The 56,522-nt window shown below is 72.7% G+C and carries 54 protein-coding genes and 1 tRNA gene (2 of these 55 only partly in view); 19 read left to right on the top strand and 36 right to left on the bottom strand.

Annotation, left to right across the window (positions count from 1 at the left end; translation table 11 throughout):
- The 4 genes from ACQPZO_RS27350 to ACQPZO_RS27365 all read right to left on the bottom strand — a co-directional run.
- A protein-coding gene (locus tag ACQPZO_RS27350) for a glycosyltransferase family 2 protein (RefSeq protein ID WP_433344759.1) crosses the window boundary here: on the bottom strand, nt 1-615 show its 5' portion. It extends 162 nt beyond the left edge of the window; the window shows 615 of its 777 coding nt (coding positions 1-615); the start codon lies at nt 613-615; its stop codon lies beyond the left edge, outside the window.
- Nucleotides 603-1,424: a GntR family transcriptional regulator gene (locus ACQPZO_RS27355; RefSeq protein WP_433344760.1), complete on the bottom strand. Its 822-nt coding sequence runs from the start codon at nt 1,422-1,424 to the stop codon at nt 603-605. The genes ACQPZO_RS27350 and ACQPZO_RS27355 overlap by 13 nt, the downstream gene beginning before the upstream one ends.
- Before the next feature lie 149 nt (nt 1,425-1,573).
- Nucleotides 1,574-1,900, bottom strand: coding sequence for a precorrin-4 C11-methyltransferase (locus tag ACQPZO_RS27360; protein ID WP_433344761.1), 327 nt, complete (start codon nt 1,898-1,900; stop codon nt 1,574-1,576).
- A 10-nt stretch (nt 1,901-1,910) separates the two neighbouring features.
- The gene (locus tag ACQPZO_RS27365; RefSeq protein ID WP_433344762.1) at nt 1,911-2,243 is read right to left on the bottom strand and encodes a hypothetical protein; all 333 of its coding nucleotides are present in this window, start codon (nt 2,241-2,243) and stop codon (nt 1,911-1,913) included.
- 18 nt (nt 2,244-2,261) lie between these two features.
- Between ACQPZO_RS27365 and ACQPZO_RS27370 the strand changes: the two genes are divergently transcribed.
- Nucleotides 2,262-2,405 (top strand): hypothetical protein, encoded by a 144-nt coding sequence (locus ACQPZO_RS27370; RefSeq protein ID WP_433344763.1) that lies wholly within the window; start codon nt 2,262-2,264, stop codon nt 2,403-2,405.
- A 385-nt stretch (nt 2,406-2,790) separates the two neighbouring features.
- A complete protein-coding gene (locus ACQPZO_RS27375) occupies nt 2,791-3,222 on the top strand; it encodes a GntR family transcriptional regulator (protein ID WP_433344764.1) in 432 nt (143 codons plus the stop codon).
- Between the two features lie 94 nt (nt 3,223-3,316).
- Here the strand turns inward: ACQPZO_RS27375 and ACQPZO_RS27380 are convergent, their stop codons facing one another.
- The 3 genes from ACQPZO_RS27380 to ACQPZO_RS27390 form a co-directional block, all read right to left on the bottom strand.
- Entirely contained in the window at nt 3,317-4,189 is an 873-nt protein-coding gene (locus tag ACQPZO_RS27380) for a DNA adenine methylase (protein WP_433344765.1), read from the bottom strand.
- Entirely contained in the window at nt 4,186-5,718 is a 1,533-nt protein-coding gene (locus tag ACQPZO_RS27385; protein WP_433344766.1) for a hypothetical protein, read from the bottom strand. The genes ACQPZO_RS27380 and ACQPZO_RS27385 overlap by 4 nt, the downstream gene beginning before the upstream one ends.
- Nucleotides 5,719-6,538: 820 nt before the next feature.
- Nucleotides 6,539-6,622 (bottom strand) — tRNA-Tyr (locus ACQPZO_RS27390).
- A gap of 151 nt (nt 6,623-6,773) precedes the next feature.
- Here ACQPZO_RS27390 and ACQPZO_RS27395 point away from each other — a divergent pair.
- Together ACQPZO_RS27395 and ACQPZO_RS27400 are read left to right on the top strand one after the other, a co-directional pair.
- The gene (locus ACQPZO_RS27395; RefSeq protein WP_433344767.1) at nt 6,774-7,268 is read left to right on the top strand and encodes a YajQ family cyclic di-GMP-binding protein; all 495 of its coding nucleotides are present in this window, start codon (nt 6,774-6,776) and stop codon (nt 7,266-7,268) included.
- Between the two features lie 398 nt (nt 7,269-7,666).
- The gene (locus ACQPZO_RS27400; protein ID WP_433344768.1) at nt 7,667-9,106 is read left to right on the top strand and encodes a DUF7507 domain-containing protein; all 1,440 of its coding nucleotides are present in this window, start codon (nt 7,667-7,669) and stop codon (nt 9,104-9,106) included.
- Nucleotides 9,107-9,181: 75 nt separating this feature from the next.
- Here ACQPZO_RS27400 and ACQPZO_RS27405 read toward each other — a convergent pair whose 3' ends face one another.
- From ACQPZO_RS27405 to ACQPZO_RS27440, 8 genes are all read right to left on the bottom strand, one after another.
- A complete protein-coding gene (locus tag ACQPZO_RS27405) occupies nt 9,182-10,441 on the bottom strand; it encodes an MFS transporter (protein WP_433344769.1) in 1,260 nt (419 codons plus the stop codon).
- Nucleotides 10,442-10,596: 155 nt separating this feature from the next.
- On the bottom strand, nt 10,597-11,475 hold the full coding sequence (gene htpX, locus ACQPZO_RS27410; RefSeq protein WP_387014911.1) for a zinc metalloprotease HtpX: 879 nt from the start codon (nt 11,473-11,475) through the stop codon (nt 10,597-10,599).
- A 175-nt stretch (nt 11,476-11,650) separates the two neighbouring features.
- A complete protein-coding gene (locus ACQPZO_RS27415; protein WP_433344770.1) occupies nt 11,651-13,123 on the bottom strand; it encodes an NADH-quinone oxidoreductase subunit N in 1,473 nt (490 codons plus the stop codon).
- Nucleotides 13,124-13,202: 79 nt separating this feature from the next.
- Nucleotides 13,203-14,708 (bottom strand): complex I subunit 4 family protein, encoded by a 1,506-nt coding sequence (locus tag ACQPZO_RS27420; RefSeq protein WP_433344771.1) that lies wholly within the window; start codon nt 14,706-14,708, stop codon nt 13,203-13,205.
- Entirely contained in the window at nt 14,705-16,612 is a 1,908-nt protein-coding gene (locus ACQPZO_RS27425) for an NADH-quinone oxidoreductase subunit 5 family protein (protein WP_433344772.1), read from the bottom strand. The genes ACQPZO_RS27420 and ACQPZO_RS27425 overlap by 4 nt, the downstream gene beginning before the upstream one ends.
- A complete protein-coding gene (nuoK, locus tag ACQPZO_RS27430; protein ID WP_433344773.1) occupies nt 16,609-16,989 on the bottom strand; it encodes an NADH-quinone oxidoreductase subunit NuoK in 381 nt (126 codons plus the stop codon). Before nuoK ends, ACQPZO_RS27425 begins: the two co-directional genes overlap by 4 nt.
- Entirely contained in the window at nt 16,986-17,525 is a 540-nt protein-coding gene (locus tag ACQPZO_RS27435; protein ID WP_433344774.1) for an NADH-quinone oxidoreductase subunit J family protein, read from the bottom strand. Before ACQPZO_RS27435 ends, nuoK begins: the two co-directional genes overlap by 4 nt.
- Nucleotides 17,522-18,148, bottom strand: a complete 627-nt coding sequence (locus ACQPZO_RS27440; RefSeq protein ID WP_433344775.1) for a NuoI/complex I 23 kDa subunit family protein — start codon at nt 18,146-18,148, stop codon at nt 17,522-17,524. The genes ACQPZO_RS27435 and ACQPZO_RS27440 overlap by 4 nt, the downstream gene beginning before the upstream one ends.
- Before the next feature lie 105 nt (nt 18,149-18,253).
- Here ACQPZO_RS27440 and ACQPZO_RS27445 point away from each other — a divergent pair, with 105 nt between their 5' ends.
- Entirely contained in the window at nt 18,254-18,829 is a 576-nt protein-coding gene (locus ACQPZO_RS27445) for a Uma2 family endonuclease (protein ID WP_433344776.1), read from the top strand.
- On the opposite strand, the gene ACQPZO_RS27450 is transcribed toward ACQPZO_RS27445, so the two are convergent.
- Nucleotides 18,810-19,232: an ester cyclase gene (locus ACQPZO_RS27450; protein ID WP_433344777.1), complete on the bottom strand. Its 423-nt coding sequence runs from the start codon at nt 19,230-19,232 to the stop codon at nt 18,810-18,812. The genes ACQPZO_RS27445 and ACQPZO_RS27450 overlap by 20 nt on opposite strands.
- A gap of 146 nt (nt 19,233-19,378) precedes the next feature.
- Between ACQPZO_RS27450 and ACQPZO_RS27455 the strand changes: the two genes are divergently transcribed.
- Nucleotides 19,379-20,416 (top strand): glutathione S-transferase family protein, encoded by a 1,038-nt coding sequence (locus tag ACQPZO_RS27455; protein ID WP_433344778.1) that lies wholly within the window; start codon nt 19,379-19,381, stop codon nt 20,414-20,416.
- A gap of 174 nt (nt 20,417-20,590) precedes the next feature.
- Here ACQPZO_RS27455 and ACQPZO_RS27460 read toward each other — a convergent pair whose 3' ends face one another.
- Nucleotides 20,591-21,553, bottom strand: a complete 963-nt coding sequence (locus tag ACQPZO_RS27460; protein ID WP_350882085.1) for a complex I subunit 1/NuoH family protein — start codon at nt 21,551-21,553, stop codon at nt 20,591-20,593.
- On the bottom strand, nt 21,553-22,314 hold the full coding sequence (locus ACQPZO_RS27465; RefSeq protein ID WP_433344779.1) for an NADH-quinone oxidoreductase subunit C: 762 nt from the start codon (nt 22,312-22,314) through the stop codon (nt 21,553-21,555). Before ACQPZO_RS27465 ends, ACQPZO_RS27460 begins: the two co-directional genes overlap by 1 nt.
- 54 nt (nt 22,315-22,368) lie before the next feature.
- On the opposite strand from ACQPZO_RS27465, the gene ACQPZO_RS27470 reads away from it, so the two are divergent.
- Entirely contained in the window at nt 22,369-23,415 is a 1,047-nt protein-coding gene (locus ACQPZO_RS27470) for a glucose 1-dehydrogenase (protein WP_433344780.1), read from the top strand.
- An 18-nt stretch (nt 23,416-23,433) separates the two neighbouring features.
- On the opposite strand, the gene ACQPZO_RS27475 is transcribed toward ACQPZO_RS27470, so the two are convergent.
- On the bottom strand, nt 23,434-24,750 hold the full coding sequence (locus ACQPZO_RS27475; protein ID WP_433344781.1) for a DUF2252 domain-containing protein: 1,317 nt from the start codon (nt 24,748-24,750) through the stop codon (nt 23,434-23,436).
- Nucleotides 24,751-24,785: 35 nt separating this feature from the next.
- Nucleotides 24,786-25,022: a flavin reductase gene (locus ACQPZO_RS27480; RefSeq protein WP_433344782.1), complete on the bottom strand. Its 237-nt coding sequence runs from the start codon at nt 25,020-25,022 to the stop codon at nt 24,786-24,788.
- A gap of 643 nt (nt 25,023-25,665) precedes the next feature.
- Between ACQPZO_RS27480 and ACQPZO_RS27485 the strand changes: the two genes are divergently transcribed.
- Together ACQPZO_RS27485 and ACQPZO_RS27490 are read left to right on the top strand one after the other, a co-directional pair.
- Nucleotides 25,666-25,851, top strand: a complete 186-nt coding sequence (locus ACQPZO_RS27485; RefSeq protein ID WP_433344783.1) for a hypothetical protein — start codon at nt 25,666-25,668, stop codon at nt 25,849-25,851.
- A 724-nt stretch (nt 25,852-26,575) separates the two neighbouring features.
- A complete protein-coding gene (locus ACQPZO_RS27490) occupies nt 26,576-27,547 on the top strand; it encodes an IS481 family transposase (RefSeq protein ID WP_433344784.1) in 972 nt (323 codons plus the stop codon).
- On the opposite strand, the gene ACQPZO_RS27495 is transcribed toward ACQPZO_RS27490, so the two are convergent.
- From ACQPZO_RS27495 to ACQPZO_RS27510, 4 genes are read right to left on the bottom strand one after another with little or no spacing between them, the layout of a single operon-like run.
- The gene (locus tag ACQPZO_RS27495; RefSeq protein ID WP_433344785.1) at nt 27,544-28,128 is read right to left on the bottom strand and encodes an NADH-quinone oxidoreductase subunit B; all 585 of its coding nucleotides are present in this window, start codon (nt 28,126-28,128) and stop codon (nt 27,544-27,546) included. The genes ACQPZO_RS27490 and ACQPZO_RS27495 overlap by 4 nt on opposite strands.
- 55 nt (nt 28,129-28,183) lie before the next feature.
- Entirely contained in the window at nt 28,184-29,674 is a 1,491-nt protein-coding gene (locus tag ACQPZO_RS27500) for a pyridoxal phosphate-dependent decarboxylase family protein (protein ID WP_433344786.1), read from the bottom strand.
- Complete coding sequence (locus tag ACQPZO_RS27505; RefSeq protein WP_433344787.1) at nt 29,671-31,083, bottom strand: MFS transporter; 1,413 nt, start codon at nt 31,081-31,083, stop codon at nt 29,671-29,673. Before ACQPZO_RS27505 ends, ACQPZO_RS27500 begins: the two co-directional genes overlap by 4 nt.
- 32 nt (nt 31,084-31,115) lie before the next feature.
- Entirely contained in the window at nt 31,116-31,427 is a 312-nt protein-coding gene (locus tag ACQPZO_RS27510; RefSeq protein WP_396670373.1) for an MGMT family protein, read from the bottom strand.
- A 36-nt stretch (nt 31,428-31,463) separates the two neighbouring features.
- On the opposite strand from ACQPZO_RS27510, the gene proB reads away from it, so the two are divergent.
- Together proB and ACQPZO_RS27520 are read left to right on the top strand one after the other, a co-directional pair.
- Entirely contained in the window at nt 31,464-32,621 is a 1,158-nt protein-coding gene (gene proB, locus ACQPZO_RS27515) for a glutamate 5-kinase (protein ID WP_433344788.1), read from the top strand.
- Between the two features lie 34 nt (nt 32,622-32,655).
- Nucleotides 32,656-33,900 carry a glutamate-5-semialdehyde dehydrogenase gene (locus ACQPZO_RS27520; protein WP_433344789.1) on the top strand — a complete coding sequence of 415 codons (1,245 nt, stop codon included), beginning with the start codon at nt 32,656-32,658 and terminating at the stop codon, nt 33,898-33,900.
- Nucleotides 33,901-33,947: 47 nt separating this feature from the next.
- On the opposite strand, the gene ACQPZO_RS27525 is transcribed toward ACQPZO_RS27520, so the two are convergent.
- The 6 genes from ACQPZO_RS27525 to ACQPZO_RS27550 all read right to left on the bottom strand — a co-directional run bounded on the left by ACQPZO_RS27525 (nt 33,948) and on the right by ACQPZO_RS27550 (nt 40,700).
- A complete protein-coding gene (locus tag ACQPZO_RS27525; protein WP_433344790.1) occupies nt 33,948-34,262 on the bottom strand; it encodes a hypothetical protein in 315 nt (104 codons plus the stop codon).
- A gap of 128 nt (nt 34,263-34,390) precedes the next feature.
- A complete protein-coding gene (gene moeZ / locus ACQPZO_RS27530; RefSeq protein WP_433344791.1) occupies nt 34,391-35,572 on the bottom strand; it encodes an adenylyltransferase/sulfurtransferase MoeZ in 1,182 nt (393 codons plus the stop codon).
- A gap of 109 nt (nt 35,573-35,681) precedes the next feature.
- Nucleotides 35,682-36,509, bottom strand: a complete 828-nt coding sequence (locus ACQPZO_RS27535) for a DUF3152 domain-containing protein (protein WP_433344792.1) — start codon at nt 36,507-36,509, stop codon at nt 35,682-35,684.
- 363 nt (nt 36,510-36,872) lie between these two features.
- Nucleotides 36,873-37,742 (bottom strand): DUF3152 domain-containing protein, encoded by an 870-nt coding sequence (locus ACQPZO_RS27540; RefSeq protein WP_433344793.1) that lies wholly within the window; start codon nt 37,740-37,742, stop codon nt 36,873-36,875.
- 122 nt (nt 37,743-37,864) lie between these two features.
- Nucleotides 37,865-38,839 carry an alpha/beta fold hydrolase gene (locus ACQPZO_RS27545; protein ID WP_433344794.1) on the bottom strand — a complete coding sequence of 325 codons (975 nt, stop codon included), beginning with the start codon at nt 38,837-38,839 and terminating at the stop codon, nt 37,865-37,867.
- A gap of 139 nt (nt 38,840-38,978) precedes the next feature.
- Complete coding sequence (locus ACQPZO_RS27550; RefSeq protein WP_433351291.1) at nt 38,979-40,700, bottom strand: hypothetical protein; 1,722 nt, start codon at nt 40,698-40,700, stop codon at nt 38,979-38,981.
- Nucleotides 40,701-42,286: 1,586 nt separating this feature from the next.
- On the opposite strand from ACQPZO_RS27550, the gene ACQPZO_RS27555 reads away from it, so the two are divergent.
- From ACQPZO_RS27555 to ACQPZO_RS27570, 4 genes are all read left to right on the top strand, one after another.
- A complete protein-coding gene (locus tag ACQPZO_RS27555; RefSeq protein ID WP_396670382.1) occupies nt 42,287-42,925 on the top strand; it encodes a TetR/AcrR family transcriptional regulator in 639 nt (212 codons plus the stop codon).
- A gap of 65 nt (nt 42,926-42,990) precedes the next feature.
- Nucleotides 42,991-43,218, top strand: coding sequence for a DUF3107 domain-containing protein (locus ACQPZO_RS27560; protein WP_387014848.1), 228 nt, complete (start codon nt 42,991-42,993; stop codon nt 43,216-43,218).
- Between the two features lie 604 nt (nt 43,219-43,822).
- A complete protein-coding gene (locus ACQPZO_RS27565) occupies nt 43,823-45,529 on the top strand; it encodes a DEAD/DEAH box helicase (protein ID WP_433344795.1) in 1,707 nt (568 codons plus the stop codon).
- 131 nt (nt 45,530-45,660) lie between these two features.
- Nucleotides 45,661-46,812, top strand: a complete 1,152-nt coding sequence (locus ACQPZO_RS27570; protein WP_433344796.1) for a class I SAM-dependent methyltransferase — start codon at nt 45,661-45,663, stop codon at nt 46,810-46,812.
- A 29-nt stretch (nt 46,813-46,841) separates the two neighbouring features.
- Here the strand turns inward: ACQPZO_RS27570 and ACQPZO_RS27575 are convergent, their stop codons facing one another.
- Entirely contained in the window at nt 46,842-47,294 is a 453-nt protein-coding gene (locus tag ACQPZO_RS27575) for a hypothetical protein (protein ID WP_433344797.1), read from the bottom strand.
- Between the two features lie 288 nt (nt 47,295-47,582).
- On the opposite strand from ACQPZO_RS27575, the gene ACQPZO_RS27580 reads away from it, so the two are divergent.
- The gene (locus ACQPZO_RS27580) at nt 47,583-47,999 is read left to right on the top strand and encodes a helix-turn-helix domain-containing protein (RefSeq protein WP_433344798.1); all 417 of its coding nucleotides are present in this window, start codon (nt 47,583-47,585) and stop codon (nt 47,997-47,999) included.
- A 163-nt stretch (nt 48,000-48,162) separates the two neighbouring features.
- On the opposite strand, the gene ACQPZO_RS27585 is transcribed toward ACQPZO_RS27580, so the two are convergent.
- The 4 genes from ACQPZO_RS27585 to ACQPZO_RS27600 all read right to left on the bottom strand — a co-directional run bounded on the left by ACQPZO_RS27585 (nt 48,163) and on the right by ACQPZO_RS27600 (nt 52,311).
- A complete protein-coding gene (locus ACQPZO_RS27585) occupies nt 48,163-49,155 on the bottom strand; it encodes a hypothetical protein (protein ID WP_433344799.1) in 993 nt (330 codons plus the stop codon).
- A 181-nt stretch (nt 49,156-49,336) separates the two neighbouring features.
- Nucleotides 49,337-51,529, bottom strand: a complete 2,193-nt coding sequence (locus ACQPZO_RS27590) for a DEAD/DEAH box helicase (RefSeq protein WP_433344800.1) — start codon at nt 51,527-51,529, stop codon at nt 49,337-49,339.
- A gap of 177 nt (nt 51,530-51,706) precedes the next feature.
- The gene (locus ACQPZO_RS27595; protein ID WP_433344801.1) at nt 51,707-51,964 is read right to left on the bottom strand and encodes a hypothetical protein; all 258 of its coding nucleotides are present in this window, start codon (nt 51,962-51,964) and stop codon (nt 51,707-51,709) included.
- Entirely contained in the window at nt 51,961-52,311 is a 351-nt protein-coding gene (locus ACQPZO_RS27600; RefSeq protein WP_433344802.1) for a DivIVA domain-containing protein, read from the bottom strand. The genes ACQPZO_RS27595 and ACQPZO_RS27600 overlap by 4 nt, the downstream gene beginning before the upstream one ends.
- Before the next feature lie 289 nt (nt 52,312-52,600).
- Here ACQPZO_RS27600 and ACQPZO_RS27605 point away from each other — a divergent pair, with 289 nt between their 5' ends.
- The 3 genes from ACQPZO_RS27605 (at nt 52,601) to ACQPZO_RS27615 (ending at nt 55,116) form a co-directional block, all read left to right on the top strand.
- Nucleotides 52,601-52,837, top strand: coding sequence for a winged helix-turn-helix domain-containing protein (locus tag ACQPZO_RS27605; protein WP_161686061.1), 237 nt, complete (start codon nt 52,601-52,603; stop codon nt 52,835-52,837).
- A gap of 250 nt (nt 52,838-53,087) precedes the next feature.
- Entirely contained in the window at nt 53,088-54,458 is a 1,371-nt protein-coding gene (locus tag ACQPZO_RS27610; protein ID WP_433344803.1) for a TrkH family potassium uptake protein, read from the top strand.
- Nucleotides 54,459-54,486: 28 nt separating this feature from the next.
- Entirely contained in the window at nt 54,487-55,116 is a 630-nt protein-coding gene (locus ACQPZO_RS27615) for a potassium channel family protein (protein ID WP_433351293.1), read from the top strand.
- A gap of 82 nt (nt 55,117-55,198) precedes the next feature.
- Here ACQPZO_RS27615 and ACQPZO_RS27620 read toward each other — a convergent pair whose 3' ends face one another.
- Nucleotides 55,199-56,522 carry the 3' portion of a protein kinase domain-containing protein gene (locus tag ACQPZO_RS27620; protein ID WP_433344804.1) on the bottom strand. Its footprint extends 368 nt past the window's final position, so the window shows 1,324 of its 1,692 coding nt (coding positions 369-1,692); its start codon lies off the right edge, out of view — the gene reads right to left on this strand; it ends in the stop codon at nt 55,199-55,201.

Below are 56,522 nucleotides of genomic sequence, written 5' to 3' on the forward strand. Positions count from 1 at the left end.
TCGGGTGAAGTAGCCCTCGTTGACCGCGTTCGCGGCGAGCAGAAGGCCGGTGTCCTCGGAGGCCGGCAGCGCCATCCAGCCGCCCAGCGCGAAGACGAGATCCCGGCGCAGGCACAGAGTCGCCGGATGTACCGACGCCCGGTAGCCGTTGGCCTGCCAGAAGGACAGGACGGCACCGCGGTCGATGAGCCCGCCAGCGGGGTCCTTGTCCCAGCCGGAGGTGGACCCGTCAGGCAGTAGGTCGAGTACCCGCGAGGTGGCCCAGCCTATCTGCGGGTGCGCGTCGAACGCGGTGATGTCCCGGGCGAGCGCGCCGGGGGTCAACTGGTCGTCGGCGTCCAGGACCTTGATGAGTTCCCCGGACACCCGGGAAAGGGCGAGGGTGCGGGCGACACCAGGCCCACCGGCGCGGCCGGTGCCGAGACTGATCCGGGGATCGTGGGGCAGCGCGTCGGCCAGGGCGCCGGTCTGCCCGTCCTCCTGGACGAGCCATTGCCAGTCCCACCCGGCGGGCATTTCCTGCTTGACCAGGGACGCGTACGCGCCAGCGAGGTACTCGATGCTGGGCGCGTGGACCGGGGTGATGACCGAGACGAGCTGCGTCAAGTTTTCCACCGCTGGAGTTTGTGGGAGTAGACAAGCTCGGTGCGGTCACCCGGCATCACCACGTCGGCGACCTCGACGACCCGGCCAGTGGTGTCGACCGAGGTCTTCCGCACGGTGAGCACGGAGACGCCTGGGTCGATGTCCAGCAACTCGGCCTCATCGGGCGATGGCGGACGCGCGCGGATCTCGTCGTCGATCCGGTCCAGCTCGATGCCGAGCGTGTAGAGCTGGTGTTGCGTCCCGCCCGGCCACGGTTCCTTCGCCTCGTCGAGCAGGTCCGGGTTCGCGGCGACCAGGTCGTACGGCAGGTACGAGTACGACACGGTCAGCGGCGCGTTCTCGTGCCGGGAGGACGTCCAGTAGACCCGGCGCAGCAGCTGCGTGCCCGGCTCGACCTGTAGGGCCGCCGACATCTCCGCGTCCGCCTCCACGCGGGTGTACTCGGCGTGGAACTTGAGGTCGTCGACGGTCAGGCCGGTGTCGTGTTCGGTGGCGCCGGTCTTCAACCGCTCGCCCTCGTCGAGCAGGACCCGATCCTTCTCCCACTGGTACCGCTCGGTGTTGCGGCGGCGTACCCGTTGGCGGGGTGCGCGCACGTAGGTGCCGCGCCCCTGCTCGGCCCGGACCAGGCCCCATTCCCGCAGCTGCCGGATGGCGTTACGCACGCTCGTGCGGGACAGGCCGGACGACTCGGCCAACTCGGTCTCGCTCGGCATCAGGGTGCCGGGCGCCATCTCCCCGCCCATGATCTTCACCCGCAACTCTTCGGCGAGTTGCAGGTAGCGAGGGCGCCAGTCCCGGCCATGCACACCGGCCACCGTACCGCCTAGACGTTCCAACGTCTGCCAGGCGGTCCCCCCGGCCGGCCGCTCAGGAACCGGAGGAACCGTCACGGCCGCTCGCGGTGACTGCGCACGGCGCGGGCCAGGAGTACGAGGGGCCGCTACGCCCCGACGGCTGCTCGCGTTCACCGCGTCTCCCCCGCCTGTCCGCGCCGACTGGCCGGCGCCCGCATCACCTGCCGCGCGTGCGTCAACTCCTCGATGAGCCGATCGACCTGCGCCGCCGACAGGAGCACGGCTTGGCTTGCGCCGTAGCGGGTCGCATCGAGCTTGACGGCCAGGTCCCGGCGCGCGAACCGGTCGACGAGCAGTTGCACGCTGATCCACCCGGTCCGCTCCCGCCCGATGGTGGCGAGGAGCCCTCGGTGCATCGGGTCGTTCGGCCCGCAGCCCCGGCACCATACGGGGCACATGGCCGACGCGATCGACGACAGCGGCCGACCCTCCGTCATGGGTTCACTCTCACTCATCGTCGGCCCCCTGGTCCCCGGCGACTTGCGCCAACAACCCGCCAAGCTGCTCGACCAGTTCGGTCGCCTGCGGCAAGGACAGCTCCGCCCACGCGTTCCCGCCCCGGCACGCCGCGTGAACCCCAACCATCGGACCCAGAGCATCAGCACCGATCAGGTAGGTGACGACGAGTCCGCCTGCCCGTTTGTCGCCGACCCGGTGCATCGGGCCGCGATGACGGCGGGCCATGTGCGCCATCACTGGCGGCACCAGGTAGCCGCAGCGATCCGGGGTGCACCAGTCAGGGTGGCTCGTGACTTCGGCCGGCTTGCTCGTGCGCCTCATTGCGGCCACCGTCCACCGTTGCCCCGTTCAGCCTGCGCCAACGTCATCAGCGGCGCGTACCGCAGCACGGGCAGCTCCCTCGTCGGACCCACGGACCACCACGGCGAGGGCAGGACAGAAGCACTGCGCGGACTCGGCGGAGCGTTGCTGCTGACGACGTGAGTCGACGGGCGTCTCCGAGGCCACCAGGACAAGAACCAGCCGCGCCGACGATGAGAGCCGGACATCGCACCTCCACAGGTAGGGGGGCCGGTGGCCAGTCACGGGGGAGGCGGCCGGCCACCGGCCCAGATGAAGGCGCGGCGCACCGTCCGACGCAGACGCGTCGGGTATCGCCGAGCCAACTTGTACGCGCGGCTACCGCAACCGGTCCGACAGGACGCCGCGCATCAGGTGCGACCAGGGCCAGCCCGAGACCACCCCTGACACGAGCCGTCACCCTGGCCGCACACAAGGAAACGTACCTACAACCAGATGAGTTGTCCATACGTCGAAACGGGCCGCTTGGTTGGCACTTGGTAAGACAAGTGCCAGGTACGGTGAGCGGGTGCCCACCCCGCACTACGGACAGCCCCGCTACCGCACGATTGCTGGCGAGTTGAGAAGCCGGATCGAAGAAGGCGCGATTTCCATCGGAGCGCTCCTGCCGACCGAGGGCGCCCTTATGGCCGAGTTCAAGGCAAGTCGAGGCACGGTCCGTCAAGCGCTCGCAGCGCTGAGAGAGGACGGACTAGTAGCCACAGCGCCCGGAAGGGGAACATTCGTCAGAACGGCGGCAAGCGAACGGGACGAACTTAACGAGAAGCACCGACGAATTCGCGCCGATGCTTCGTTAGCGGCTGCCTTCTCCATAGAGATCGGCACCCTACTGGTTGAACGTGAGCGCATCAAACGGAAAGGCGGCCAGACAGAGGAAGTCATCCGATCATATCGGCTCGTCGAGCCTGACCTACCACCGAAACGTGAAACGCATCTATAGCTGCTAGGCGAAAGCGCAGAGGCCGCCGAGCACTTATCAGCGAAAGCAAAGAAGCCCAGGCAGCGCCCCTAATGATCTTGTCAGAACAAGCCCCTCACGAGACCCATGCCCCTTCGCGATTCGATGACACCGCCAGGTCCTCCACTTTAAGGTTTTCGCTAAACAGCATAAACTCGCGGCCAACCTTCTGGGTCTGAGCGGTGTGCGAGATGCTATACCTGAGGCACCTATGCGACGGGTAAAGATTTCGTACACGCTCGTCAACATCGTAGGTCAAAATCCAGGGATGCCGAATCCGCGCAAGCGCTACCGCCAGCTTCTTGTGATCCTCCCACGAGTGAGCGCTCATGTAGAGCTCCTCGCCTTTCACAAGATATGGCGGATCGACGTACAGGAGCGTCGACTTAGAGCGACGCGAGACGGCCGAAATAAATTCGAGGGCGGGCTTCTGCGTGACAGCTATTCGTTTTGCCAACTTCTGAATGTGGCGAATCCGTGATGCCAGCCCCTCCCGGTTGAACCGCGCATCTATCTTCCAATTTCCGGCCTGAGAAAGGCCGCCAATAGGTCGAGCCGTAAGAATTCCCGACCTATTGCAGCGATTTAGGAAGAACGTAGAGAAACCGAGATCGAAATCTTCCTTTCCCGTTGGGTCAAGGTAGGTAGCCCGGTGCAAATGCCAAGATTCGAGGCTAACTTCTTCCATCATGATCCGGTCGACGAACTCGTCTGCTTGACCGAGGACTGCGCGCCAGAACGCCGCTATCCCCGGGTTTAAGTCGTTGATGAGAAGCCGATCGATGTAGCCTTCAGAAAGAAGAAAGAGGCCAGCACCAGCACCGCCAGCATATGGCTCAGCGTAAGTAGTTGTCGAGCCCTGCTGGCTCGCAAGGACTCTCGCGAAGAAGGGACCTAACTTGGCCTTCCCACCCGGGTACCTAAGCGGAGAGATGAAAGCGGTTTTCACAAAGCACCGTCCACGCGTTCGAGGAACGGACGGAAAGTCGCGCTATATCGGCGAGCCAAGTGAGGATCCGGATTTACATCCGGGTTATGCACGAATCCATTCAGATACTCCATCCCAAGGCCAGACGCATCTAGGTAAGCCTGCTCTAGCGACTTGTCCCTCTTAAAGTGATCCTCAATCTTGGGATCCAAGAAACGAAGCATCGCCATAATCTTCTTTTTGAGACTCTCGCGCTCTTGTGCTCCTGATAACGCAAGGGCCTCAGAGTTGGAAACTGAAAGCTCAACAAGTATTCGCATCATAATGCAGGCAACGCCCGGAACTTCCTCGACTTCAAGCGTCCGGCATTCCTTTAGGAGCTTCTGCACCCGGTAGGGATGATTGGGAAGTTTTAATCCCTGAAGTAAGTACTTTTCAGGCTTGGCCTCAGCCTTCCCTCTCGGCTGCGCACTGGACGGGCTGGCGTCAGTGCTAGAGGACTTGGCGCTTTGAGGCGGGTTGCCCTCGTCTCCCCTGCCGCTTGCTGCATCGCCGCTGGCCCAGCCCCCGCCTGGGCCACTATGGCTGGCGTTGCCGCCACCCGCGCCGCTGTTGCCGCTCTCAGCCTCTTGTGGAGGAGATTGATGCGTTGAACCTCGGTCCCCGTCTCCCGATGGCGGATCAGCGAGTCTGAAAGGATGAGGGGCTGCGTCAGAATCGCGCGGCAAAAGGTCACCGACAGACCTAAGAGCAGCTGCTCGTATTTCCTTGTTCTTATAGGCATCGACTGATTTATCGAGTATGAAGGAGAACGCCCACCAAAGAAAGGGGCGCAGCGCTTCACGACTGTGATGCACGAGGAGCCTCCGCCCGCGTGGATCGTCGCCGCCATCCGCCTGTATCGCAAAATGTAGTCTATCTAGCACATCGGGCGAGAAGAAACGCCCAATGTTGGTCAGCTTATCGCGGCTAGCTTGGCCGATGATTTCGATCATATCCGTGTCTGCCGCGTACGCCTCTCGAAGCTCGTCCGCAATAGTCATCGCCCGAGTAGTCCCGGAGTCGACTGACTTGTTGTTACGTCTGCGATGGTTCGCAGACTGGCCTGCGCTCCAACGCTTTACGCCTCGACCGTTATTCTCGCCCGTATGCCGTAGCACAATCCAGTAATCTGCTTCCTCTCGACTAGAAGCAACGAGGGTGAAGACGGTTTTTGGAGGGATGCCCAAGGCTGCGGCTCGCCGAAACGATTTCTGATGGGCTTCATCATCAGCTAAAACCGGGTCAGACATTAGTTTAAGCGCAGCGAAACGCCGGTTACCCTCCAGGACCAAGTACTTCGGGCCGATCTTGATGGCGATTGGCAGTTCAGCCGGATTCGTCTGACCGGACCGGGCCATGTCGCGCGCCAGAGCAACCAGATCTTCTGCGTCGTCGTCGAGGAGAAGGTTGATCGCCTCCCGATCGCTGGTCGTGCCGTCTGGGAGCCGGGGGTTCTCCCGGTCAAGAATGACCTGCGATGGACGCAAATACAGATACTTGTGGGCCACCGGTTGCTCCTCGTCAGCGTTTCGCCGATAGTATCGGCAAACATCGACTTTTGCACAGTGGACAGACGGCGGCTGCTCGACTAGGACTGACCGATGGCCGAGCGGTGACGATACCAATCAGGAGTACGGTTGACCAAGGCCCTAAGCGGTAGAACTCGACAACCAGGCGACGAAGCTGGACTAGCGTCAACTGAGCTTGACCAGCAGCCCCGCACAAGTGGTGAACCCGTCCGCCAGTAAGAGCACCGGATCCGCAGCAATAGGTACGTCTTACAGGCTATATGCGAGATCCCCGATGCCGCAGAGCCACATTCGACGACGACGACTGCCGACTTACTCTGTTCTGGATCAAGGCGCCGCGCTCCGCGCGGCGCGGGCGGGAAGCCGGCCGGCGGCAATCCGCCCCGGCCGCCTCCGGCGCCGGGGCGGTGAGCCACCGACACCCGCCGGCCGCCGCCCCTACGGCAACTCAGACGCCTCGACGACCACCAGGCGGTACGGAAGCCGAACAAGTCGACCAGATCGCGCCTCAGGGCTTCCGACTGCCGCGCCAGTCCAACCCCGGGACTGACTTGCCACCGGCCCGCCCATCGCAGCCAAGTCACACCCGACGCGTCCCCTCAGCCGCCCACAGCCCGCCCGGCTGAGTCGACCCCGCCGCTCCCACCAGTCCCAGCCCAAGAAGGCTCAGCGACAAGATCGACCTGCCCACCATCTGCCCACAACCAGTCGTGATCGGCTGGACCGAGCCGGACTCGGCCGGACAAACGAAAACAACCCCCGATCAGCATCTCTGCTGGTCAGGGGCTGTAACCGCACCTGGTGGCGGGTGAAGGATTCGAACCTTCGAAGCTTTCGCGACGGATTTACAGTCCGCTCCCATTGGCCGCTCGGGCAACCCGCCAGGGCGTCGCCACCGCGCCGTGCGCGGCAGCGGAGCCAAGGATAGCGGTTACTCCCGGGTCCGGCGCAACCGGGTACCGTCAGGGGGTCGTGCCGCTGGTCGGCGGGCGACGCGTACGAGCACTGACCGCCCGGACAGCAGGAGCATGAGCATGGCAGCGAATCCGTCGTTCGACATCGTGAGCAAGGTCGACCGGCAGGAGGTCGACAACGCGCTCCGCCAGACGGAGAAGGAGCTCGCGACGCGGTTTGACTTCCGGGGCACCGGCGCGGAGATCTCCTGGTCGGGCGAGGAGGCGATCAGCCTCCAGGCGGAGACCGAGGAGCGGGTCCGGGCGGCCCTGGACGTCTTCAAGGAGAAGCTGGTCAAGCGGAACATCTCGCTGAAGTCCCTCGACGCCGGCGATCCGCGTCCCTCCGGCAAGATCTTCAAGATCGACGCCAAGGTGATCCAGGGCATCGACTCGGACAAGGCCAAGGTGATCAGCAAGAAGATCCGGGACGAGGGCCCCAAGGGCATCCAGGCGCAGATCCAGGGCGACCAGCTCCGGGTCACCGGCAAGAAGAAGGACGACCTCCAGGCCATCATCGCCCTGCTCAAGGGTGATGAATTCGGCGTCGCCCTTCAGTTCACCAACTACCGCTGACGCGGTGGCGACCGGCCGCCGTCCTGGGGGGCCGGCCGCCGCCCTCGGTACGCGGCGGCAACTGCGCGCCCGGCACTCACCGAAGGCTCTGCTAGCGAGTACCGCATTCCCGCCGATCCAGCTTCTGAGCCAAATCGACACGGGTCGGGACGGAGGCTGTAGCCCGTGTCGCCGGTCGGGGCCTCGGGGGCCTTTGGTCCGGTGCCGACAGGCTCGCCGCGCACGAAACTCACGCCGTGGACAGCCGTCCTTGACACCTGGATGGGGCAGCCGAGGCGATTTGGTGGCAGAAGGTCACCTTTTTCCATCTAGCGGGGGATTTCACCTTCCCCTGCGTGACGCGCATCTTTTACTACTCGTTGCCCCCCTTGTCAACAGTCCACGACACGGGGGAACACATGAGCAAGACCTCTTCGCCGCGCATACGGGCCGGCATCCGCGTACGACTGGCCGCCTTCACGATGCTGGCCGGCGGCCTGATGCTCGCGGCGGGTTCGCCGGCCGTTGCGGCACCGCCGATCAGCATCGACCCGGGCAACGTGCCGACTACGGCAGCCCAGTTCGCCCAGAACTGCGACCCCAAGCTCGGCGGTGGGCCCTTCCCGAACGAGGACGCGTGGGTTTTCAACCTGCCGGGCAACCCGCACACCAGCGGCGCATTCCAGTCGGTCACGGCGACGTTCAGCACGCCGAGCGGCACCGTCACGAGGACGATCCCCACCGCTCCCAACAGCGCCATCGTCAATGACATGGGCACCAGCAAGGCGTGGATCCGGCTCCCGGCCGGCGGGACGCTCACCGGCGCCAGCGCGGTGCTGGGCTCCGGAAGCGCACGCTCCTTCGAGCTCGCCAACACCTGTGGGGCGAGGCGACCGGCGGAACTGAAGCTGGGGCTGACCAAGACCGGCACCCCGGCCACCGGCGTACAGGCCGGTGACGAGGTCACCTACACCTACACGGTGACGAACCAGAACACGCACACGACCTACCCGATCACCGTCACCGACATCACCGTCACCGACGATACGGTCACCGGCATCACCTGCCAGGCCACGTCGCTCCCGCCGGGGGCGAGCACCACCTGCACCGGCACGTACACCGTCACGAAGACTGACGTGACCAAGGGCAAGATCGTCAACACCGCCCAGGCTGCCGGGTTGTTCCACAGGCAGAAGGTGCTGTCCGACTACGCGACGTTCACCGTTACCACCGAGCCGGTCCCGCCGAAGCAGGTCAGCCTGTCGATCGACAAGAAGGCCCGGGTCGAGTCGGACTGCCGCAAGAAGTGTGAGAACGACGGTTTCGCGGCCAAGGGCGACAAGATCTTCTACACCTACCGGGTGACCAACACCGGCACGGTCGCCATCACCGACGTATCCGTCCGCGACCGGATCGCCGGTCGGGTGGTCTGCAACAGCGCCACGCTGGCACCGGGCACGAGCACCGACTGCCACGCCGTCAAGCCGCATGTGGTGACGTCGGCCGACGTCAAGGCCGGAAAGGTGGTCAACACGGCCCGCGCCACCGGCAAGTTCTACCGCAGGACCGTGGTCTCCGATCCCGCGACCGTCACCGTCTGCATCCGGGACGGCAAGTACGACCACCGGCACGACGGCAAGGACGACGAGCACGGCAAGGACCACGAGCACGGCAAGGACGGCAAGGACGACGAGCACGGCAAGGGCGACAAGGGCGACAAGGGCAAGGACGAGCAGGAGCTGCCGGTCACCGGCGACAGCTCCGCCGGTGTCCTCTCCCTGGGTGGCGGCCTGCTGGCCGCCGGTGCGCTCCTGCTCGGGGCCAGCCGGATCCGCCGCAAGGTGGGCATCCAGGCCTGATCGGCACGACAGGCGCTCCGGGCACCGCATGCGGTGCCCGGAGCGCCTGCTGGGGAACGAGCCGCCCGGCGGGGCTCAGGCGGCGAGGGTCTGCTCGGCGCGTACCGCCGTGGCCTCGGCCCGGGCGATCGGGCCGGCGGGGAGCGCGGCGACCGTGGCCCCGACGGCGACCGCGGCCCCGGCGAAGAGGAACGCCCAGGACACGCCGCCGCTGTGGTCGACGATCAGCCCGGCCACCGCGCCGCCGGCGGCGCTGGCCGCCACCGACATGGTGACCACCCAGGTGTACGCCTCGTTCAGCATGCCGACGGGGGCGATCCGCCCGACCAGGGTGTTCTCCAGGGTCAACGCGGGTGCGATGGTGGCCCCGCCGACGATCAGGGCGACGCCCAGCGGCAGCGGTCCGGGCATCACCGCGAACACGGCGAAACTGCCGGCGACGGCGGCGAGCAGCCAGGCGAACTGGCGGGTCATGTTCGCCGCCGGCTTGCGGACGCCGAACCAGAACCCGCCGGCTGCGCTGCCGATCCCCCAGACCGCGAGCAACAGCCCGGCCAGGCTCTCCGGGTCGCCGGTCGGCTGGCTCCCGGCGAAGGCCGGCACGATCACCCCGGCGGCGCCGAACGCGATGCCGAGGCTGGCGACGCAGAGCAGCAGTGCGGGGAAGCCGCCGACCCGCAGCGGGCCGAGCCCCTTGGCCTGGTGCTCGTGCGCGTGCGGACGCCAGCCGCGCATCACCCGGCCGAACGCCACGGCGGTGGTACCGACCAGGGTGACCACCGCCGAGCCGATCAGGGCGGCCGTCGCGTCGGCGAACAGGACGAACGCGGCCACCAGCAGCGGACCGAGCACGAAGACCACCTCGAAGAGCGTGGTCTCCGCGGCCAGGGCGGTGTTGCGTAGGTGGTACCGGCCGGAGGCGGGGCCGGTCAGGTCGTTCCAGGCCCCCCGGAGCGCGGCGGTCAGCGGCGGGTACGTGGCGCCGGCAACCCCGGAGGCCACGTAGATCAGGGCCAGGTTGCCGGCGTCGGAGCGGCTCGCCATGAGCAGGCCGGACAGCGCGAGGGGGTGGGCGACGGCGGTGGCCAGCAGCACCGGCGTCGGGCCGACCCGGTCGGCTACCCGGCCGGCGATCGGGCTCAGCGCGGCGCTGGAGAGGGCGTAGATGCCGCCGGCGACCGCGGCGAGGGAGTACCGCCCGGTCACCTGTTCCACGACGAGCAGCAGCGCCAGCGGCGTCATGCCGATCCCGAGCCGGCCGATGACGCCGAGGACGAGCAGCATCGGCGCGCCCGGGATCCGCCAGACGCCCAGGTACTGGCGCAGTCCGGCCACGGGGAACCTCCAAAGGTGTAATGAGCGGAAGACGTTGCGACCCTAACGCCGCGACTGCCGGGAGTGCACCGGGTATGGCCGGCGTCTCTTCGCGTACACGACGATCCGCCCGGGCCCGGTGGGACCGGGCGCGGGCGGATCGGGTGGTACGGGCGTCAGCGCTGGAACTGCACCGGGCCGGCGCTGGCGGCCATCTGCTCCAGCCGGGCGACCCGCTCCTCCATCCGGGGGTGGGTGGAGAAGAGCGCGGCGATACCGCCGCCCCGCTTGAACGGATTGTCGATCATCAGGTGGGCGGTGCTGGTGAGCTGTCCCTGGGCCGGCAGCGGCCGGGCCTGGGTGCCCATGTGGATCTTCTTCAGGGCGCTGGCCAGGGCCAGTGGGTCCCCGGTGAGGCGGGCACCGGACGCGTCGGCCTGGAACTCCCGGCTGCGGCTGATCGCCAACTGGATCACGGTGGCCGCGATCGGGCCGAGGATCAGGGTGAGCAGCAGCACGGCCGGGTTGGGGCGGTCCTCGTCGTCGGAGGAGCCGAGCGGGATGAACCACGCCAGGTTGGCCAGCATGGTGATGATGCCGGCGAGACCGGCCGCCACGCTGGAGATGAGAATGTCCCGGTTGTAGACGTGTGACAGCTCGTGCCCGATCACCCCACGCAGCTCGCGGTAGTCGAGGACCTCGGTGATGCCCTGGGTGACGCAGACCGCCGCGTTGGCCGGGTTGCGGCCCGTGGCGAACGCGTTGGGCTGTGAGGTGGGGCTGACGTACAGGCGGGGCATCGGCTGCCGGGCCTCGGTGGCCAGCTCGCGGACCATCCGGTACAGCTCGGGGAACTGTGCCTCGGTGACCGGTTGCGCCTTCATCGAGCGCAGCGCGAGCTTGTCGGAGTAGAAGTAGGTCACGCCGTTCATCACCAACGAGATGACGACGGCGATGACGAGCCCGCCGCTCCCGCCGAACCAGTAGCCGACCGCGAGGATCAGCGAGGTCAACAGGCCGAGCAGCGCTGCGGTCTTCAGACGGTTGTGATGCACGATCGCTCCTTCGGTGCGCGGATCACGCGGGACCCGCTGACCGGTCCAACAAAACCGGTACCCACCAACCATCCGCCTAATGACTGTGAGTTACCTGTAAAGACTGAGCGACTACTGAGCCCCAGGTCAGGAGCGAACCGCCCAGGCCGCGCCCGGGGGCGTGATCTACGCAGGGTCAGCGGGCCGCGAGGTCCAGCACGAGCTGCGGGGCGAAGCCGACGACCAGCGCGACGCCGGTGGCGGCGGCGAGCGCGACGGCGACCGCTCCGGCCGGGCGGGCGGGGACGGGCGTGACGTCGGCCGACGGGGCGTACAGCAGGGCGGCGACGCGGAGGTAGTACGCGAGGCCGATCACCGCGTTCACCGCCACGACCAACGCCAGCCAGGCCGCGCCCCCGTCCAGCAGGGCCCGGACCACCGTCACCTTCGCGAAGAGGCCGGCCAGCCCCGGCGGGAGACCGGCCAGCCCGACCAGGGCCAACGCGAACGCGGCCCCCACCCAGGGCCGCCGCCGGGCCGCGCCGCGCAGCTCGACGAGGGTGCCGCCGTCGGCGTCGGCCGGCCGCAGCGCCACCAGCGCCGCGAACGCGGCCAGCTCCAGCACCACGAAGAAGACCGCGTACGCGACGGCGGCGGCGTACGCGGCGGCACGCACGTCGGCGGTGCGGCCGGCGGCCAGCGCGAGCGCGCCGAGCGGGGCGAGAATGTAGCCGGCCTGGGCCACCGACGACCAGGCGAGCAGCCGGACCGCCCGGCGCTGGCGCAGCGCCACCAGGTTACCCACGGTCATGGTGAGCACGGCGAGCCCGGCGAGCACCGGGCCGGTCACCTCCGCCGGCAGGGCCCGCTGGACCACCGCGAGCAGGGCCACCACCCCGCCGAGCTTCGAGGCGGTCGACAGGTACGCCGCCACCGGCAGCGGCGCGCCGTCGTAGGTGGCCGGGGCCCAGGCGTGGAACGGCACGGCGGCCACCTTGAACGCCAGCCCGAGCAGGACCAGCGCCACGGCCGCCGTGGTCAGCGGCACGTCCAGCAGGTCGGGGCGCTCGGCGAACAGCGTGCCGACCCGGCCCAGGTGCAGTCCGCCGGTGACCGCGTAGAGCAGGGCCGCGCCAAGCAGGGTGAGGGTGGTGGCGACCACGCTCACCACGAAGAACGTCACCGCCGCCTCGGCGCTGGCGAGGCTCCCCCGGCGCAGGCCGACGAGCACGTACAGCGGCAGGGTCAGCGTCTCCAGCGCGACGATCAGGGTGATCAGGTCGCCGGCCGCGCCGAGCACCACGCCGCCGGTCATCGAGCAGGCGAGGAGGAAGCAGTACTCGCCCACCGGCGACCGGCCGGCGCGCAGCAGCGGCCCGGACAGCGCCAACACCCCGAGGGTGAGCAGGGCGAACAGTGCCCCGACCAGGGCGGCCCGGCCACCGAAGACGTACGAACAGTCGGTGCCGACGCAGAACGTCGAACGCTCGCCGCCCGCCCCGACGACGGCGCAGCCGACCACGGTGGCGACCGACCCGGTGGCGGCCACCGCCACCGTCGCGGCGGCCCGCGCCACCAGCAGATCGATCAGCAGCACCAGGACGGCCGTGCCGGCCGCGAGGTACGCCGGGAGCAGCGCCACGCTGTCGACGCTCTGCACCACACTCATCTGAGCCCGCTCTCGTTCACGACTGCGAGGCTCCGCTCCGCCGCACTCCTCGCGCTCACGCGCACCTCCGCCACGGGGCTCATGGCAGGACCGCCACCAGGGCGGCCACCGGGTCGGCGGCGACGCCGAGGACCAGTGCGGGGGCCAGGCCGACGGCGAGGGCGAGCAGCACCAGCGGGGCCCACGCGGTCAGTTCGGCGGCGGCGAGGCCGGGGGCGACCCGGCCGACCGCGGGGCTGGGCCGGCCGTGGGTGACCCGGCGCAGCAGCCGCAGCAGGTACGCGGCGGTCAGCGCGCCGCCGACCGCCGCCAGCACGCCCAGGACGGTCCAGAACACCCCGCCCCGCCCAATCGCGGCGACCACGGCGAACGCCTCGCCCCAGAACCCGGCCAGGCCGGGCAGGCCCAGCGAGGCGACGGCGGCGAAGCCAAGCAGCCCGGCTAGCCGGGGCGCGGTCTCCCGCAACCCGGACAGCTCTGCGAGCTCCCCGGTGCCCGACCGGTCCTTGACCGCCCCGGCCAGGAAGAAGAGCAGTCCGGTGATCACCCCGTGCGCGATGTTGCCGATCAGCGCGGCCTGAATGCCGGTGGCGGTCAGGGTGGCCACCCCGAGCAGCACGAACCCCATGTGCCCGACGCTGGAGTACGCGATCAGCCGCTTCAGCTCGCTCTGCGCGAGGCAGACCAGGGAGCCGATCAGGATCGCCGCGACGGCGAGCACCCCGAGCACCGGGGCGGCCCAGCGGGCCCCCTCCGGCGCCACCCCGACGGCGACCCGGACCAGCCCGTACGTGCCCATCTTGAGCAGCACCCCGGCGAGCACGACGCTGCCGACGGTGGGCGCCTGGGTGTGCGCGTCGGGCAGCCAGGAGTGCAGCGGCCAGAGCGGGCTCTTCACCGCAAACGCCAGCCCGAACAGGGTGAACGCGGCGAGCTGGGTGCCCCGGGGAAGCCCGGCCCCGCCGGTCAGCGCGACGAGGTCGGCGGTGCCGGCGGCGGCCACCACGACGTACACGCCGACCAGCAGCAGCACCGAGCCGAGCAGGGTGTAGAGGGCGAACTTGCGCGCCGCCCGCCGCCGGTCCGGGCCGCCCCAGCCGGCGATGATCGCGTACATGGGGAGCAGGACGACCTCGAAGAAGCAGAAGAACAGCACCAGGTCGAAGGCGAGGAAGGTGCCGAGGATGCCGACCTCGACCACCAGCAGCAGCGCCACGAGGGCCCGGCCGCTGCCGCCGCCGGCGGGCACCTTCCACACCGTGTACGAGCAGCAGAGCAGGGTGAGCAGCGCGGTCAGCACCACCAGGGGGTACGAGATGCCGTCCACGCCCAGGTGGAAGCGCAGGTCGAGGCCGGGCACCCAGGGCAGGTCGAGCTGGTGCCAGGGCCGCACGGCCGGCGCCGGCCCGTAGCCGGTCCACAGGTGATCGCCGGCCACCAGCCACACCGTGGCGAGCAGGGTCAGCCCGGCCGCCGCCGTGCCGACCAGGCGGGCCGCCCGGTCCCCGGGGACGACGGCGACCACGGCCGCGCCGACCGCCGGCACGGCCAGCGCCGCGACGAGCAGGACCTGTCCGAGCGTCATGCGGCCCCTCCGATCAGCACGGCGGCCAGCCCGATCAGCAGCGCGCCGGCCAGCACCCCCGCCACCGCCCGGGGCAGCGCGGCGCGGTGCAGCCCGGCCAGTGCCCCGCCGAGGCCGCGCGCGCCTCGGGCGGTGCCCTCCACCGCGCCGTCGACCACCGACTCGTCGACCGCGCGGGCGGCCCGGGCCAGGGCGACCACCGGGCGTACGACGAGGGCACGCTGGACGTCGTCGAGCCGGAAGCCGGCGGCGAACAGCGGCCCCAGCGGGCCCAGCGCGCGGGCCGGGTCGGCGGCCCGGTCCCGCCGCCAGCCGGCCCAGGCCAGCCCCGCGCCGAGGGCCAGCAGGGCCAGTGGCAGCAGCAGCGCCGGGCCGAGGTGCACCAGCTCCCCCTCGTCGACGGCGAGCCGGTCGGTGAACGGGGGCAGGAACGCGGCCAGCCCGAGCAGGGCGGCCGGGACGGCGAGCAGCAGCACCGGCCAGCGCATCAGCGCGGGCGGGTCGTGCGGATGGACCAGCGGCATCCGGGTCTCGCCGAGGAACGCGCGCAGCAGCAGCCGGGTGGCGTACCAGGCGGTGACCGCGACGCCGGCCAACCCGGCCAGCCAGACCAGCCAGCCCACCCAGGCGGGGGCCGGGCCGGCCCCGTCCAGCGCGGCGGCCTCGGCGGCGGCGAGCACGCCGTCCTTGCTCCAGAAGCCGGACAGCGGGGGGACGCCGGCCAGCGCGCCGAGGCCGACCGCCGTGCACCAGAAGGTCACCGGCATGGTGGCGCGCAGGCCGCCCATCCGGGACATCAGGGTGGTGCCGACGGCGTGGATCACCGCCCCGGCGGCGAGGAACAGCAGCGCCTTGAACGCGGCGTGGCTGAGCAGGTGGAACAGCGCGGCGGTGGGTGAGCCGACGGCGAGCGCACCGGTCATGTAGCCGATCTGGGAGACCGTGGACCAGGCCAGCACCCGCTTGAGATCGTCCTGGGCGGTGGCGGCGAGCGCGCCGAGCAGCAGGGTGACCGCGGCCATCACCCCGAGCACGGCGAGCGCGGTCGGGGCCCGCTCGAACAGCGGATAGAGCCGGGTGACCGCGTACACGCCGGCCGCGACCATGGTGGCTGCGTGGATCAGCGCGGAGACCGGGGTCGGGCCGGCCATCGCGTCGGGCAGCCAGGTGTGCAGCGGGAACTGGGCGCTCTTGCCGGCCACCCCGGCGAGCAGCAGCAGGCAGGCGGTGGTCAGCAGGCCGGCGGAGTGATCGTGGGCGAGCACGTCGGCGATCCGGAAGCTGCCCGCCGAGACGCCGAGCACCGCGATGCCGAGCAGGAAACCGACGTCGCCCACCCGGGTGACCAGGAACGCCTTCATCGCGGCGGCCGGCGCCTCGGGCAACCGGCGGTCGTGGGCGATGAGCAGGTAGGAACAGAGGCCCATCACCTCCCAGCCGACCAGCAGCATGATCAGGTCGCCGGCGACCACCACCAGCAGCATCGCGGCGGTGAAGAGGCTGATCTGCGCCGCGTACGGCGGGTAGCGGTGGTCGACCTCGACGTCGTCGTGCGGGCCCCGTTTCAGGTAGCCGACGGAGTAGACCTGCACCGCGAGGGCCACCGCCGCGACGGCGACCGCGACCAGGGCGGCGGCCCCGTCGAGCCGGACCCCGAGGGTGACCCGCAGCCCGCCCAGGTCGACCCAGGTGGTCGAGGTCTCCACCGGCTGTCCGACGCGGACCAGCAGGACGACCGCGATCAGCAGCGCCCCGGCCGCCCCGGCCACGCCCAGCCCGATCGCGGCCCGCCGGGCCGAATCCTGCCCGGTGGTCGCGCCGCGCGGCGAGGGCGGCAGCAGCAGCCCCACCAGGCCCGCCACCAGGGGTACGGCCGGCAGCAGCGCGCCGAGCAGGCCGGTCACCGGATCACCCCGCCGGCCGACGCGCCCGGGGTCGCCGCCGCACCCGCCCCGGGAGTCGGCTCGACCAGCGGCGGCTCGGTCAGCGGCACCTCGTCGACGGCTACGCTGGCCCGCATGCGGTAGAGCTGGAGCACGATCGCCAGGCCCACGCCGATCTCGGCGGCGGCCAGGACGATCACGAAGAGGGCGAAGACCTGGCCGGCGTGCGGGAGCTGCGCCCGGACCGTGGTGTCGGCGGTGACCAGGACCAGGTTGACCGCGTTGAGCATCAACTCCACCGCCATCAGCACCAGCACCGCGTTGCGACGGCGCAGCACGCCGTACACGCCCAGGCCGAACAGCAGGGCGGCGGTGACGTACGGGATGACGGGCCTCACCGGCGGCCCCCCGCCGTCGGCGCCGGCCGGTCGGCCGCTGGGCGGCCGATGTCGGGGCGGGAGAGCACGATCGCGCCGACCAGGGCGGCCAGCAGCAGCACGGAGAGCACCTCGAACGGCAGCACCCAGGAGCCGAACACCTGCTCGCCGAGGCGCTCGGCAGTGCCCGGCTCGGGCAGGTCGACCTGCGTCCAGCGGAACGCGTCGACCAGCAGGGCGGCCAGCCCGAGGCCGGCACCGCCGCCGATCAGGGCGGCCGGCCAGCCGGGCCGGTCCAGGTCGTCGGAGGCGCCGATCGGGGCGCGGGTCAGCATCACCGCGAACAGCAGCAGCACCACCACGGCACCCACGTAGATCAGCACCTGCACCCAGGCCACCAGCTCGGCGGTGAGCACCAGGAAGAGGCCGGCCACGGCGCCCAGGCAGACCACCAGGTAGAGCCCGGCCCGGACCAGGTGCCGGGTGGTCACCACCAGCGCCCCCGCGCCGACCGCCACCGCGCCGAGGGCGAGCAGCAGCGCGTCCACACCGGTCACGAGGCTGCCCCCGGCTCGGCGGCACCCGGCTCGGCGGCACCCGGGCCGGGGGCGGTGCCGGGCTCGGGGCGTACCCGCGTGGGGGCCGGACGGGCAGCGGGGGCGGCCGGGGCGGCGGCCTTGCGCGCGGCGGTGGTCTCCTCCTTCGCCGGCTCGCCGTTGCGGTCGTGCGCGGGCGGCGGCGGGACGGTGCCCATCCACTCGCCGAGGTGGTCCTTGTCGTGCAGCAGGGTCTTGATGTCGTACTCGGCGTACTCGAACTCCGGCGACCAGTAGAGCGCGTCGAACGGGCAGACCTCGACGCAGATGCCGCAGTACATGCAGAGCGAGAAGTCGATGTCGAACTTGTCGAGCACGTTGCGCTGGCGGGGACGGGCGGCGCCGGGCACCGCCACCTCCTCCTTGTGCGAGTCGATGTAGATGCACCAGTCCGGGCACTCGCGGGCGCAGAGCATGCAGACGGTGCAGTTCTCCGCCAGCAGGGCGATCACGCCCCGGGACCGGGGCGGCAGCTCGGGGGCCACGTCCGGGTACTGCTGGGTGGTCGAGCGGCGGGTCATCGTCTTCAGCGTGACGGCCAGCCCCTTCGCCAGTCCCTCGCCGGGCACGCTCCGCTCGCTCATGCCGTCCATCCTGCCCTGTGCCCCCGGCGCGCGCGACCACCACCCGGCGCGTTGCGGCGGTACGGTGAAGGCGGGGAGAACGACACACCGGGAAGGACCTTTCCGTTGACCGCCGCGCTGCGGGCCGACCAGCCGCCCGAGGGCGGGTGGACGACCGACGACCTCGACGCGCTGCCCGAGGACGGTCGCCGCCGCGAACTGCTCGATGGAGTGCTCCTCGTGCCCCCCTCCCCCACCCGCGTGCACCAGACCATCGCCGGCCGGCTCGGCGTCGCGCTCGAAGAAGACTGCCCCGACGAGTACGACGTCACCCAGGGCGTCGAGGTGCGCATCAACCGCACCCGCTCCTTCATCCCGGACGTGCTGGTCACCACGTCGGTCGCGGCGCGGTGCCACCCGTCGCGGTACGAGGCGCACGAGGTCGTGCTCGCGGTCGAGATCGTCTCCCCCAGCACCCGTTCCATCGACCGGGTGCTCAAGCCCGCCCTCTACGCGCAGGCCGGCATCCCGTACTTCTGGCGGATCGAGGTGGAGGACGACGGGCTGGCCGTCCACACGCACCGGATCGACCCGGTGGACGAGGTCTACGCCGAGACCGGGCGCTGGACGAAGTTCGTGGACACCGGCGAGCCGTTCCCGGTCAACCTGCCGGTCAGCCGGATCACGCCCCGGCACCTGTGACCGGCGGGAGCACCTCGACGCCGAGCTGCTGGAGGAGCTGGAACAGCTCGGTGCAGTGCCACACGTCGGCGATCCGGCCCGCCGGGTCGAAGCGCAGGAACGACGCCCCCGAGAAGCTGACCACCTGACCGGTGGGCGGCACCGGCCCGAACGCGCCGGCCTGGGTGCCGGCGGCCCGCCAGTGCACGGCCACCCGTTCCTCGGACGCCACCACGTCCACGGTCTTGTAGCGCAGGTCCGGGAAGGCCGCCCGCCGCTCCCGGTGCCAGGCCAGCGCGGCCTCCGGGCCGGTCCCGCCCAGCCCCGGGCACTCCGCCGCGACCAGCTCGTACACGGACTCCTCGCGCCGGCCGTTCCACACGTCGGCGATGAAGCGTCGGGCCGCCGCCTCCACATCGTTCACCTGGGCAGCCTAGCCACCAGGGGTAGCGCGGACCCGGGCACGCGGGCGGGCGTCCGGGGGGCCGCGCGGACCCAGGCCCCGCCCCCAGGCCGGAAATCGGCCAAGATGGTACGGACGGGAACGACCGGCGGACACCAGGAGGCGACGTGGGCGACGAGGCAGCGGCGACGACCGACGGGAAGTACGTCGAGCCCGGCAGGGAGTTCACCCGCGACCAGCGGTACATCGCCACCCGGATCACCGCCGACGGGCGGGACGGCTGGCCGGTCGAGCCGGGCCGGTACCGGCTGGCGGTCAGTCGCGCCTGCCCCTGGGCCAACCGGCTGATCATCGTGCGTCGGCTGCTGGGCCTGGAGGACGCCATCTCGATGGCCGTGGCCGGGCCGACCCATGACGCCCGGAGCTGGACGTTCGACCTGGACCCGGGCGGGCGGGACCCGGTGCTCGGCATCGAGCGGCTGGCCGACGCGTACTTCGCCCGGTTCCCCGGGTACGAGCGGGGCATCACCGTGCCGGCGATCGTGGACGAGCCGACCGGGCAGGTGGTCACCAACGACTACGCCCGGATGAGCCTGGACCTGTCGACCGAGTGGACGGCGTACCACCGCGAGGGCGCGCCGGAGCTGTACCCGGAGCGGCTGCGCGACGAGATCGACGAGGTCAACGCGGTCGTCTTCGCCGACGTCAACAACGGCGTGTACCGGTGCGGCTTCGCCGGCAGCCAGAAGGCGTACGAGAAGGCGTACCACCGGCTGTTCGACCGGCTGGACTGGCTGGCCGAGCGGCTGGCCGGGCAGCGGTACCTGGTCGGCGACACGATCACCGAGGCGGACGTGCGGCTGTTCACCACGCTGGTCCGGTTCGACCCGGTCTACCACGGCCACTTCAAGTGCAACCGCCAGAAGCTCACCGAGATGCCGGTGCTGTGGGCGTACGCCCGGGACCTGTTCGCCACGCCCGGGTTCGGCGACACGATCGACTTCGACCACATCAAGCGGCACTACTACGAGGTGCACCGGGACATCAACCCGACCGGGATCGTTCCGCTCGGCCCCGACCTGTCCAACTGGCTCACCCCGCACGGCCGCGAGCAGCTCGGCGGCCGTCCCTTCGGCGACGGCACCCCACCCCCACCCCCGCCCCCCACCGAGCAGGTCCCCCCACCCCACCCCCCACAGCCCTAACCCACCCACCCTCCCTCTCCCCCCGCTCCCGCTCCCGCCCCTGCCCCCTCGCTCCCCCGCGATCTTGCACTTTGGGCCCTCGTGATGCGTCTTTCGCACCTTGTGTCGGGGCCGTAACTGCAAGATCACGGGAAGGAGGGGGTGGGGTGAGGGGGGAGGGGGTGGGGTGGGGGGTTAGAGGGCGAGGCGGACGGCGGCCGTCAGGACGAGTTGGGCCAGGGAGGCCGGGACCAGGACCAGCCAGCAGAGGCGCTGGAGCTGGTCCTCGCGCAGCCGGGGGTACGACACCCGGAGCCAGATGATCACGAACGCGACGGCGAAGACCTTGAGCAGCGTCCACAGCCAGCCGAGGTGCTCGTCGGCGAACGGGCCCTGCCAGCCACCGAGGAAGAGCACGGTGGTCAGCGCGGCGATCACCACGATACCGACGTACTCGGCGAGCAGGAAGAACGCGAAGCGCAGACCGGTGTACTCCGTCATGTACCCGAAGACCAGCTCGGAGTCGGCGATCGGCATGTCGAACGGGGGCCGCCGGATCTCGGCCAGCCCGGCGACAAAGAAGACGATCATCGCGGGCGCCTGCCAGAGCAGCCACCAGGGCCGCCACGCCTCGACGATCCCGGGCAGGCTCAGGGTGCCGGCCGCCATGGCTACCGACGCTGCGGCCAGCACCAGCGGCAGTTCGTAGCCGAGCAGCTGGGCCGCCCCGCGCAGCCCGCCGAGCAGGCTGTACTTGTTGGCCGACGCCCACGCCGACATCAGCACCGCCAGCACGCCCACCCCGACCACGGCCAGCACGAAGAACAGGCCGATGTCCAGCGGCTGCCCGACCAGGTCGCCGGGCCCGAGCGGGATCACCAGCAGGGCGAGCAGGTACGGCACCAGGGCCACCACCGGGGCCAGCCGGAACACCGCCCGGTCCGCCTCGCGCGGGGTGACGTCCTCCTTCTGCACGAACTTGACCCCGTCGGCGACGAGCTGGGCCCAGCCGTGGAAGCCGCCCGCGTACATCGGGCCGAGCCGGCCCTGCATGTGCGCCATCACCTTGTGCTCGGCCTGCCCCACGACCAGCGGCAGGATGAGGAAGGCGGCCAGCACGCCGACCACCCGCAGGACGGCCTCCAACCAGTCGGGCATCAGGCCGTACCTCCGTTCCCGCCGGCGTCGTCGCCCGCCGGACCCGAACCCGAACCCGGGTGGGCCGGTGGCTCGGCCGGGGTGGGGCGCTCGGCGGGGGCGGGGCGGGGCGGGCTTTCCCGGACCGGTCGGGCGGGCGTACCGCCGCGCGGCCCCTCGCCGACCCCGGCCGCGCCGGCGGGCGTCGGCGTCGGCCCCCACTCCCCCGGAGCCGGTACGCCCGGCGGGCGGATCGGGCGCCGGCCACCGCCGGCCCCGGACTCGCCGGGCTCCTTCGCGCCCGGCCAGGGCTTCGCCACCCGGGAGGCGAGCACGAACTCCTTGCGCAGCGGGTGCCCCTCGAACTCCGGCGGCAGCAGCAGCGGCCTCAGCTCGCCGTGCCCGGGGAAGTCGACGCCGAACATCTCGTACGTCTCCCGCTCGTGCCAGGCCGCGCCCGGGTAGAGGTCGACGACCGAGGCCACCCGTGGCTCGTCCCACGGGACCCGGGTGCGCAGCAGCAGGCCGTGCCGGTGACCGGTCGACCAGAGGTGGGACACCACCTCGCAGCCGTCGGCCAGCTGGTCGACGGCGGAGAGCCAGTCGAAGAAGTCGCAGGCCAGGTCCACGTCGTCCCGGGCGGCGGCCAGCGCGTCCCGCCAGCTCGCCGGGGGTACGTCGACGGTGGCCCGGGCGTACGCCTGGCCGCCGGATACCGACGCGGTGGCCTCGACGGGGGCGAGCAGCGCCACCAGCCGCCGGCCGACCTCTTCCGGAGTCATGCCGCTGATCCTATTTCACCGGCGGTGACCGGCCCGGCGGGGAAGGATGAGGTCGTGCGCGCCGTGACTGTCACCCCCGGGGTCCCGAACTCACTGCGCCTGGTGCACGACCATCCCGAGCCGCCCGCCGAGGAAGGCGCGATCCTGGTCGAGGCGCTCGCGGTGGGGATCTGCGGCACCGACCACGAGATCGTCGCCGGGGGCTACGGCGAGGCCCCGCCCGGCGCGTCGACCCTGGTGCTCGGGCACGAGTCGCTGGGCCGGGTGCTGGAGGACCCGGGCGGCACGCTGCAACCCGGCGACCTGGTGGCCGGCATCGTCCGACACCCGGACCCGGTGCCCTGCCCCAACTGCGCAATCGGCGAGTGGGACATGTGCCGCAACGGCAGGTACACCGAGCACGGGATCAAGGCGCTGCCCGGCTTCGCCCGGGACCGGTGGCGGGTGCAGCCGAGGTTCGCCGTCGGCCTGGACCCCGCCCTGGCCCCGGTCGGGGTGCTGCTGGAACCGACCGCGGTGGTGGCGAAGGCGTGGGACCACATCGAACGGATCGGTGCCCGCGCCGAGTGGCAGCCGCAGACGGTGCTGGTCACGGGGGCCGGGCCGATCGGCCTGCTGGCGGCGCTGCTGGCCACCCAGCGCGGGTTCTCCGTGCACGTGCTCGACCGGGCTACCACCGGGCCGAAGCCGAGCCTGGTCAGGGCGCTCGGCGCGACGTACCACACGGAGTCGGTGGCGCAGCTCGACTTCGACCCGGACGTGATCGTCGAGTGCACCGGCGCTCCGGTGGTCGTGCTGGACGCGATGTGCAAGGCCGGGCCGACCGGGATCATCTGCCTGACCGGAATGTCCAGCGGCGGCCGGCGCATCGAATTCGACGCCGGGGCGCTCAACCGGGAACTGGTGCTGGAGAACCACGTGGTGTTCGGCTCGGTGAACGCCAACCGCCGACACTGGGGCCTGGCTGCCGAGGCCCTCGCCCGAGCCGACCCGGCCTGGCTGAATTCGCTGATCACCCGACGGGTGCCGGTGGAGGCGTACACCGAGGCGTACACCTCCACCCCCGACGACATCAAGGTGGTGCTCGACTTCACCGCCTGAGCGGCGGCCGACCGGGCTTCAGATGCCGGGCAGGCGGCCGTTGCGGAACAGGTCGACGAAGAGCTGGTGGTCCTCGCGGGCCCGCAGCCCGTACGCGTGCGAGAACTCGACCAGCCCGGTGGCGAACCCGTCGGGGTCGGCGTCCACGGCGGCGACGATCGCCTCCTCGGTGGAGTAGTCGACCAGGTCGTGGCTGGACTCGTCGTCGGCCACCGAGTGCATCCGGGCCACCGCCCGGCCCAGGTCGGCCAGCACCCCGGCCAGCTCCTCCGGCTCGTTGACGTCCGCCCAGTCCAGGTCGGCCGCGTACGGGGAGACCTCGGCGACGAGCTGGCCGGCCCCGTCCAGCTCGGTGAAGCCCAGCCACGGGTCGGCGTGTGCCTGGAGCGCCCGCTGCGACTCGGCCGTACGGTGCCCCTGGTGCCGGAAGTAGCCGCGCACCCGCTCGTCGTCGATGTGCCGGGCCACCGCGGGCACCTGGGCCTGCTTCATGTAGATGACCACGTCGTTCTCCAGCGCCTGGGTGTGCCCCTCCAGCAGCAGGTTGTACGACGGCAGGCCGGCCGAGCCGATGCCCACTCCCTTGCGCAGCACGACGTCCTTGATGTGCGCGGCGACCGGGCGCAGCCGGGCGGACGACTCGGGCAGGGTGCCCAGGTAGTCCTGGAAGGCGGCGCAGACCTTCGCCCGGGTGTCGTCGTCGATCTCGAAGACCCCGTCGCCGAGGGAGAACCGGCGCTCGTAGTTGTCGACGGTGGTCTGTGCGGAGAGCAGGTCGACCCGGGTGTTGAGCCGGGCCTGCTGGAGCACCCGGCGCAGCACCCCGTCGGCGTTGTCCAGGGTGATCGAGCCGATGGCGTCGTCCCCGCCGGCGGCGATCGCCCCCAGCTCGGTCAGGTACGACCGGGCAAAGCCGGTGACCAGGTCGCTGATCGCCCGGTCGGAGAGCGCCTTGGCGTACCCGAGCAGGGCCACGCTGGCGGCGAGCCGCCTCAGGTCCCAGGAGAACGGCCCGACGTACGCCTCGTCGAAGTCGTTGACGTTGAACACGAGCTGCCCGGAGGCGTTCATGTAGGTGCCGAAGTTCTCGGCGTGCAGGTCCCCGTGGATCCACACTCGGCTGGTCTGCTCGTCCAGGAACGCGTCGTCGGCGAAGTCGCCGCGCTGGTCGGCGTAGAAGAGCGAGGCGCTGCCCCGGTAGAAGGCGAACGGCGAGGCGGCCATCTTGCGGAACTTACGGCGGAACGCTGCGGGATCGAGCGCCATCGAAGCGCCGAACTCCTCGGTGAGCACGTCGACGATGAAGGCGGAACGCTGCTCCGCAGACTGGGTCATGGACCGCAGGCTAGCCCCCGATCGCCACGGGTGGCCTACCCCCGGGCGCGTGCCCAGCCGGTGAAGCGTTCGGCCAGCCTGCCGGGCGGGACGACCTCAGCCAACTCCCGGGCCGCCTCTGTTTGCAGGGTGGCGAGGTGGCTCAGCAGGCCGGCGCGATCCTCCCGGTACTCGCCGAGCAGGCGCAGCTTGGCGGGCGAGCAGGGCCAGGCGATCCCGCACGCCCGGCAGCGCCAGGCGGGACGGCCCGGGACGTGTTCGCGGCACCTCATGCCGGCACCCGCGCACCGCGTCCGCCCCGGGCCGGGCGACGGGTCGCCGGGTGGGCAGACCGGGGGTCAGCCAGCGCAGACCGGCGCGCAGGACGAACAGCTCGCGCTTGGCGACCGCCTCCCCTCGGGTGTCCAACTCGTACGCCTCGATCCAGGTCCAGCCGTGGTACGTGTGCCGGTCTGCCAGTTCCCGAATCACCCGCACGACGATCGGGCGGACGAACTGCGGGCTCGCGGCGCGGGTCAGGTGCAGCAGATCGCCCGCCCTGATCGCGCGGGCCGTCACCAGCGGCCCCCGTTCCTAGGCCGGCACGGCGTGGACCCGTGCAGCGTGCACCCATGCGGCGTGGACCGGCGCTGGGTCGGCCGGCGCTGGGTCGGCCGGTGCGAGGTGGACCCGGTCGGTACGGACACGAAGCGAGCTGGCACGGACGCGAAGCGATCCGGGCAGGGTGCCGGCAGGCCGCATGAACAGCGACGCCAGAACGAGCGCCACGTACGGCGGTGGCGTGGGGCGAGGGGCACAGGTTTGGGTACACGCAGCGTGGGCATACAGCAACCCTGACACCTGATTGACAGGTCGTCAACCCCCCCGATGACAAGTTGCCTACCCGCGTCGTCGGAGGGTCCGCCCGTGCGAGTCATGGCGCTATCCGAGGTTGCTGCCCATCTGGGCGTCTCGCGCCAGCGCGCCGCGATCCTGGTCGACCGACCGGACTTCCCCGCCCCCATCGACACGCTCACCGTCGGCCGCATCTGGGATGCCGCCGAGGTCCGGGCGTACACCGAACGGCGCAGCCGGCGACTGGCGGACGAAGAGCCCACCTGACGCGCGACCACTCCCACTCCCACACGCCGTCGTCGCACTCCGATGTGCCGATCTTGCACTTACGGCCCCCGACAAGGGCGTTTCGCCCTCTTTACCCGGGCCATCACTGCAAGATCGCGCAAAATAGGGTGGGTGCACGGCAGGCTGTCGTGGCGTGATCGTCTGCTGATTTGTGAGACGACACGCCGGGCGAGTTCTCCAGAATCAGCAGACGATCGTGAAGTCCCCACCCCAGGGGCGGGGGCGGGAACGCCGACGCTGACCGGCCGGCAACACCGCAGCGCCCCCTTTGCGCTGCTGCCCCTGGTGCAACGCTCGCGGAGCGTGACGGTTCTGCCGACCTCTCGTGTCGGCACCCGACGCGAATCGGCTGCGCAATGCCGGTGCTGGTGCTGCGCGGCGGTGCTGGTGTTGCGGTGGCGGCAGCAGAGCAAAGGGACGGGGTGGCGTTACCCGTCTGGCATCCCGGGCGCTTGGGCGGCTGGCCCGCTGTCCCACCGCACACGCCCACCCACATCGGCCGGGGCCTGCAACAGGGTCAGGGCCTTCGCCGCAATCTGTCGATCAAGCCGCAGCTACCGCACTCACAGCCACGGCGATGGATGTCGGTACAGGCCCTAGCTGTAGTGACCATGAGCGTTGTTGACGGCGTGGCGGCTTGATATGAGGTGAGACCTCCGGCGAGGTGTGAGGTGCTGACGCCCACAACCGGACCGGAGGTCTCATGCCCCACCGTAATGCCCGTCTGACAGTGCACGGCCGGCGGCTGTTGATCGCGCGTGTCGTCGGCGAGGGCCGACCCGTGGCCCACGTCGTGAAAGAGCTGGGTTGTTCCCGCGCCACCGGCTACAAGTGGTTGGCCCGGTGGCGTGCTGAGGGAGATCAAGGACTACGGGACCGACCCAGCACCGCTCACCATCTGCCCCACAAGACTCCAGCCACGGTCGAGACAGCGATTTGTCAACTACGTCAGGACCGCAAACTCGGACCTCGCCGGATCGCGCCGCTACTCGGCATACCGGCCTCCACGGTGCACGCGGTATTGACCCGCCACGGCCTACACCGTCTGGCCTGGCTGGACCGGCCCACCGGCGAGCCGATCCGCCGCTACGAACGGGACCGGCCGGGCGAACTGATCCACGTCGACGTGAAGAAGCTCGGCCGCCTGCGCGACGGCGGCGGCTGGCGCGTCCACGGCCGCGACAGCATCGAAAGCCGCCGCGCCCGCTACGCCACCCGCGTCGGCTTCGACTACGTCCACTGCGCCATCGACGACCACAGCCGCCTCGCCTACGCCGAAATCCACCCGGACGAAAAAGCCGACACCTGCGCCAGCTTCCTCCGCCGCGCCGCCGAGCACTTCACCACCCACGGCATCACCCACATCGAACGAGTCATGACCGACAACGCCATGGCCTACCGCCGCTCACGAGCCTGGCGCGACGCCCTGGCCGACCTCAACGCCCAAGCCCGCTTCACCCGCCGCTACCGCCCACAGACCAACGGCAAAGCCGAACGCTTCAATCGCACCCTCCTCGACGAATGGGCCTACCAACAGCCCTACACCAGCAACCAACACCGCACCGACGCCCTACCAACCTGGATCCACACCTACAACCACCACCGCAACCACACCTCACTCGGCGGCAAACCACCCATCACCCGCGTCAACAACGGTGCTGGGCATTACACCTAGCCGGCCGGCGGGCGGACCGGGGGGGCGGTCAGGGACTCCACCGGGCGCGGGGGGTGCCCGCCGGTCGGTGGGGCGGGCGCGTCGGCCGGGGACGCGAGCGGGTCGGGGCGGGGGACGCCGCCGATGCCCGATTGCTCGGCGGCGATCTTCTCCTGGAGGCGCAGGATGCCGTGCAGCAGCGCCTCCGGGCGGGGCGGGCAGCCGGGCACGTAGACGTCGACGGGGATGAGCTGGTCGACGCCTTTGGTCACCGAGTACGAGTCCCAGTACGGACCGCCGCAGTTGGAGCAGGCGCCGAACGAGATGACGTACTTCGGCTCGGGCATCTGGTCGTAGAGCCGCTTGATCGCCGGGGCCATCTTGTCGGTGACCGTGCCGGAGACCACCATCAGGTCGGCCTGGCGCGGGCCGTGGGCGAACGGGATCACCCCGAGCCGCATGAAGTCGTGCCGGCCCATGCTGGTGGCGATGAACTCGATGGCGCAGCAAGCCAGGCCGAAGTTGAACACCCAGAGCGAGTAGCGGCGGCCCCAGTTCAGCACGAACCGGATCGGCTCTCCCAGCACTCCCGGCAGTTGCACGACCGCCCCCTCTCTCTTCCGCTCCAGTCAATCACAGCGGCCCGGCCGGGCCCGCTCAGTAGGTGGGGCGTTGCAGCAGGCCCACGAACTCGACCAGCAGCCGCTCCCGCAGGGCCAGCGGGGCGGCGTTGAGCAGGGCGTTCACGGTGGCATCCGGCCCGGAGCCGCCGGGGCCGGACGGCGTACCGCCGAGGCCGAGGCCGGCGGCCAGGCCGGCGACCAACTCCGGGGTCAGGGCGTCCGGGGTCAGGGTCGCGGCGAGCGCGGTCAGCTCGGCGGGCAGCTCGACCGGCCCGGCAGCCCGGGCCGCCGCGACCGCGTCGGCCAGGTCGGGGCCGAACTCCGCCACCCTGGGCGCCACCGAGGCGGTCACCGTGAGGTGCACGCTGGCCGGCAGCTCGCCGTACGTGAGCTGGGGCTGGGTGTGCCAGCCGCGCGCGGTCAGCTCGTCGACCAGCACGAACAGGTCCAACCCGGGGTCGACGGAGGTGAAGCAGACCACCGTCGACTCGGGCTCGGCCATCAGCCGCAGCCCGTCGACGCCCCGCACCGCGTCGGCGAGCCCGGCCACCGCGTCCCGGGTCGCCCCGGCCAGCCGCAGGTAGCCGTCCTCGCCGAGGTGGCGCAGGGTGGCGTACGCGGCGGCGATCGGGCCGCCCGAGCGGGTGGAGGCGATCACCGGATTGACCATGGTGTACCCGGGCCAGTCGGCGTACGCGAAGTACTGCGGGGCGCGCAGCGCCGGGTCGCGGTGCAGCAGCACCGAGACGCCCTTCGGGGCGTACGCGTACTTGTGCAGGTCGACCGAGATCGAGGTGACCCCGTCGACGGTGAAGTCGAACGGTGGCACCGGTGCGCCGAGGCGGCGCAGCCAGGGCAGGGTCCAGCCGCCGAAGCAGGCGTCCACGTGGCAGCGCACCCCGGCCGCCGCTGCCACCTCGGCGATCCCGGCGACCGGGTCGACGACGCCGTGCGCGTACGAGGGGGCGGAGCAGGCCACCAGCACGGTGTCGGGGCGGATCGCGGCGGCCACGTCGGCGGCCGACGGGCGCAGCGTGTCCGGGTCGACGGGCACCGGGTCGAGGGCCACCCGCAGGTAGTGGGCCGCCTTGGCGAACGCCGCGTGCGCGGTCGTCGGCACCGCGATCCGGGGCGAGGCGGCGTCGGGGCGGGCGTCGCGGGCCGCCTTGACGGCGAGGATCAGCGACTCGGTGCCGCCGCTGGTGACGCTGCCGACGACGTCCGGGGCGGTCGTGCCGGGGCCGCCGCCGAGCAGCCGGGCCGCCGCCCCGACCAGCGCGTTCTCCATCGCCAGCAGGGACGGGAAGGCGGTCGGGTCGAGCCCGTTGACGTGGGCGCTGCCGGCGTGGGCGGCGGCGGCCAGGTCGTCCAGCCCCGGCACGGCGGGGTCGTACACGTACGCGAACAACCGCCCCCCGTGCGTCGGCCGGTCGGCCTCGCGCAGCCCCCGGATCTCCCGGAGCACCCGCTCGGCCGGCACCCCGCGCTCCGGCAGCGCCCGGCCGGTGTCCTGGTCGTCGGTCATGGAGTGATGGTGCCCTTCTCGTGGAGGGTGGGCGTGGCGAGGAGGTCGGCCCGGGTGAGGGTGTAGTGGCGCAGGAGGAGCAGGGGCGGGGCCACCAGGAGGGCCGGCAGCAGGGTGAAGCCCAGGAGGACGCCAAGGCGGGCGGTGTCGGACTGGGCCGCCGCCGTGCCCGTGTCCGACGAGACGTAGCCGCTGAGCTGGAGGACCAGGCCGTAGATGCCCGGGCCGAGGGCGAGGCCGAAGGTCTCCCCCGCCGTCCACAGGCCGGTGAACACGCCGGCCTGCCTCCGGCCGGTGCGGGCGGTGTCGTACGCGATGCAGTCGGGCAGCATGGCCAGCGCGAAGACCTGCTGGCCGGCGTACCCGACGCCGATCACCGCGACCACCAGATAGACCGCGACGGTCGGCAGCACCGACGCGGCGACCAAGGCGGTCGCGCCGGCCGCGAGCAGCACCGACGCGGCGACCAGGGCGGCCCGCTTGCCGACCCGGGCACCGACCCGGGTCCACAGCGGCATCACCAGCAGCGCCGGGCCGACGAAGCAGGCGAACAGCACGGTCGGGCCGGTGTCCGGGTCGCGCAGCACCTGGCCGGCGAAGTAGCTGACCCCGGCCAGGATGGTGGCCACCCCGGCGGACTGGATCACGAAGCAGACCAGCAGCGCCCGGAACGGCCGGTTCCGGCCGGCGACGGCGAGCTGGGCGCGCAGGGTCGGCTCGCTCTCGCCGACCGTGCCGGTGGGCGCGCCCCGGGTACCGAGGAACGCCCCGACCGCGCCGAGCACGATCAGCCCGGCCACGAACAGGCCCATCCAGCGGTGCCCGGCGACGCCGTCGCCACCGGCGGACACCACGGCCGGGGCGACCGCGCCGGAGACCAGGATGGCCACCGCCAGCACCGCGATCCGCCAGCTCATCAGCCGGGTACGTTCCGCGTAGTCGTCGGTCAGCTCGGCCGGCATCGCCACGTACGGGACCTGGAAGAAGGCGAACGCGGTCGCGGCGGCCAGGAACGCGACGGCGACGTACCCGGCGGCGGCCGGGCCCGACCCGAACGGGCCGGCGAAGATCGCGGCGAACAGCACGCCGAGGGCGAGCCCGCCGAGGAGCAGGTACGGCCGGCGGGCGCCCCAGCGCGACCTGGTCCGGTCGGAGATCCGCCCGACGACCGGGTTGACCAGCACGTCCCACGCCTTCGGCAGGAGCACCAGCAGGGCCGCCACCCCGGCGGCGACGCCCAGGGTGTCGGTCAGGTACGGCAGGAGCAGCAGCCCGGGCACCGTGCCGAAGGCCCCGGTCGCCAGGGAGCCGAGCGCGTAGCCGAGGTGCACCCGGCGGGGCAGCCCGCCGTTCGCCCCACGAGTCGGTGCCCCGGGCGGCGTGCCAGGTTCGGCCGGCGACAGCGTCATGACGCCGAATGTTACTCACGTTATGGCCTGGGTCACATCCCCTCTTCCGGCGACCAACCCGCCGCCATGTCCACGCCCGACGGGCGCAGCGGGGCGCCCTCGGCGCGCAACCGGGCCCGCGCCTCGACCTCGTGGCCGGGCGGCAGCCGGCCGGCGGAGTTCACCACCCGATGCCACGGCACCCCGCCCCCGTGCCTGGCCATGATCGAGCCGACCAGCCGCGCCGACGCCCGCCCCGAGCGCTCGGCGAGCGCGTCGGCGACCGCGCCGTACGACATCACCCGGCCCGGCGGGATGCGCTCGACCAGCTCCAGCACCGCCTCGACGTACTCCTCCGGTGTCACGCGCGCCACTCCTCAGATGTCCCGACCGGCCAGAGTATGGGAACGGCCGCGGGGGCGGCGGGACCGACCACGCAGAATGGGCGGGTGCGCGAAGCAGTCACCTCGGCCCGGCGGATCGTCGTCAAGATCGGTTCGTCCTCGCTGACCACGGCGTCCGGCGGCCTCGACGACGCCCGGGTCGACGCGCTGGTCGACACCCTCGCCGCGCTCGCCGCCGCCGGCCGCGAGGTGGTGCTGGTCTCCTCCGGCGCGATCGCGGCCGGGCTCGCCCCGCTCGGCCTCACCCGACGCCCCCGCGACCTGGCCACCCAGCAGGCCGCGGCCAGCGTCGGCCAGGGCCTGCTGATCGGCCGGTACGCGGCCGGCTTCGCCCGGCACGGCCTGACCGTCGGGCAGGTGCTGCTCACCGTCGACGACGTGACCCGGCGGGCGCACTACCGCAACGCGTACCGGACCCTGCGCAAGCTGCTCGACCTGCGGGCCGTGCCGATCGTCAACGAGAACGACACGGTCGCCACCGAGGAGATCCGGTTCGGCGACAACGACCGGCTGGCCGCCCTGGTCGCCGCGCTGGTCCACGCCGAGCTGCTGGTGCTCCTCTCCGACGTCGACGCGCTGTGGACCGGCGACCCGGCCCGGCCGGGGTCGACCCGGATCAGCGAGGTCCGCGACGAGCGGGACCTGGCCGGCGTGCAGGTCGGCGGGGCCGGCCGGGCCGGGGTCGGCACCGGTGGCATGGTCACCAAGGTCGAGGCGGCCCGGATCGCCACCGGCTTCGGCATCCCCGTGGTGCTCACCGCCGCGCCGCTGGCCGCCGGGGCGCTGGCCGGCGAGGAGGTCGGCACCCTGTTCCACGCCGGGCGGCGGCGCCCCACCGCCCGGCTGTTCTGGCTGGCCCACGCCACCACCCCGCGCGGCCGGCTGCACCTCGACGAGGGTGCGGTCGCGGCCGTGGTGGGCCGGCGCAAGTCACTGCTGCCGGCCGGGATCACGGCCGTCGACGGGGCGTTCACCGCGGGCGACCCGGTCGACCTGGTCGACGCCGGGGGCGCACCGGTCGCCCGAGGGCTGGTCAACTACGACGCCGTCGAGCTGCCTGGCCTGCTCGGCCGGTCCACCGGCGAGCTGGCCGCGGCGCTCGGCCCGGCGTACGAACGTGAGGTCGTCCACCGCGACGATCTGGTGCTGCTGTAGGCAGGGGTCTTCCCCTACACGTGAGGAGTGCAGGATGAGCGTCGACGAGCAGGCCCGGCGGGCCCGGGGCGCGGCGGAGGCGCTGGCCGTCGCCACCCGTACCGTCAAGGACGGCGCGCTGGTCGCGATGGCCGACGCGCTGGTGGCGCGTACCCCCGAGATCCTGACCGCGAACGCGGCGGACCTGGCGGCCGGGCGCGAGGCCGGGCTGAGCGCGGCCGTGCTGGACCGGCTCGCCCTCGACGCGGGCCGGGTGGCCGGCATCGCCGACGCGCTGCGCGAGATGGCCGCGCTGCCCGACCCGGTGGGCGAGGTGGTCCGCGGCTCGACCCTGCCCAACGGCTTGGAGCTGCGCCAGGTCCGGGTGCCGTTCGGCGTGGTCGGCATCATCTACGAGGCCCGGCCCAACGTGACGGTCGACGCCGCCGGGATCTGCCTGAAGTCCGGCAACGCGGCGCTGCTGCGTGGCTCCTCCTCGGCGGCGAACTCCAACGCCGCACTGGTCGCGGTGCTCCGCGACGCCGTCGCCGACGCGGGCCTCCCCGCGGACGCGGTGCAACTGCTCGACGCCACCTCCCGCGACTCGGTCAAGGAGCTGATGCGCGCCCGGGGCCTGGTCGATGTGCTGATCCCGCGCGGGGGCGCGTCGCTGATCCGCACCGTGGTGGAGGAGTCGACGGTCCCGGTGATCGAGACGGGGGTGGGCAACTGCCACGTGTACGTCGATGCCGCCGCCGACCTGGCCAAGGCCGTCGCGATCACCCTCAACGCCAAGACCCAGCGCCTGTCCACCTGCAACACCGCCGAGTCACTGCTGGTGCACGCCGGGATCGCGGACGCGTTCCTGCCGGCGGTGCTGGCCGCGTTCGCCGAGGCCGGGGTGACCGTGCACGGCTCCCCCGAGGTGGCCGCGCACTCCGACGCGGTGGTGCCCGCCACCGACGAGGACTACGCCACCGAGTACCTGTCGGCCGACATCTCGGTCGCCGTCGTCGATTCCCTCGACGCGGCGGTCGCGCACATCCGCCGGTACGGCAGCGGCCACACCGAGGCGATCGTCACCGACTCGCAGTCGGCGGCCCGGGAGTTCGTGGCCCGGGTGGACGCGGCGGCGGTGATGGTGAACGCCTCGACCCGGTTCACCGACGGCGGCGAGTTCGGCTTCGGCGCGGAGATCGGCATCTCGACGCAGAAGCTGCACGCCCGGGGCCCGATGGGCCTGCCCGAGCTGACCAGCACCAAGTACGTCGTCACCGGCGACGGCCACCTGCGGGGGTAGGCACGGGCACCGGGGCAACGCCCACGGTTCCCCTCCCACCCCGCCAGTCAGCGACGGCGGCGACCCGACCGGCGGGGCTTCTCGCGCTGGCCGCGGGGGCGTCGCCGGCCCGGCGTGCCCCCGGCCGGCGGCAGCGCCCCCTCGCCCCAGAACCGCAGCGCCACCAGCGGGGCGGCGACCACCAGGAAAACCAGTAGCTGGAACCAGGCGTACTCCAGCAGCTCCACGTCCCAGGTCTGCCAGACCACCAGCAGGACGACGGCGAGCACCGCGAACACCACGAACATGAACAGGCCGCCGTACCGGCCGACGAACCGCCGGAAGCTCCCGCCGGGGGCGGCGGGCGGGTCAGCGGCAGGCACGGAGGGCCGCCGGGGTGGTGTGCACGTCGCCACGCTACCGACGTAAACGCGATTCCACCTCGGACAGCCGGCCGGGCGACAGGAACGGGCAGGGGCCCCTTCCGTCGGGAAGGGGCCCTGCGTCAGGCTCAGTACGCGGGGAGCGAGGGATCGATCTGCTTGATCCAGGACAGCACGCCGCCCTGGACGTGCACCGCGTCGCGGAAGCCGGCCGACTTGAGCGCGGCGAGCGCCTCGGCGGACCGGACGCCGGACTTGCAGTGCAGCACGATCTGCTTGTCCTGCGGCAGCTTCACCAGCGCCTCGCCGGAGATGATCTCGCCCTTGGGGATCAGCGTCGAGCCGGGGATCCGGACGATCTCGTACTCGGCGGGCTCGCGGACGTCGACCAGGAAGATGTCCTTGCCGGCGTCCTGCCACTCCTTGAGCTCGGCGGCGGTGATGGTGGCGTCGACGATCGCCTCCTGGGCCTCCTCGGAGACCGCGCCGCAGAAGTCCTCGTAGTCCTCCAGCAGGTCGGTGACCGTCGGGTTGTCGCCGCAGAGCACGCAGTTCGGGTCCTTCCGGACCTTGATCTTGCGGTACTCCATCTCCAGGGCGTCGTAGACCATCAGCCGGCCGACCAGCGGCTCCCCGATGCCGGCGAGCAGCTTGATCGCCTCGTTGACCTGGATCGAGCCGATCGACGCGCAGAGCACGCCGAGGACGCCGCCCTCGGCGCAGGACGGGACCATGCCGGGCGGCGGGGGCTCCGGGTAGAGGCACCGGTAGCAGGGCCCGTGCTCGGCCCAGAACACCGACGCCTGGCCGTCGAAGCGGTAGATCGAGCCCCAGACGTACGGCTTGCCGAGCAGCACCGCCGCGTCGTTGACCAGGTACCGGGTGGCGAAGTTGTCGGTGCCGTCCACGATCAGGTCGTAAGCGGAGAAGATCTCGCGGACGTTGTCCCGGTCCAGCGCGGTGTTGTGGATCTCCACGTTGACCAGCGGGTTGATCTCGCGGATCGACGCGGCGGCGGACTCGGCCTTGGACCGGCCGATGTCTGAGACGCCGTGGATGATCTGCCGCTGGAGGTTCGACTCGTCGACGGTGTCGAAGTCGATGATGCCGAGCGTCCCGACGCCTGCGGCAGCCAGGTACATCAGGGCCGGCGAGCCGAGGCCGCCGGCGCCCACGCAGAGCACCCGGGCGTTCTTCAGTCGCTTCTGCCCCTCCACCCCGACGTCGGGAATGATCAGGTGGCGGGAGTAGCGACGGATCTCGTCAACGGTCAGCTCGGCGGCGGGCTCGACGAGCGGGGGCAACGGCACGGTGGACTCCCCGGGATCGGCGGTGGGAACCGCGCCATTGTTGCTCGCCGCGACCGGCTTCGGCCATGAGCAGGGCCACGTCGCCCGACATGCGGGAGCGGGAATATCTTCAGACGCCCGGAATCAGCTCCCCGGCGTACCGGTTTCCGTCGAGGTAGGGCCAGGCGTTGGCGACGCAGCCGTCCAGGCCGTACGTCTGCTGCTGCATCACCGGCGCGGCCTCGCCGGGCCCGGGGCAGGCCTCGTGCAGCTCGCCGAACTCGTGCCCGACCTCGTGGTTGACCACGTAGCTGCGGTAGACCGCCAGCGGCGCGCCGTAGTCCGGGACCGCCTCCATCCAGCGGGCCAGATTGATGATCACCTGGCCCGGGAGCCGGCAGGAGGTGTACCGCTCGGTGCTCAACCCGCCGAGCGCGCACATCCGCTCGGAGGTGACCGGGGTGGCCAGGTAGACGGTGAAGTCGGCGTCGGCTGCCTCGGCCACCCGCTGCACCCGCAGTTCCCCGGAGGCGATCCAGCTCCGCGGGTCGCCGAGCGTCTCGTCGACGGTGGCCGCGAAGGCATCCGCGTCCTGGCCGGTGCCCTGCTCGACGAGCACCTGGTAGCGGCGCACCGGGCCGTCCACGCCCCGGACCGGAGTCTGGCCCGCCGCCGGGGCGAACCGGCCGGGGCCGCTGCTCGGCCAGCCGACCGGCGCGGCCGGGCCGTCCGGAGCGCCCTGGTCGGCCGCGCCGCCGCCGGGCAGGGCCCACCTTTCGCCGGTGCCGGCGGGGTCGGCCGGCGATCCGCCGCTGAGGACCAGGGTCGCCGCCGCGACGAGCACCACCAGTCCGGCGAGGCCGCCGAGCAGCGTACGTGGGCGGAGCCGCCGCGCCCGGCGCCCGTCAGGACACGGACGGGAGGGGCGGAGCGGCCCGGAAGGGGACGCCGATGTCATGCCACCAGCCTGCCAGACCAGTCGGGCATTCCCGGGCATTTGCCACAGCCGCCATGAAAGGCCCTCGCATTGCGAGCCTCACGTGCCGCCCCGGGAGCCGGCCCGCGCCGCCCGGTCGACGGCCGCCCGGGTCAGAGCGAGGGGCGGGGTCAGAGCGAGGGGCGGGGTCAGAGCGAGGGGCGGGGTCAGAGCGAGGGGCGGGGTCAGAGCGAGGGGCGGGGTCAGAGCGAGGGGCGGGGTCAGAGCGAGGGGCGGGGTCAGAGCGAGGGGCGGGGTCAGAGCGAGGGGCGGGGTCAGAGCGAGGGGCGGGGTCAGAGCGAGGGGCGGGGTCAGAGCGAGGGGCGGGTCAGAGCGGCGGGCCGGTCAGAGCGGCGGGCCGGAATGCCGGCGGCCGGCCAGGTACGGCCACGGGTTGGCCACGCACCCCCGCAGGAACAGGGTCTGCTGCATCATCACCGGCGCGGGCCGGCCCTGCTTCGGGCAGCGCTCGTGGTGGTGCCCGAGCTCGTGCCCGACCTCGTGGTTCACCACGTACGTCCGGTAGACCGACAGCGGCACGCCGGCCGACACGAAGTGCGGCACCGAACTCCGCCACCGGTCCAGGTTGATGATCACCTTTCCGGACGCCCGGCAGGAGGTGTACGGCCGGCCGCCCACCCGGATGTCGACGCCGCCCGCCGCGCACATCCGTCCCGCGGTGCGCGCCGTGGCCAGGTGGACCGTGAAGTCGTGCCGGGCCCCGCCCGGCACCCGCTGCAACCGCAGCCGGCCGCCGTCCACCCAGCTCCCCGGCCCGGCCAGCGCCTCCTGCACCGCCGTGCCGAACGCCCGCGCGTCCTCGTCCGTCTCCGGCTCCACCGCCACCCGGTAGCGGCGCAGCCGGCCGGACGTGCCGAGCACCTCGCCGGCCCGGTCGTCGTACCGGAAACCGCCCCGGCCGGCCGACGGCACCGGGCCGGGCAGCCGCAGCACCGGCGACGCGGAAACGTCGGAGGGCGGCGCGGCCGGGTGGGGGGACACCTGCCCGGAAGAAGCGACGGCCGGGCCGAACAGGCCGGCCGGGCCGGAGGGGTTGGCCGAGCGGAAGGGGTCGGCCGAGCGGAAGGGGTCGGCCGGGGCTGCCGTCAGGGGCGGCGCTGGCTGGCCCAGGGCCGCCTCCGCCACCCCCGCCGCGGACCGCCCCACCTGGCCGGTCGACGGCCGGCCGGCCAGCCCAGCCAGCCCGGCCAACACGCACACGGTGAGCGTGACCAGCGAAAGAGCCGTCCGCCACCGGCGACCGGCGGGGCGTGTGAGGAGAGCCGCCGGGAGGCTCGCGCGAGGAGCCCGGCGGGAGAGGAATCGGGGCATCCCGGTCAGCCTGCCACGTCGCGGCGGGCCGCGGTGTCCTCCGTTTCGGTGAGGAGCCCGAGCACCGCCCGGGCCACCGTGCGGGGCACCTCCATCTGGGCCACGTGCCCCACCCCGTCGAGCATCAGCAGCCGGCTGTCCGGGATCACCCGGGCAGCCTGCGGCGCAACCCGCACGTCGACCAGCCGGTCGTGGGAACCGCCGATCACCAGCGTCGGCGCGGGCACCGCCGCGGCCATCCGCCACAGCGACTCCGACCCCCGCAGGTACGAGCGCAGGAAGCTGGACACCAGCCCCCGGAAGGTGCGCACGTACGCGGCGGCGTGGTGCTCGACGTGGTGACGCGCCCGGATCTCCTCCAGCGCCTCCCGCCGACGCTGCTCGCTGATCCGGGTCAGGTCGGCCACGGAGGACTCCATCATCTGCCGCTCCATCGCCTCGGGGGCCACCCGGGCCAACTGCCAGCCGACGAGGCGTTCCCCCCGGGGAACGGCCAGCACCGGCAGCATCCGGCCCTGCAACGACCGGCGGAAGTCGAGGAAGGGCAACGCCGGGGAGACCAGCGTCAGGGTGCGCACCAGATCGGGGCGCAGCGCCGCGACCCGCACCGAGATCGCCCCGCCCAGCGAGTTGCCGAGCAGGTGCACCGGCCCTCGGTCGGCGTGCTCGATCAGGCGGACCAACCGGTCGGCGAAGGCGGGGATCGTGTACTGACGCCCCGGCTCGCTGCGCCCGAACCCGGGCAGGTCGATCGCCTGGCCGTCGAGGCGGTCGGCGAGCAGCCCGGCCAGGTCGGTCCAGTTCTGCGACGAACCGCCGAGACCGTGCACGTAGAGCGCCGGCTCCGCGCCGGGGGCGGTGGGCGGGGTGTCCCGGACGTAGGTGACCGAGCCGTCGAGGCGCACCTCCCGGCCGGGCCACGGCGGCGGGGCCTCATGCCCGGGTAGGAGGTGGTCCGGCCCGAGGGTGGCGCGTTTCATGGCTCAATTCTGCCCGGCCCAGCACCCGGCGGCAGCGGGCCGGGGTGTGCGCCACAACCCAGCCCTGGTGCCGCCGCAGCCCTGGTGCCGCCGCAGCCTTCGTGCCGCCGCAACCGCCGGCCGGCAGCCGGGTGACCGGTCAGGCCAGCAGCGCCTCGAGCCGCCGGTTGACCGCCGCCAGGGTCGCCCGGACCACGGCCTGCCGTGGATCGCCGGCGACCAGCGCCGACCCGGCGAGCTGCTCGACCCAGCCGTCGCAGACCAGCAGCACCACGACCGTGGCCACCTCGCAGTTGCCGAACGGCACCACCGCCGCGTGCTCGACGAAGCACCGCCCCTGGTCGGCGTCCTGCTCCCCGCCGCGCAGCAACTTGTCGACCGCCGCCGCGGCGGCGACCGCGCAGAGCCGCAGCACATAGCCGTCCACGGCGGGCCCGGTGGCGTGCCCCGCCGCGCTCTCCGTACCGGCGAGAAGCCGGACCTCGACGGTGGCGTCGAGGCCGAACGTGCTGACCTGGACGTGGTCGATCACCACCCGGGGGCCCGGCACGCCGCCGGTGTCCAGCGGTCGCGACGGCGCGGTCTCCGTCGTGGTCATCTGACCGCCCGAGTACGAGGCACCGAGCGTCGCCGGGCTGCCGGTCGCGGCACCGGCCGTCGCCACCTGGCCCGGCTCCTCCACGACGGCCCGGCCACGATGCCCGGCCGGCTGGCGGCGACGGCGCGGCGGCTCACCCGCCGGCTCGGGTCGACGGTCGACCCGGTACGGCGGGGCCTCGGCCGGCGCGCGGCCCTCGGGCACTCGCGACCCGGTGCCCCGGGCGTCGGGGACCCGGGCGTCGGGCAGCGGATCCGCCGAGCGGCGCCGCACCGGCGGGGGCGGCGGGGTGTTGGGGATCCCGGGGACGTTCTGCGGCGCGGCGGCCAGCCCCATCCGCTCCTGGAGCAGGCGGGCGACGTGCCGGCTCACCTCGGCCGGGTCCGCGCCGTCGGCGAGGTCGAGGCGGAGGCTGTGCGCCCCGGCCGGGGTATGGCGTAGCGCGGCGTCCCGCACCCCGGCGACCCCCCGGACGGCGTCGAGGATCGCGTTGACGTCAAACCCCTCGGGCCGTTCCTGCGGCGGCGCGGGCTCGTCGTCCCTGCGCAGATGGGTGGCGATGCGGGCGAGTTCCGGGGTTTCGGCAGGTGGCTCCACGGCTGGCGGCTCCGGCACGATGGGCACGTCCGGCTCGGCGGGGACGCGCTGCGGCAGCACCGCCGAGGTGCGGTCCGGCTGCCGGTCCTCGTCGACCGGGGTGGCCGGGGATCCCGGGTCGGGTGCGGATCGGCGGGCCGCGTACGGGGGTGCGCTCGTCGGGACGGGCGCGGCTGGGGTCCGGATGAGCCGTCCGATCCCGCTCGTGGCGGGCACGGCGGCGGGTCCGGCGCTGGTGGGGGCCGGCGGTTGGCCGGGGGCCTCGGCGGGCAGGGTGTCATCGGGGACAGGACGTAGCCGGAACGGCCGGGCCGCGCGCAACTCGGCGGATTCGACGGCCGCGGCCTCGTGACCGGGTGCGGACGGCCCGGGTGGGGCTGGGGGGGCGGAGGCGGGACGCCCACCGGCCCAGGCGGGGCGCTCGACCTGGTCAGGTGCCGGCCGGACGGACGGCTCGTACCCGGGACCAGGCTCGGGCCGGGGGAACTCGTACGACGGGCCGGCCTCGGGGCGCGGCGGCTGGTAGGGCCGGGCGGGTTCGGCCCGAGCCGGCTCGTACGGCCGGGCCGGCGCGGCCGGGTAGGGGCGACCCGGCTCAGCCAGGTACGGGCGATCCGGCTCCGCAACGTGGGGGCGACCCGGCTCCGCAACGTAAGGTCGGCCCACCTCTGGCTGGTGGCCGCGGCTCTGGTCCGGGGCCCAGTCGACGGCCCGGTCCTCTCGGGACCGGTGACCGGCCGGTTCGCTCTCCTCCTCGCGGGATCGGCGGGCGGCCGGGTCCTCGTCCCCATGGGACCGACGACCGGCGGCATCCTCCTCCCCACGGGCACGGCGGGCGGCCGGGTCCTCCTCCTCGCGGGACCGACGGCCGGGGCCACCGCCCTGTTCGCGGGACCACGGCGGCGCCCAACTGCCGCCCCAGCTCGGCCGGTTCCAGTCGGGGCCGGCCCAACCCGGCTCGGGGGTCGCCGCGCGCTCGCCGGCTCGCTCCCACGCGGCTCGGCGGTCGTCGACACCCGGGCGGTCACCCAGGGCCGGGCGGTCGTCGACACCCGGGCGGTCGTGCAGGGCCGGGCGGTCGTCGACACCCGGGTGGTCAACGGCGGCCGGCAAGTAGCCGGCACGGTCGGCGGGGGGCGGCAGGGCGGGGTGGCCGGCGGCGGGCGGGCCGCCCCCGCCGGGCGGATCGGCGACCTGCGCCGGCCCCTGCTCGGCCGCCGGACGACCGCCCTGTGCCGCCCCGGACAGGCGGATGGCCCGGTCACCGCCGGACGGGTCTGCCTGCGGGTGGCCGCGCGGGTCGACGTCGGGCGGGAAGCGGTCGGCCCAGTCGGACGGACGGTCGGCCCAGTCGGACGGCGCTCCGGCAGACGCGCTCGGCTCGGGGACGGAGCGGTCGGGAACGGGGCGGTCGGGAACGGGGCGGTCGGGAACGGAGCGATCCGGGACGGAGCGGTCGGGGACGGAGCGGTCGGGGACGGAGCGGTCCGGGATGGGGGCGTGCAGCCCGGATGGCACCTCGAAGCCGGAGGCGGCCGTACCGGGCGGCGGCACCTGCACGGCGGGCGGTGCGGACGACGGGGCGCTCGCGTCCGACCAGCGGCCGGCAGGGGCCGCCGGAGCGTCCTCGGAGGCGTGCCGGGATGCGGCGTCCGCCTCACCCCCGTGCTGCGGGCCGGCCAACCGTTCCAGCGCCGGGGCGGGACGCTGCGCGGGGACGGCCAGCCGGTCGCCGCCGCTCCGGCCGGGCTCCCCGCCCAGCGGCGGCGCGCTGACCGGCGCCTGGCGGCCCACCGGCGACTCCTCCCCGGCGTGGGTCGCCCCGTTGACGTGTGAATGGCCGTTGACCCGGGCCTGCGGCCCCGGCTCGGGGGGCAGGCCGGGCAGCGGTGCCGGAAGGTCGCCGTAACGCGGTGACGAGGCGCCCCAGCCGGAGACGGGCTCGGATCGGCGCCAAGGGCTCGGCGACTCCTCGCCGCCGGTGGACCAGCCGGTCACCGGGGGCGCCCATCCGCTGGAGGAACGGGCCAGGTCATCCTGCTGACCCGTCCCGTCGCCGTGCTCTCCCGGGGTGGCGGCACCGGGTTGCCCTGTTTCAGTCACCGCGCGCTCCTTGGTCGCCCCTGCTGAGGCTACCGTGTGGTGACAGTGGCGATAAGTTACAGCGGCGGGCCAATTCCGCGAGGGGTTCACGAACCCCGACCGGTTCGGGCGATAAGTGCCGGCTCGTACGAACAGTTTCGGAGGTTCCCATGACGGCTGTGGGGAACGGTGCCCAGACCGCCGGCCGGCCCACGCGCCTGCCCCGCTCGGCGCGGCGCAAGCAGCTGCTCGCGGCGGCGCAGGAGGTGTTCGTCGCGCAGGGCTACCACGCCGCCGCGATGGACGACATCGCCGAGCGGGCGGGGGTTTCGAAGCCGGTGCTCTACCAGCACTTCCCAGGCAAGATGGAGCTCTACCTGGCGCTGCTGGACACGCACTGCGACGCGATCTTGGCCAAGGTGCACGACGCCATGCGCGGCACCAACGACAACAAGGAGCGGGTCAGCGCGTCGGTGCGCGCCTACTTCGACTTCATCGACCACGAGAGCGAGGCGTTCCGTCTGGTCTTCGAGTCCGACCTGCGCAACGACCCGGCCGTGCGGCAACGGGTGGAACGGGTGGAGCAGGGCTGCATCGCGGCGATAACCGACACGATCATCTCCGACACCGGGGTCAGTCGGGCGCACGCCAAACTGCTCGCCTCGGGGCTGGTCGGCGCGGCAGAGACGGCGGCGCAGTTCTGGCTCGCCGATGGCCGGCAGGTGCCCAAGGCGGAGGCCGAGGCGCTCGTGGCCGCGCTGTCCTGGCGGGGCATCGCCAGCTTCCCGCTGCAGGGTGAGTCAGCCTGAACATCCGGCCGCGAGATCGGATAGCCTTCCCACGGCGGCTTTTTCGCCCCAGTTGAGGAGGCACCGTGGAGGTCAAGATCGGCGTGCAGTACGCGCCGCGCGAGCTGGTTCTGGAGAGCGCGCAGTCGCCGGCCGAGATCGAGCAGATCGTGACCGACGCCATGGCCAAGAGCGAGGGGACGCTCTCCCTGACCGACGAGAAGGGCCGGCGGGTCATCGTGCCGATCGGCAAGGTGGCCTACGTCGAGATCGCCGAGGCGTCGCCGCGGTCGGTCGGCTTCACCGTCCGCTGATCCGTCCGGCGTCCGTGGCGGGGTGCGGCATGCGTGCACCGTCCGCCACGGACGCCGTCGTGCGGTCCGCCACGGACGCCGTCGTGCGGTCCACTGGTGGCAGCGCCCCTGCCTCCCCCGCGCGACCAGCGTGGTGAGCGCGCCCCGGTCCGCCGCGGCGACCCCGCCCGACCGGGAAGAGCCGGGATCCCCGGAGGATTCGTCGCTGACCGCGTCGCCCGCCCGCGTACGCCTTCTTGGTCACCGCCTCCAGCCAGCCCTTCGGCTCGCGACCGCCCCCTTCCGAGGCTGCGGGTGCCCGAAATCGCCCCGGGTGACCGGGCGGGCGGACCAGATTCTGTGGCCCACGTCACACTCGGCACCCCCGACTGCCGGGCCACACCCCTGAACAGGGACGACGCAGCGGCGGCTCAGGTAGTATTGAGCAGTTGCCGAGGGCGCCGATCTGACCGATGTCCGGTCTGACCCGTAGTACTGCCCACGGCGCGCGTGCGGCCCGGTCCGGCTCGGCGATTTTCCGCCCCCGACCGTGTGGCCCGCGCAACTACCGACCGCGCCCTGAGGACATGAGGGGCGCACCACGAGAGGGCACCCCCAAATCCATATGAGCGAGCAGATTCTCGATCTCACAGGCGGCCACGAGCTGGCCCCGACCGCCCCGGTCCGCCCGGAGGCCCCCACGTTCGCCGAGCTCGGCGCTCGGCCGGAAACCGTCGAGGCGCTGGCCGCGGCCGGCATCATCCGCGCCTTCGCCATCCAGGAGTACGCGATCCCGATCGCGTTGCGCGGCATCGACATGATCGGCCAGGCGCCGACGGGCACCGGCAAGACCCTCGGCTTCGGCGTGCCACTGCTGGAGCGGGTCTTCGCCCCCGCTGAGGGTAGCGACGGCGTGCCGCAGGCGCTGGTCGTCGTCCCCACCCGCGAGCTGGGCATCCAGGTCGCCAAGGACCTCGCCGCCGCCGGCCGGACCCGGGGCGTCCGGGTGCTGCCGATCTACGGCGGGGTGGCGTACGAGCCGCAGATCGACGCCCTGCGCAAGGGCGTGGAGATCCTGGTCGGCACCCCCGGCCGCCTGATGGACCTGCAGAAGCAGAAGCACCTGCGGCTCGACCGGGTGCGCGCGCTGGTCCTCGACGAGGCCGACCGCATGCTCGACCTGGGCTTCCTCGACGACGTCGAGAAGATCCTCGCGATGCTGCCGGAGGACCGGCAGACGATGCTCTTCTCGGCCACCATGCCGGACCCGATCGTCACCCTGTCCCGGCGGTTCCTGCGCCGCCCGATGACGATCCACGCCGGGCACACCGCCGAGACCGGCCCGTCGCCGCAGACCGAGCAGCTGGTCTACCGCACCCACTCGATGAACAAGGTCGAGATCGTGGCTCGGATCCTCCAGGCGGAGGGGCGCGGTCTCACCATGATCTTCACCCGCACCAAGCGGGCCGCCGACCGGGTCGCCGAGGACCTCGACTTCCGCGGCTTCGCCGTGGCCGCCGTACACGGTGACCTGGGCCAGGGAGCCCGGGAGCGGGCGCTGCGCGCGTTCCGGGCCGGCAAGATCGACATCCTGGTCGCGACCGACGTGGCCGCCCGAGGGCTGGACGTCAGCGGCGTCACCCACGTCATCAACTACGACTGCCCCGAAGACCAGGACACCTACACCCACCGGATCGGTCGTACCGGACGGGCCGGCGCCACCGGCGTCGCGGTGACCTTCGTCGACTGGGATGACATGCCCCGCTGGCGGATCATCGACAAGACGCTCGGGCTGGACATGCCGGAACCGCCGGAGACGTACCACACCTCGGCGCACCTCTACACCGACCTGGACATCTCCCCCGACATCACCGGCACGCTGCCGACGGCGGAGCGGACCCGGGCCGGGCTGTCGGCCGAGGTCGAGGAGGACCTCGGCGGCCGGCCCCGGCGCGGTGAAAGCGCCGGTGGCCGTGGCTCCCGACGGGGCGAGGGCCGCGGGCGGGACGAGACACGCGGCCGCGACGAGGGCCGCGGGCGTGGCGAGCGCCGCCAGGGCCGCTCCGGTCCGGCCGCCGAGCCGGACGCCGCCGAGGCCCCGGTCGACCAGGCCACCGAGGAGAGCACCCGGACCGCGCGCCGTCGGCGTCGCCGCCGGGCCGGCGAGGTGGTGGCCGGCGAGCCGACCGCGGTGATCTTCGTCGAGCCGGCCGGCACCGAGCCGGCCACGGCCACGGCCGCCGCCGACGGGGAGCCGGGCAAGCCGCGCCGCCGCCGGCGCCGTCGGGGTGGCTCCGGCACGGGTACGCCTGCCGAGGCGACCGCCGACTGACCCACGTCCCAGACGTCGACATCCCCCGCACCGGCCCGACCGGAGCGGGGGATGTCCCGTTCCGGCCAGCCCACCCTTCGACGGGGCCGGCCGCTCGACGGGACAGGTAGTGCCACGAGGAAGATGGAGAGATGCCCGAACCGCTGGACGCCGCCCTGACCGAGGTCCGGGCGCTGCTGCTCGACCCCTCGCTGACCCGGGCGGTCGCCGCCGGCCGCCGTCGCGGGCACCGCCCCTCGATGGTCCGCGCCGAACTGCGCCCGGTCGCCCTCAAGGCCGGCCCCCGGTTGCAGATCGCCACCTCCGACGGGGCCCGCCCCTACACCCGCAACGTCGCGCCCGGGACGGAGGCCGACGCGGCGGTGGACGCCCTGCTGGCCGAGCCGTTCGGCAACTGGCACGTGGAGACCGCCGACGTGACGCTCCAGCTCCGGGTGACCAAGTCCGGTGAGGCGCAGGTGCACCGGGTCGCCGCCGCACGTCCCGCGCCGGAGCCGGGCGGCCATGACCGGGCCAAGGAGTGGCTGCTCGACCCGGGCGACGAGATCTTCGCCGAGATCGGCGGCTCGGCGGCGAAGCGCCGACAGGTGGACGCGTTCCTGCGGGCGCTGGCCGCCACCCTGCCGGACGATCTCACCGGCCCGCTGCGGGTGGTCGACCTGGGGTGCGGCAACGCGTACCTGACCTTCGCCGCGTACCGCTACCTCTCCCAGCGAGGGCTGGACGTGCGGCTGGTCGGCGTCGACGTGCGGGAGGACCAGCGGCGGCGTAACACCGAGCTGGCCGAGCGGCTGGGCTGGGCCGACCGGGTGAGCTTCGTGGCCGGCACGATCGCCGACGCGGTCGTCGAGCCCGCACCCGACCTGGTGCTGGCGCTGCACGCCTGCGACACCGCCACCGACGAGGCGCTGGCCCGCGCCGTGCGGTGGGACGCCCGGTGGGTGCTCGCCGCGCCGTGCTGCCACCACGACCTCGCCGCGCAGCTACGCGGCCGGCCGGCTCCGCCCCCGTACGAGCTGCTGACCCGGCAGGGAATCCTGCGCGAGCGCTTCGCGGACGTGCTGACCGACTCGCTGCGGGCCGCGCTGTTGCGGCTGCACGGGTACCGGACCGAGGTGGTGGAGTTCGTCGACTCCCGGCACACCCCCCGCAACCTGCTGATCCGGGCCCGCCGGGTCGGTGCCGCGGCCGACCCCGGGCAGCGGGCGGAGTACCGCGCCCTGCTCGACCAGTGGCAGGTCACCCCGCGCCTGGAGACGCTGCTCGCGGCCCGGGAGGGGTGACCCCGCCCGGGGAGTGGCGCCGAGGTCCGTCAGCGGCGACGTTCGCCGTTGCCGTCCCGGTCCGGCGTCCGTTCGTTGGTGGAGCTGCGGTCGAACACCGACACCCGGTGCCCGGTTCCCCGGCCGAGGCGCCCGCCGTCGGCCGACACCGTCGGGAAGGGCACCACCTTGCCCGGGGTCTCGGCGTTACCGGCGGCGGCGAACGCGTTCCAGGAGATGTCGACCAGCAGCCGCTTGAGCTCGGCGTGCCGCACGGCCGCGTTGCGTTGCAGCGCCATCCGGGCGCCGAGCACCACGCCGACGAGCGTCGTGGTGACCGCGCCGGCGGCGGCCAGGACGTGGGCTCCGTCGGCCTGGTCGCCGCCGAGCACGAGGAGCAGGAGCCAGACCCAGAAGCCTGCGGCGAAGACGCCTGCCTTGGCCACGAAGAAGAGGCTGACCGCACCCGGACGGTAGGGCGGGGGACGGCTCGGATCGGCCATGTTGCTCCTCATCGACGCGGCCGGTGGGGGACGGGCAACCGCGGACGGTAGGTGGACGAGCATCGAGCTTAGTTGACGTTCGACAAGCACCGACAGTCGCGATCGCGACGGTCGAGAACCAGCTCCGGCACGTCCCTCAAGAGGACATGAGCGATCTTCGCAGGTCATCCGGGGGCGGCGGCGCGGACGACGATCAAGGGGCGGGCGGCGGCTTGCTTCCCCCGTCGGGGGTACTACGCTCGAAGGGCACCGTCCGGTGCTCCAGCCGGGAAGGAAGACCCCGCAGGGATGGCCGCGTCAGAGGTTTCGCCGCAGATGGCCTTCGCACGATTCGTGCGGCGGGCCATCGACGACGCTCGGGAAGAGCGCGGCTGGACCGTCAGCGATCTCGCGGGACACACCGGCGTCGGCCGTTCCACCGTCTTCCGCTGGCTGGCCGGCGACTGGCACGACTATCCCGAGCTGGCGAAGGTACGCGGCTTCTGCGGCGCCCTCGACCTGCCCGTGGCGGCGGCCTTCCGGGCCCTCGGCCTGCCCGACGCGGGCCCCGCCCCGCGCCGGCGCGGGGACGAGGGGCCGGTCGACGCCGACGTGCGGGTCATCCTCCAGCGGCTGGCCGACCCGGCGGTGCCGTCCGAGGAGAAGCACCACATCCGCGACCTGCTGCGTTACCTGGCCCGCCGCCCCGTCCGCCGCGCCGGTTGATCGGCACCGCCGAGGCGGTCATCGGTCGAGCGGCACCGCTCACCGCCCGTGACCGACATCCGGCCCATCGGCCGGCGAAGGCGGTCCGTCGGTCGCGCCGGCTGCCCGAGGTGATGGTTCGGGCCGATGAAGTAGCCGCCGGCAATCGGGAACGCGCCGACGGTCAGGGCGCCGTGAGGGTGAACTCGGCGGTCCGCACCTCGCCGGCCACCTGGAAGTCGAAGTACAGGCGGTAACGCCCCGGCCCCGGCACGGCCAGTTGGAAGGTGACCCCGTCCGCGGCCGGCCCCGACTCCGGGTGCACGTGCAGGTAGCCCAGGTCCCCCTCGCGCAGGGCCACCAGATGCCCGTACGCGCCCAGGTAGCGCTCCAGCGTCGGGGTGGCGTCACCGGCGCGGACCACGAACCGGAGCGGCCTGGTCGCGCCGATCCGGGGCTCACCGGACCAGCTCACCGTGAACCCGTCCACGGTGGCGGTGCGGGTCGGCTCGGGCAGCGGCCGGGGCGTGTGGTCGCCGGGGACGGCGAGGTCGACGCCGAGGACGCGGGCGCTCTGCCCGCCGTCGTCGGTGACGAGGGTGAAGTCCGCGTACACCCGCCACGCCCCGGCCTGCGGCAGGGTCAGCGGGATCGACCAGGTGCCGTCGGCACCCATCGTCGGGTGCAGGTGCTGGTAGCCGCTGAGGTCCCGGCGTACCACGATCAGGTGCATCGGCTTGTCGTGCACGACCGCGAAACGGGTCACCGGCCGGCCCTGGACGTCCCGCACCTGGAACCGGAACTCGCCCGGCCGCCCGGCGGCGAGGCCGGTGGACAGCGGGGTCAGGGTCCAGCCACCGGAGCCGACCGCGAGGCCGCCGACCTCGGTCGCTCCGTCGGTGTCGGTGTCGGTGCCGTGTTCGTGCGCCCCGGTGCCAGGCGAGTGGGGGTGGTCCGTGGCGGCCGTCGAGGTCCGCCCGGTCGCGTCGGCGGGCGCCGGATTGAGCCGCCCGAGTCCGAAGCCGAGCAGCACCGCGAGGATCAGCCCGCCCACCACCAGCGCGAGCCGCAGCGTGCCCCGGTCCACCAGCGCCCCGGCCGCCTCCGGCACGCCGCCCTCGGGCGCGGATGACGGCGACGCGGGCACCTCAGCCGCGCCGGGTCGCTGATCGGTCATGGCCCCACGGTACCGGCGGGTTCCCCACCGGCCGGCCAACGACCGCGCGGCGTGGCACCGGTCGCAATCCGCCCCGCCCGGGAACTTTCCGTCCCGATCGCATCCGGGTCGCCGCCCTGGCTGCCTCCCGACGCGGGAACCCCGCCGCCTCCGCCCGAGGTCCGCCAGCCGGCGCCGGCCGTCAGCCGGCGACCGCCAGGGCGAGGGGGAGCACGTCGGGGGCGCCGGCCCGGCGTAGCAGCCGGGTCACCATGGTCAGGGTCCAGCCCGTGTCCACCAGGTCGTCGACGAGCAGCACCGGGCCGTCCAGCCCGGCGAGCACGCCGGCCAGTTCGTCCGGCACTGCGAAGGCGTCGTGCAGGACGCGTACCCGCTGGGCGCTGTTGCCGCGCGGCCCGTCCGGGCCGGCGGACCCGGCGGGGACCACCTGGCCGAGCAGCGGCAGCCGGCCCACCGCGGCGATCCGCTCGGCGAGCGAGCCGACCAGCGCGGGCCGCCGCCGGGAGCCGACCGCGACCACGCCGACCGGGCGGCGCGGCCACGGGTCGTCGCCGTGCGCCCACACCTTCAACACCTCGACCACCGCGCCGGCCACGTCGTCGGGGACCGGCCCGTCCGCCGCGTCGGGCCCGACCAGCTCGCGCAGCCGACCACCCCAGCCCAGGTCGGACAGCCGCCCCACGGCCCGCCCCGGCAGCGCCTGCTCCGCCGGGGGAATCCGGCCCTTCAGCGGTACGCCCACCGCGTCCAGCCCGGTCGGCCACAGCTTCTTCGGCGCGATCTCCACCCCGGGCCGCCCGAGGTACGCCTGCGCGGCACCCTGCGCCGGCCCGGACACCTCGGGCGTGAACAGCGGCCCCGCGCACCGGTCGCACCGGCCGCAGTCGCCCGCCCCGACGTCGTCCAGGCACTCGCGCAGGTACCGCATCCGGCAGCCGGGTGTGGTCGCGTACTCGCGCATGGCCTGCTGCTCGGCGGTGCGGGCCTGGGCGACGCGGCGCAACCGGGCCTCGTCGTAGGCCCAGGGCTTTCCCGTGGCGAGCCAGCCGCCGCGCACCCGGCGCACCGCGCCGTCCACGTCGAGCACCTTGAGCATCAGCTCCAGCCGGGCCCGGCGCAGGTCGACGACCGGCTCCAGGGCCTGCGTGGACAACGGGCGGTCGGTGTGCAGGGCGGCCAGCACGGCCCGGACCTGCTCCTCCGGCGGGAACGCGAGCGAGGCGAAGTACCGCCAGATGGCGGCGTCCTCGACGCCGGGCAGCAGCAGCACCTCGGCGTGCTCGACGGCGCGGCCGGCGCGGCCGACCTGCTGGTAGTAGGCGATCGGCGACGGCGGGGCGCCGAGGTGCACCACGAAGCCGAGGTCGGGCTTGTCGAAGCCCATGCCCAGCGCACTCGTGGCGACGAGCGCTTTGATCTTGTTGTCGAGCAGGTCCTGTTCGGCGGCCCGCCGGTCGGCGTCCTCGGTCTGCCCCGTGTACGAGGCCACCGGGTATCCCCGCGAGCGGAGGAACTCCGCCGTCTCGCCGGCCGCCGCCACGGTCAGCGTGTAGATGATCCCCGACCCGGGGAGCCGGTCCAGGTGGTCGGCGAGCCAGCCGATCCGGTGCGCCGGGCTGGGCAGGTCCAGCACCCCCAGCCGCAGCGACTCCCGGTCCAGGGTGCCGCGCAGCACCAGCACGTCGGGGCGCTCGACGGACGGGGTGGCCAGCTCGGTGCCGAGCTGCTCGGCTACGTCGGCGGTGACCCGGGCGTTGGCGGTGGCCGTGGTGGCGAGCACCGGCGTGCGCTCGGGCAGGTTGCTGAGGAACGTGCGCAGCCGCCGGTAGTCGGGACGGAAGTCGTGCCCCCAGTCGGAGACGCAGTGCGCCTCGTCGACCACCAGCAGGCCGGTCGTCGCCGCCAGCTTCGGCAGCACGGTGTCCCGGAAGTCCGGGTTGTTGAGCCGCTCGGGGCTGATCAGCAGGACGTCGACCGTGCCGTCGTGGATCTCGGCGGTGATCTGGCCCCACTCTTCGAGGTTCGCCGAGTTGATGGTGCGGGCCCGGATGCCGGCCCGGGCCGCCGCCTCCACCTGGTTGCGCATGAGCGCCAGCAGCGGCGACACGATCACCGTCGGCCCGGCGTGGGCCTCGGCATCGGTGCTGGCACGGGCCTCGGCGTCGGCGGGGCGCTCCCGCAACAGGGCGGTGGCCACGAAGTAGACCGCCGACTTGCCCCACCCGGTGCGCTGCACGCAGAGCACCCGACGCCGGTCGATCACCAGCGCCTCGATGGCCCGCCACTGGTCCTCCCGCAGCCGGGCGTGCTCCCCGGCCAGCCGGCGCAGCACCGCCTCGGCCCGCTCCCGTACCCCCGCCCGTTCCTGACTCATCCGACATGTCTACCAGCGCCACCCCTCCCACCCCCGCACCCCTGCCCCACCCCGCCGAGTTGATCAAGAGGCCTCGGTCACGGACCGGGGGCCCGACAGGTGGGGAAGGGGCAATCAGGCCCGGTCACGATCCCGGGCCGAGCCTGGCGCAAGGTTCTTTGATCACCGGCGCGGGCATCACCCGGCACCGTCGGCCGGTCGGCACTCGCCGTCGTGGTGGGCCCGCAGCGGGCAGCGCCGGCGGCCGTCGAGCAGCCGGTCGCAGAAGACCCGGTGGCGTACGTGCTGGGCGTCCTCCTCGGAGACCGTCGTCTCCGCCCGGTCCACGTCGGCCAGGAAGGCGAGCGCCCGGGTGATCACGCGGGCGAACCCGCGGGCGGCATCGAGGTCGGTGGCGAGCACCGGCAGGTGCACCACGAAGCGCTCCCGGCTCACCACCGGCCACCCTCCCGGCGCGGGCCGGACCCGGCCGGCGGCGCGAAGCGCGAGTGCCAACTGCGCAGCGCCCGCTTGATCCGGGCGTTCTCCTCGGTCGTGTGAGCCAACTCGCGGCGGGTGGCGGCCAGCTCGCCGGCCACCAGGTCGAGGAACGCGTGCACCTCCGCCGGGTCCAGGCCGCGCCACACCGTGGCGAACCGCCGGTCCCGGACCTGCCCGGCGGTCAACGGTCGGGTCGCCTCCGGCCGGTACCAGCCGGCGTTCGGCGACCGGGTCTGCCGGCCCCGCCGGCTCACGTCTCCTCTCCTGGTGGCGGACCGGACCAGATTCAGCAGATTGCGCACGGTCACTCCTCTCGTCGAGCCGCACGGTGGAAGGCGGTCCGGTCCGCAGACAGGGGATGCGGACCGGACCGCCGGCCCCGCGACCGCAGCCCTCCTCGGCGGTACGGCCCCGGAGCCAACCTGGGCGTCCGCCCCCGAGGTCTGCCGAACCAACCGGAGCCGGACAGCCAGAAACCTACTACAGCAGCTACAGCAAGTCGACCCCGAAGAGTCGTGTCACCAGCACTTATTGCAGTTGCTAGAGCAGGTCAGGCATGATCGGACTGCCGAACCGACCGGAGTCCTCACCATGCCCACAGCACAGCCGTCATTCCGCCGCATCGTCGACGAGATCGCCAACAAGATCCGCACCGGCGAACTCAAGCCGGGCGACAAGCTGCCCTCGACCAGCGAGCTGGCAAAGATCCACGACGTCAGCACCGGCACGGTCTACCGTGCGCTCTCATTGCTGCACGACCGCAACCTGATCATCGGGCAGTCCGGTCGCGGGACCTACGTCGCCGACCGTCCCGGCCAGCCCACGTAGCAGCTCGCCCTCGCGACTCCCCCGGCCGACGTCGCTACGCCGCCACGAGTGAGCACGTCCCCCGCCGCCCGACGACGACCACACCGAACCCGTCCGTGACAAGCCCTCGGGTGACGGCCGCCCCGACCCTGTCCCACCGCCACTGACAACCGCCACCCGCCCCGCCTCCCCCATCCCGCGCCTCCCATGTCGATCCTTATCGATCATGAAGTTATTGACGCCCCGCCCGGAGTGTCATGGCGATAACTTCATGATCAACGAGGTCAGGGGGAGGGAAGATTGGCTGGTGCGCCGGTTTTTCCGTCATCCCGTCCGGCTGGTGCCGTTCGGGTTCCTGGCGGTGATCCTGCTCGGCACCGGGTTGCTGATGCTGCCGGCCGCGACCAGCGAAGCCCGCTACACCCCGTTCACCACGGCGCTCTTCACCGCCGCCTCGGCGGTCTCCGTCACCGGCCTGACCGTGGTCGACACCCCGGACTACTGGAACGGGTTCGGGTTGGTGATGATCACCGTGCTGACCCAGGTCGGCGGGCTCGGCATCCTGACCGGCGCGACCCTGGTGATCCTGGTGGTCGCCCGGCAGCTCGGGCTGCGCAACCGGCTGCTGGTGCAGGCCGAGACCGCGGAGTTCGGCGTCGGCGACGTACGCCGGCTGCTGTTGCGCATCGCCGCCACCGTCGGCGCCTGCGAGGCGGTGATGACCGCCGTCCTCGCCGGCCGGTTCTGGCTCGGCTACGACTACCCGCCCGGCCGGGCGCTCTGGTACGGCCTCTTCCACGCCGTGCAGGGGTTCAACAACGGCGGGTTCGCGCTCTTCTCCGACAGCCTGATCGGTTTCGCCCGGGACCCGTGGATCTGCCTGCCGATCGCGCTCGGCACGATCGTCGGCGGGCTGGGCTTCCCCGCGCTGTTCGAGGCGACCCGGGAGTGGCGCCGCCCGGGCCACTGGGCGGTCGCCACCAAGCTCACGGTCTGGGGCAGCGCGGCGCTGCTGGCGGTCGGCTTCGTCGGCCTGCTGGCGGCCGAGTGGTCCGACCCGCGCACCATCGGCACGTACGACGTGCCCGGCAAGGTGCTGGCCGTCTTCACCCAGGACGCGGTGCTCCGCACCGGCGGGTTCGCCACCCTCGACACCGCAGGGCTGGACGAGGAGAGCGTTCCGCTGCTGATCGCCCTCATGTTCATCGGCGGCGGCAGCGCCAGCACCGCCGGCGGGATCAAGGTCTCCACGTTCTTCCTGCTCGGCTTCGCCATCTGGGCCGAGCTGCGCGGCGAGCCGGACGTCACGGTGGGCCACCGCCGGGTGTCCACCGCGAGCCTGCGGCAGGCGCTGACCGTGGCGCTGCTCAGCGTCGCGCTCGTGGTCGGCGGCACGGTCGTCCTGCTGCTGCTGACCGAGGGGCTGCCCTACCACCGGGCGCTGCTGGAGGTGACGTCGGCGTTCAGCACCACCGGCCTGTCCACGGGCGTCGCATCGACCGTCGCCGACCCGGGGCAGCTCGTCCTGACCCTGCTGATGTACGTCGGCCGGGTCGGCCCGCTCACCCTCGGGTCCGCGATCGCGTTGAACACCCGACGACGCCTGTACCGCTACCCGGAGGAGCAACCCATTGTCGGTTAGGAACACGGACGACAGAGGTATCGCGGTGATCGGTCTCGGGCGGTTCGGCTGCCACCTGGCCACGTCGCTGACCCAGCTCGACCACGACGTGCTCGCCATCGACCGGGGTGCCGGCCAGGTGCAGAGGTGGTCCCAGTACCTGGACCGGGTGGTGGAGGCGGACGCCACCGAGGAGGGAGCGCTGCGCCAGCTCGGGGTGACCGGCTTCCGGCGGGTGGTGGTGGCGATCGGCGCCTCGGTGGAGGCCAGCGTGCTGACCGTCCTCGCGCTGACCGAGCTGGGCGTACCGCAGATCTGGGCCCGGGCGACCTCGGACAAGCACGCCAAGATCCTCGCCTCGGTCGGCGCCCATCACGTGATCTTCCCGGAGGCGGAGACCGGCGAGCGGGTGGCGCACCTCATCGTCAGCAAGATGCTGGACTTCATCGAGTTCGGCGACGACTTCGCCATCGCCAAGGTCCGGGTGCCGGACACCCTGGTCGGGCGGCCACTGCGCGAGCTGGCCCCGGCGGACCGCTACGGGGTGATGGTGGTCGGCGCGAAGCTGCCCGGTGAGCGGTTCCGGTACGCGGACCCGGCCACCGTGCTCACCGCAGGCAGCGTGCTGGTCGTGGAGGGGAGCATCGCCCAGGTGCAGCGCTTCGCCTCGCTGACCTGACCGAACGGAACGGAACGGAACGGACCGGACCGGACCGGTCACTTGCCCTTGGCCTTGCCCTTTCCGGCCCCCTTCCCCTTGGTCACTGTCCTTTTCCCTTGTCAGCCCCCTTGGCCTTGCCGGGCTTCTCGGCCTTCGCGGGCTTAGCGGGCTTAGCGGGCTTCTCGGCCTTCGTCTTGGACCCGCCACCGGAGCCGCCACCGGCCGAGGAGCCCGAAGACCCGGAACCGGCCTTCGCGACCGTCGCCTTCTGCTTGGTGAGCTTCGCCGGGGCCTTGGTGGTCGGCACGGTGGTCGGCAGCGACCCGGCCACCCCGGAGACCTGCACCCGGCAGGCGGTGTCGCCGAGGCGGAACTCCACCGGCAGGGGGTTCGAGCCGGTGTACCGCCCGGTGAGGGCGACCTTGCGGGCCGCGCCGGGGGCCAGCGCGGCCTGGGTCGCGGCGGGCCGGACCTCGACGGTGCGACCCTGCTGCCGGACGGCGGGGTCGGCCTTCGTCACCGTCTGCTGGCCGGGGAAGGTGAAGCTCATCGTCCAGTCGCGAAGCTCGTGGTCGCCGCTGTTGGTCAGGATCAGCTCGGCCGAGAAGTCCTTGCCGGAGTCCTTGCGCAGCGCGTACTCGACGGCGCAGGGGGGCGGCCCGGTCAGCCCAATCCGGGCCTCGGTGGGCTGGTCCACGCCGCCGCTGGCCGGGCTACGGGAGGTCACCCCCCATATCGTCGCGGTCACCGCGACCAGGCCCGCCGCCGCCACCCCCGCCTCGACCCTGCGCCGCCGGGTGGCGGCCCGGCGGCTGCGGGTACGCCCGGAGAACGGCAGCGCGTCGGTGTCGGTCGACCAGGGCAGGATCGTGGTGCCGGCGTTGGCCAGCACGGCCGGGTCGAGCTGCCTCCCGTCGGCCGACCCGGGGGCCGGCGACACGGGCACCGCGGCCAGCATCCCGGCCGCCTCGGCGAGCGTGCGGGCCACCTCGGCGGTGGCCGGGCGGTCCGCGGGGCTCTTGGCCAGGCAGCGGCGCACCAGCTCGGCCACCTCGTCGGGCAGGCCGGGCACCTCGGGCATCGGCTCCGGTTCGGCGTACAGGTGCGCGCGGAGCATCTGGGTGGTGGTGCTCGCCTGCCAGGGCAGCCGGCCGGTGAGCATCCGGTACAGCAGCAGGCCGACGGCGTACACGTCGGTGGCCGGGGAGACCTGGCCGTTGTCCAGCCGCTCCGGCGCCAGGTACGCGGGGGTGCCGAGCAGGGTGCCGTCCGGCCCCTTCTCGCTCTCCCCGGCCAGCGCCGAGATGCCGAAGTCGACCACCTTCACCCCGGTCGGGGTGAGCATGACGTTGCCCGGGGTGACGTCCCGGTGCACCACGCCCCGGGCGTGCGCGGCGGCCAGCGCCGAGGAGACCTCCGCGCCG

Source organism: Micromonospora sp. CA-111912 (assembly GCF_050948415.1).
GTDB lineage: Bacteria > Actinomycetota > Actinomycetes > Mycobacteriales > Micromonosporaceae > Micromonospora.

Coding starts and splice junctions, on each gene's coding strand:
- ACQPZO_RS27490 (WP_433344784.1), top strand. CDS start 26,576: ATGCCCCACCGTAATGCCCGTCTGACAGTGCACGGCCGGCGGCTGTTG.
- ACQPZO_RS27570 (WP_433344796.1), top strand. CDS start 45,661: ATGCCCGAACCGCTGGACGCCGCCCTGACCGAGGTCCGGGCGCTGCTG.
- ACQPZO_RS27505 (WP_433344787.1), bottom strand. CDS start 31,083: ATGACGCTGTCGCCGGCCGAACCTGGCACGCCGCCCGGGGCACCGACT.
- ACQPZO_RS27610 (WP_433344803.1), top strand. CDS start 53,088: ATGATCAACGAGGTCAGGGGGAGGGAAGATTGGCTGGTGCGCCGGTTT.
- ACQPZO_RS27395 (WP_433344767.1), top strand. CDS start 6,774: ATGGCAGCGAATCCGTCGTTCGACATCGTGAGCAAGGTCGACCGGCAG.
- ACQPZO_RS27465 (WP_433344779.1), bottom strand. CDS start 22,314: ATGACTCCGGAAGAGGTCGGCCGGCGGCTGGTGGCGCTGCTCGCCCCC.
- ACQPZO_RS27565 (WP_433344795.1), top strand. CDS start 43,823: ATGAGCGAGCAGATTCTCGATCTCACAGGCGGCCACGAGCTGGCCCCG.
- ACQPZO_RS27520 (WP_433344789.1), top strand. CDS start 32,656: ATGAGCGTCGACGAGCAGGCCCGGCGGGCCCGGGGCGCGGCGGAGGCG.
- ACQPZO_RS27580 (WP_433344798.1), top strand. CDS start 47,583: ATGGCCGCGTCAGAGGTTTCGCCGCAGATGGCCTTCGCACGATTCGTG.
- ACQPZO_RS27415 (WP_433344770.1), bottom strand. CDS start 13,123: ATGAGTGTGGTGCAGAGCGTCGACAGCGTGGCGCTGCTCCCGGCGTAC.
- ACQPZO_RS27440 (WP_433344775.1), bottom strand. CDS start 18,148: ATGAGCGAGCGGAGCGTGCCCGGCGAGGGACTGGCGAAGGGGCTGGCC.
- ACQPZO_RS27605 (WP_161686061.1), top strand. CDS start 52,601: ATGCCCACAGCACAGCCGTCATTCCGCCGCATCGTCGACGAGATCGCC.
- ACQPZO_RS27485 (WP_433344783.1), top strand. CDS start 25,666: ATGGCGCTATCCGAGGTTGCTGCCCATCTGGGCGTCTCGCGCCAGCGC.
- ACQPZO_RS27545 (WP_433344794.1), bottom strand. CDS start 38,839: ATGAAACGCGCCACCCTCGGGCCGGACCACCTCCTACCCGGGCATGAG.
- ACQPZO_RS27400 (WP_433344768.1), top strand. CDS start 7,667: ATGAGCAAGACCTCTTCGCCGCGCATACGGGCCGGCATCCGCGTACGA.
- ACQPZO_RS27480 (WP_433344782.1), bottom strand. CDS start 25,022: ATGAGGTGCCGCGAACACGTCCCGGGCCGTCCCGCCTGGCGCTGCCGG.
- ACQPZO_RS27460 (WP_350882085.1), bottom strand. CDS start 21,553: ATGCCCGACTGGTTGGAGGCCGTCCTGCGGGTGGTCGGCGTGCTGGCC.
- ACQPZO_RS27535 (WP_433344792.1), bottom strand. CDS start 36,509: ATGACATCGGCGTCCCCTTCCGGGCCGCTCCGCCCCTCCCGTCCGTGT.
- proB (WP_433344788.1), top strand. CDS start 31,464: ATGGGAACGGCCGCGGGGGCGGCGGGACCGACCACGCAGAATGGGCGG.
- ACQPZO_RS27590 (WP_433344800.1), bottom strand. CDS start 51,529: ATGAGTCAGGAACGGGCGGGGGTACGGGAGCGGGCCGAGGCGGTGCTG.
- ACQPZO_RS27365 (WP_433344762.1), bottom strand. CDS start 2,243: ATGAGGCGCACGAGCAAGCCGGCCGAAGTCACGAGCCACCCTGACTGG.
- ACQPZO_RS27475 (WP_433344781.1), bottom strand. CDS start 24,750: ATGACCCAGTCTGCGGAGCAGCGTTCCGCCTTCATCGTCGACGTGCTC.
- ACQPZO_RS27555 (WP_396670382.1), top strand. CDS start 42,287: ATGACGGCTGTGGGGAACGGTGCCCAGACCGCCGGCCGGCCCACGCGC.
- ACQPZO_RS27500 (WP_433344786.1), bottom strand. CDS start 29,674: ATGACCGACGACCAGGACACCGGCCGGGCGCTGCCGGAGCGCGGGGTG.
- ACQPZO_RS27585 (WP_433344799.1), bottom strand. CDS start 49,155: ATGACCGATCAGCGACCCGGCGCGGCTGAGGTGCCCGCGTCGCCGTCA.
- ACQPZO_RS27420 (WP_433344771.1), bottom strand. CDS start 14,708: ATGACGCTCGGACAGGTCCTGCTCGTCGCGGCGCTGGCCGTGCCGGCG.
- ACQPZO_RS27360 (WP_433344761.1), bottom strand. CDS start 1,900: ATGACGGAGGGTCGGCCGCTGTCGTCGATCGCGTCGGCCATGTGCCCC.
- ACQPZO_RS27575 (WP_433344797.1), bottom strand. CDS start 47,294: ATGGCCGATCCGAGCCGTCCCCCGCCCTACCGTCCGGGTGCGGTCAGC.